The organism is Phaeodactylibacter xiamenensis (assembly GCF_000759025.1).
GTDB lineage: Bacteria > Bacteroidota > Bacteroidia > Chitinophagales > Saprospiraceae > Phaeodactylibacter > Phaeodactylibacter xiamenensis.
Map to the genome: position 1 here is coordinate 1 of NZ_JPOS01000097.1, position 57,671 is coordinate 57,671.

Genomic DNA, 57,671 nt, shown 5'->3' on the forward strand with positions numbered 1-57,671 from the left:
TGAGCTGTCCAGCCAAGAGGACAGCCCCCCGCCTGACCCTGGCGGGCCAGGCACAAAGACGGATGTGCTGGCAGAAGGGGAGCAGCCACTTAGCGACAGCAAGGCAGTCCGCGAGGCCATCAGCCGTATCAACAGCCGCTTGGACAGTGAAATGCCCGGGGGTGAAGACACCAAGCCGTCCAAGTCGCAAGCCAAGCAAAAGCGCCTGGCCGGCAAACTGCCAAAAGACCATCTGCCCAAGCTGGAAGGTTACGAAGAGCAAGAGCGGCTGTTGGGCGGGCGTTCCTCGTATTCAAAGACGGATGTCGATGCTACTTTCATGAGGACAAAGGACGACCACTTGGGCAATGGGCAACTGCGGCCTTGTTACAATCTTCAGGTCGGTACCGAACAGCAGTTTATCGTCAACTATACGGTGCACCAGACGGCTTCTGACATAAGCTGTTTTGTAGCCCATATGGATGACACCCTGGGGGTACTAGACAATGCCGGGTTGAAATTGCCGGATAATGTTTGTGCTGACGCAGGCTATGGCAGCGAGCAAAACTACGAGTATCTGGAAGAGAAAGGTATAGAAGCCTATGTCAAATACCCAGGTTACCATAAAGAGCAAAAGGGCAAGCATAAGCATGCGTTCCCCCAGCAGGCGCTGCACTATAATGAAGAGGGGGACTACTTTGTTTGCCCTATGGGCCAGCACATGCATCAAGTGGGCCAGACGAAAGAAAAAACAAAAACGGGATATATAAGAACCATCCATATATATGAGGCCCAAAATTGTGAGGGCTGCCCCTTACGTGGCCAATGCTTCAAAGCCAAAGCTCAGAACCGGGCCATAAAGATAAGCCACAAGGCCCGCCAGTACCGGCAAAAGGCTAAGGAGCGCCTGCAGTCGCTAAAAGGGCAACGAAAGAAGATCCAGCGCAACATCGATGTAGAAGCTGTTTTTGGCCACATCAAGCAAGACCGGGGCTTCAGACGGTTCATGCTACAGGGGCTTAAAGGCGTAAATGTCGAGATGGGGCTGCTTGCTATCGCCAATAATTTCACCAAATGGCACAATTTAAGGAGAGCCAAGAGGATACCTATGCCCGGCCCTCATCAACCAGGCCCAAATAACGCCCAAATTGCATTAGAATACCCCCAAAATGCACTCAAAATGGCCGCTTAGCCAACATCAGGCCCTCTGAGGCCTCACAGGACCGTCAAATAGCCAGCTTAGATCAGACATCCCGAAGCCAGTGTCTGACTTCAGGGTGAATCCTGTCCTCGGGCTTCAGGGCTTTTAAGACGGCCTCAAAAAAGCTCTGCCGTTGCGGCAGAGCCTCTCACTAATAACAAATCATAATCTCATGAAATAAATAAGACGACCTAAGTCTTACATCTTTATAAACGCGCTGAAGCTCAGCAAAGTATCAGCGGTAACGTCTTTTTAACCGTTTGTTAACGAATAATCAGGGTGCCGACGGCGATTTTCTGCCCATCTGCCCGGACCAGATAAATATAGCTTCCGGCAGGCAGATTATTCCGGTCAAAGGTGCACTGATGCCCTTCCCTGTTAATAGAACGCACAGGCTGCCCGTATAAGTTCATCAAAGTAAAGGATAATTCACGTTGCCCCTGCAGCCCCTCCACTTCGAGGGTAATGTATTCCGTTGCCGGATTTGGGAAAGCCTTTACGGTGACCCCTGAAGCCCATTCCGGCTCATTTACATCCACCGGGATAATATCAAGCAATCCGGTGGTCGTAGGCGCACCAACCACATGCCTCGTGCGCCCCGTGTATACCGGGGTGTTATAATCGTAAATAACAAGGGCGCTGTTCTCAATTACTGTGCCTGTGGTATTGCCATCGGTTTGTGCCACATGGTATTCAAAGAATGCATAGTCCTCGGGGCTTGTCCCATCAACCGGTAGCTCCAGGTTCTCAAAAGTGGCCTTAATGACGCCATTCTCATAAATATCGTAAGTCGCAGGATGGCTGCTCGCTCCAAACTCCAAAGTGGAAATGTCCAAACCTTCAGGCAGCGTATCGCGAACGATGACCCTAATGACACTATCCTGGGTAATATTCCGGAAGAAAACCCGGTAAGTAAGTGCCGTCTGAGCAGAAATCAGAGAATCCTGCCAGCCTTTGGGGTGGGCGACCATCGCCACGTCCGGCACATCAACAAGGACCTCATCCACATGAATGGAAACCGCCTGATCCCCATCATTTTCCGGCCATTGGGTAACATAGCCTACGCTGTAGCCCCCTTCTTCATCCGTTCCACATCCCTCTACCGCTCGTGTGGGGAAGCTGTTGCCCGGATGGCCGTCGACCTGCTCGGCGATGATCCGGTAGGTAGAGCCGTTGGCAGGGAGCAATATCGTAGTATCCTGTTCCTCATCGAGATCAAACCCATTGGTCAGGAACATCAAGTCTTCCTCCACGATGAAGTAGCTTTTCGCAGACACCATTGCTGCGTTTCCGGTGTTGGACAACCGGAAAGACACTATCTCATCGCCTTCGCAGAGTCCATCCACTGAAACACTCGCACCATTCCAGCCCGGATCAGCAGGCGAACAAAGCGTGTCCGGGAAGATACGTGCGGTAACCAATCCGGACTGATCCTCTACTATGGAGTCGCAATCCATAAAGGTCTGAATCGTAAAACTGCCCTCCGTATTATAAGGTACTTCCCCCAGATCAAAGGTGTACGTGTCATTCTCAAAAGAAAATGGCAAAGAGGCACTTTGGAAAGAAAGCGCCGGGTCCAGTTCCACTTCTACACTTGCTTCACCATCGGTTCCTCCGGTACCCTGATTAGAATAATTAACGGTGTACTCAATATCTATACAGTTGGAAATCCATGGCGTTGAAATATCAACCTCCATCAACGGGCAGTCGATGTATTTGGCTTTTAGCGGGAAGTTCACGCCTACGGTATCGTAGATTTGGTTGAAGCCTACGTTCACACCGCCGGGGAAACAGCTCTCCCAGTAGTCATTGCGAGGCAGGGCTTCTACTACGTATGCCCCCAGGCCTACCCGCATTTCGAACACGCCAGCCTCATTTGTAGTCGCGAAGTACGTTTTTTCATCACCTGTGGCCCGGACCAGCCAGCCGGAAAGCCTCGGTTCGCCGGGGTCCAAATCACAGGCCACATCTATATCGTGGAAAACCTGCCCCCGGATCACATTGGAGACGATCTGCCCCTGCTCATCGGTTTTCATCAGGCTCAACTGGGGGTCAAATAAAATATCCACGCCACTGTAACCCGCTGTTGCATAGCCTCCCGATTTAGATCTGACAATATCAAATGTAATATCAGAGGACTCTACATCACCATTGCTTGTACTCCATACAACATCAAGGCTTTGGTCAACTTCCAGGAGTAACTGATCGAGGTTAAAGTCGTCAACCTCCGTATAACCAGCTACTACATACCCCTCATCCAGCGCAACTATTGCTTCCCCTACATTGCCACTGCCAAACATGGAGAATCTAAGGCTATCTGTACTCTCTCCGCCCTGATCATATTTCCAAATAATAAGGTCAGTATCTATAAAACCGGTGATAACAATATTCCCATCATTATCAACAATTATGTCATTCCCTTCGTCATTTTGGTCAGAGGCTAATTTGCGCTGCCAGACGATTGCGCCGGCTTCATCCATGCGCAGGGTAACAATATCATCCCCAAAGGCAGCAGGCGGCTCCACCTCGCTATCCACTTGCCCGGTCACGACATAACCACCATCAATTACCGCAATCGCATTTGCCCGGTCATTCATCCCGATGTCCAGAATCCGGTGCCACTCCAGCTCCATATCAGCGCTGATCTTCATGATGACCATATCGTCATCCTTATCTGCGTAATAATCTGCAAAGCCTGCAACCAGCAAGCCCCCATCGGGAGCCAGGATCATATCGTTAATGCGCAGGTTAGGCACCTCATCCAGCGAAAAGGGGAACGTATCCAGCAGAACGCCACGCTCATCAATTTCCAGCAACATTAAGCCGAACGGCCCCTGCTGAGAGGCGTCAGAAGCTTCAGCGGCTAAGACATAACGGTTCGCTTCAATCTCCACGACGGCCTTAGCCCTGTCATAAAAGGCTGTATTATAAGCGCGTTGCCACACTAAATCGCCATCCACATCGACTTTCAGAGCATAGACATTCACACCCTGATCACCGCCGGGCTGCCCGAAAGACTGGGTGTTGCCTACCACCAGAAAACCCCAGTCGGAAGTCGACAGCAGGGCCTCTCCTATATCTTCACCGGTTCCGCCGTAATACCGCTCCCAGCCCTGGGCAATGGCGGGGGGAGAACCAATGCAAAAAAAGAACATCACAGACAGCAACAGGGCAGTCCGGTAACGATTCAGTGAAAAAAAGAAATTTGAAGTCGTCATTAATGAATTATTTAGGCCGTTTGGTGAAAACAAAGCTATTTCCTTCAGTTCAGTTATAGCGTCTTGCTTCGGGCAGTAACAAACCTGGAAGCTTCTGTTTACAAACGCTTTGCACCTTACTTTGGTGCAGGAAATTCGACTGTGAAGCGCGGCTTGTCTTTTTCACCCATTACAAAAGTGCTTACATTCTGCAAAGGAATCAAAGACAAAAAAGCGAATTTGTTGAAAAAAAATTGTACTTTTAAAGTCCAAAAAAACCACCGACCCCAAACAAAACCCTAGTAATCAAACCATTACACATCAACAATTACTCACTCCTTGTTGATCGTTTTTAATTTAGCCTGATATATGACAAACAGCCACTTAGTATTAATCTTGCGCACCTTGTCTAAAAAGGAAGAACGGGAGCTCCGAAAATGGCTGAATTCCCCCGCCCACAATCACCGGGAAGACGTGGTCACACTGTTTGAATACCTAATGGCCGGGCAGCACTTGTATGAAGAAAAGTTTTTGGAGAAAGAAAGGGTGTTTTCGCGAATTTTCTCAAATGAGCCCTATGATGATGCCAAGTTAAGGCAAAGCATGCACTTTCTCCTGAAATCGGTGGAGGAATTTCTCATCTATCAGGAGCAACAAAGCGATGAAGTGCGGGCACGAATGGCGCTGGCCAGCGTATTCCGCAAACGGAAGCTGGACCGGGCATTCACAAAAGCCATCAAAGCCGTAGAGGTACAGCAGGAAAAAGCCAATTACAGAAATGAACAGTACCTCAGAAATGAATACCTGCTGCAGTTGGAAAAATACTCCTTTTACGATGGCAAAAAGCGGACCACGGAGATGAACCTGCAGGAAGTCTCTGATGCACTAGACCTGACCTTCGTAGCGGATAAACTCCGGCAGGGCTGCCTCATGATCGCTCACCAATCGGTTTATAAAGCTCAGTACAACATCGGATTGCTGGAATACATCATCGAATATGTGGACCGCCAAAAGCTGATGCTTCACCACCCCGCTATCGCAGTATATTTCTATGGCTACAAAGCCATCACAGATGAGTCCGGCAAGCAGTACTTCGAAAACCTCCGCCAGGAAATCCAAAAGCACCGCACCTCCTTCCCTAAGTCTGAGCTGCGCGACATCTACCTGATGGCGGTCAACTACTGCATCCGGCAGGCAAACAAGTTCAATGACAGCGAACTCATCCGGGAAGCTTTCCGGCTTTACCGGCAGGGGCTTGAAAACGAAATCCTCCTGGAAAATGGCGTAGTTTCCCCGTTTACCTTCAGAAATGCCGTGGGCGCCGCCCTTCGCCTGAAAGAATATGACTGGGTCGAGCACTTCATACACCAATACAAAAAAGCCCTGCCCCACGATTACAGGGAAAGCTTTTTCCTCCACAGCCTGGCCCGCCTCAATTTTGAGAAAGGCGACTATGGGTCGGCTATGCAGCTCCTGGCACAAACAGACTTTGATGACACCCTGATCAACCTCAATGCTAAAAGTATGCTGCTCAAAATCTACTATGAGCTAGATGAGTACGATGCCCTCGAGTCCTTACTGGAAAGCATGCGTGCCTACCTCAAAAGAAAGCAGCTTATGGGCGCCTATCGTTCCAATTACCACAATTTCATACGCTTTACCCGTAAACTGGTGCGGATCAACCCCTTTGATGACAAGGAAAAAAGTGCACTAAAGTCTGAAATCATTAACGCAAGCCCCCTGACCGAAAAAGACTGGCTCCTGGAGCAGGTCACGGCACTATAAACTTAGGTACACATACCTTAGCTTTGCGGTCTAAAATTTTCCATTATTATGCAGACGCTTGCCCTTGATACTTACCCTATCCATATTGGCCCCGTTGCCAAATCTCTTACACTCACCCTTGAGCAGCAGCCATTTAGCCAGCTCTTTGTACTGGCAGATGAAAATACACGGGAGCACTGCTGGCCACGCATTGCACCTGCCCTTGAGCATTATCAGCCCATCCTGATTGAAATCCCGAGCGGGGAAACGCACAAAAACCTCCGAACCTGTGAGCATATCTGGGGGCAGCTCATGGCCCACAAGGCCACACGGGATGCCCTCCTGCTCAACCTGGGCGGTGGCGTTATTGGCGATATGGGCGGATTTGCAGCAAGCACCTTCAAGCGGGGCATGCGCTTTTTGCAAATCCCGACGACACTACTTTCTCAGGTGGACGCATCCATTGGCAGCAAGCTGGGCATCGACTTTATGCAGGTCAAAAACAGTATTGGGCTGTTCCGAAACCCACAAGCAGTCCTCATCGACCCGGCTTTCCTCGACACCCTCTCCGACCGGGAGTTGCGCAGTGGCTACGCCGAGGTCATCAAGCACAGCCTTATTGCTGACCTCAGCCAATGGGAAAGCCTGCAACAAATAACCGACCTCAGAAGCGCAGACTGGGCAGGCATTATCCCCGCCTCGCTAAGCATCAAAAAGCAAATCGTGGAAGCAGACCCCTTCGAAAAAGGCTTGCGCAAAGCCCTCAACTTCGGCCACACGATCGGCCATGCCATTGAAGGGCATGCGCTGGAAACGGACACCCCACTTTTGCACGGAGAGGCGATCGCTATCGGCATGATTTGCGAGGCGTTCCTCAGCACACAGCAGCAAGGGCTGCCGGAAGCTCAGCTCCGGCAGATCACCGATTACCTGACTGCCCGTTATGGTAAGGCTGCCCTTAGGCCCGACGACTACCCGGCTTACCTGCAACTCATGGGCAACGACAAGAAAAACGAGGGCCAGGCCATCAACTTCAGCCTGCTGCCGGAAGCCGGAAAGGTGGTGGTCAACCAGACTGCTGGTAAAAGCCATATTACCGCAGCCCTGAACTTCTACAATAACCTTTAACCTCAAACTTCCCAATCACACAGCACATGAAGGCAGCCGCCTGATACGTTAAGGTATTGGAAAAGGGGCAGCCACTCAGCGCAAAGCAGGAATTTTGCTGCTAAACAACCCGCAAGAATTCACTACTTTTGAACCTGGAACTCAAAGCAGACCATGGAACAACAAACCGGATCCAAGCCTAAAGAACAACAGTACCGCAATATTATGCGGTGGATGTGGTACCTCGCTGGTGCGGGCTTATTAGGTGTAGCCCTGACCTTTATCGTCCTCTCTTTTTCTGACCTGCCCTCCGTACAGCAGCTCGAAAACCCCAAAAGCGAGGAGGCTTCTCAGGTATTTGGTGCCAATGGGGAAGTCATCGGGCGGTACTATACCGAAAACCGGGTGCCCGTCACTTACGATCAGCTGTCGCCTAACCTGGTCAATGCCCTCATCTCTACGGAAGACGAGCGCTACTACGAACATAGCGGCATCGACTTTGCGGCTTTGGGCCGGATTGCTGTAAAAACCGTTCTGCTCGGCCAACGCAGCTCGGGCGGGGGCTCTACCATCACTCAGCAGCTGGCCAAGCTCCTCTTCACTGAACAGGTCTCTAAAAACATCTGGGAACGCGGCCTCCAAAAGCTCAAGGAATGGATCATTGCTGCCCGCCTCGAACGCCGGTATACCAAGGAGGAGATCATTGCGATGTACTTCAATAAGTTCAACTTTATTAATGGTGCCTATGGCATCAAAGCGGCTTCTGAAATCTATTTCGACAAGCAGCAGGACGAGCTCAACGTCAACGAAGCAGCCATGCTCGTGGGCATGCTGAAAAACCCCTCCCTTTTTGACCCTCTCGACCGGCCCGATACGGTACTGCACCGGCGTATGGTGGTGCTCAAGCAAATGCAAAAAAACAACCTGATCGACAAGGCCGCCTACGATACCCTGCGCACCCAACCTCTGAACATCAAATACACCGCCCAAACCCACATTGACGGCATCGCGCCATATTTCCGTATGGAGCTGGCTAAAGACATCAAGGACCTGCTCCGCAGCGAGAATATCAAAAAAGCGGATGGCAGCCATTACAATATCTACCGGGACGGGCTGCGTATTTATACTACCATAGACCCCGATATGCAACGGATTGCGGAGCGGGTCATGAAGGAGCACATGGCCAAACAACAGAAACGCTTCTGGGAAACCTGGAGCGTGGTGCGCAAGGACCCCTGGGAATACACAAGCGGCTCCATTCATGAAGTGCCGGTAGAGCGCCGGCAAAAGAAGCTACAGGACCTGATCCGGGACTCGGACCGGTATCAGAAAATAAGATCCAAATACATCAAAGACATCGTCGCCAAACTGCAGCAGGAAACCGAACTTATGTTCCATGCAGATGACCGCGAAGTAGAACGGGTAGTACAGGAAGCCGAAGAAGGCGGCGTGATCGACGATCTGGTCGAGCGCAACTACATCAGTACCGGGCTGGCCGCTCAGTACCGGCAGATCATGCGCAGCAAGCACTTCAACGCACTTCGCAAGCAATGGCTGGCCATGCAGGAGGAGGTGGACCGCGCTTTCAACTCTGAAACGGAAATGCGGGTCTTCACTTATGAAAATGAGGACATGGAAAAGGATACGGTCATGACACCTATCGATTCCATTAAGTACCACCTGATGCACTTACAAACCGGCATCCTGGCGGTTGACCCGATAACTGGCCATATCAAAGTCTGGGTAGGCGGTATCAATTACAAGCGGTTCAAGGTAGACCACAACCGGACTTCCCGGCAGGTTGGCTCCACTTTCAAGCCTTTTGTCTATGCCACAGCCATTGCCCAGCAGGGGTTTTCGCCCTGTTATCAGGTTTATGATCTGCCACAAACCATTGCGCCCGGTGACGGCAACTTCGGGTTGTTGGAGCCCTGGACGCCCCGCAACTCTTCTAACGCTTACAGTGGCAGGCTGTTCACGCTAAAAGAAGGGCTCAAGCAATCCAAAAATACCATCTCCGCCCACCTGATGAAACAACTGGGCGATACGGAGCCGGTCCGTGGCCTGGTGCACCAAATGGGCATCGACAGTTCTGCCCGCTATTCCAACGGGCGGTACCGGGTCCCTAAGGCACCTTCCATCTGCCTCGGTGCCACTGACCTGACCAACCTGGAGCTCACAGGAGCCTATACGGCATTTGCCAACAACGGCCTGTTCACCAAGCCCTACTGTATACTACGCATCGAGGACAAGGATGGCAAAAAATTGTACGAAGGCGTACCTGAAGAAAACGTAGCCATCAACCCCAACGCCAATTATGTTATGGTGGAAATGCTGAAGTATGCTGCCGGGCTTGGCGGCACACTAAAAACGGAAGCCGGCGGCAAAACCGGAACGACCAACGACTACGTCGATGGCTGGTTCATGGGCATCACTCCTAACCTCGTAGTGGGCACCTGGGTAGGGGGCGAATACCGATGGATCCGCTTCCGCTCCATACAATATGGACAAGGCGCCGCTATGGCCAAGCCGTTCTTCATTGACTTCATCAAAGAGTTGGAAAAAAATGAGGACATCGACTTCGATACCGAGGCCCGCTTCAACCGCCCTTCCGGTGATATTGGTATTGAGATGAACTGTGACGAATACCAAAACAACCAATTCCCGCTGGAGGAAGATGGTGATGAAAACTTTGAGGATGAAGGGTTCTCAGATGACCTGTTTGGAGATGAGGAATTCTAAGGTCCCATCCGCCTGACAGACAGTGTTTTTCAAACAAAACCGACTAGAGCAAGACTGCCATGAAACACCAACACCCCACTTTACTGATCCTGGCCCTGACGGCACTTTTTTTCAGTGGCTGCATGCCTCCTTCTGATGAAGTAGACCGCAACATCACGCTTGATGCCAGCTCACCGGAATTCCAGCGTATTGCTAACTTCCAGGACCAGCAACTCGCCGACAGCCTTTATGCGTTTTTTCACGATGAGCGGCCGACTCTGCGCTATCTTTCTGCCCGTGCCTTTGCCTCCATTCGTTCACCGCAGGCTATAGACAGTCTTGCCCGGCTTTTGCAAGACCCCGTCGACCGCGTCCGTGCTGTTGCCGCTTACGCCATAGGGCAGAGTGGAGCTGCCGATGGCGAACGCTACCTGCTGCGTGCATTTGAGCGCAATGATACTGCCGGCCACTACCGGCTGGCAAACCGGGCAATTCTTGAGGCCGTAGGCAAAATCGGAACCGAACCTACTTTGGCAGACCTTGCGACTGTCTCAACTTACGAACCTACAGATACCGCACTGCTGGAAGGACAGGCCCTGGGCATCTATCGCTATGCCCTACGGAACATTACTAACGAAGCAGGTACCACGCGCATGATCAACCTGGCAACGGATAGCAAGTACCCCGGGAGCGTGCGACTCATTGCAGCAAATTACCTCTATCGGGCTACCGGGCTAAAGCTCGACACCACGGCGGTGCCCTTGCTAAAAAATGCATTGGCAACGGCAACTGATTCCCGTATTCGCATGGCGCTGGTTGTGGCACTGGGCAAAACCAAAGCCGATCAGGCTATGCCTGCCCTGCTTCAGCAATACAAACAGGAAAACGACTACCGGGTGCGGAGCAACCTGCTCAGGGCATTGGCCAATTTCCCCTACGATAGCGTCAAAACCACCGTACGGGAAGCACTCAAGAGCTCTAATGCCAGTGAAGCCCGCAGAGCCGCACAGTTCTTTATCGAGCATGGCATTTCGGATGAAGCTACCCAATATTGGCAGTGGGCCAAAGACTCTCTGCCCTGGCAGGTACAAATCCCGCTTTACCAGGCCGCTAACCGGCACTTGCCCGCCTATTCCGTCAATTCCAGAGATGGCATTAACGCTGAATTGCGGCGTTGGCTTGGCAATAGCACTTCGGTTTATGAAAAGTCTGCCTTGCTAAAAGCCCTGGCCGAATTCGGCTGGAACTACAAATACATTTACCGGGAAGGCGCGCCCTCCAGCTCCCCGGTTATCCGGACAGCAACAATGGAAGCACTCAATATGATCAGCGGACGGCCAGACTTCAGAGCTTTCTTTGGAGCAGGCTACCGGAGTGTACGCCGTGAATTGCTGGGCATGTACCTGGAAGCCATGCAGACCGGTGACCCTGGCATGATTGCCGTAGCTGCTGAGGCACTGCGCAATGAAAACCTCAAGTTTGATGCACTGATGTCCAATACAACTATTCTGGAAGAAGCGCTCAAAAAACTGGAGCTCCCGAAAGAAATCGAGACCTACAATCAGCTGCAGCAAACTATTGCCTACGTCAAAGGGGAACAGACCCCCGAACCCAAAACCCCGGCCTACAACCATCCAATCGACTGGGCTATGTTGGATGACTTGTCGGAAGACCGGCTGGTCACCATCAACACCAACCGTGGTGCTATTACACTGGAAATGATGCCCGAGTTTGCCCCTGGTACCGTAGCCAACTTCATTGCACTGGTCCGGCAGGGTTTTTATCAGGACAAGACCATTCACCGGGTTGTTCCTAATTTCGTCATACAGGGGGGCTGCCCCCGGGGCGATGGTTATGGCAGCCTGGATTATACCATCCGTTCTGAGCTTCCTCCCCTTTATTATGACGAAGCTGGCTATGTAGGCATGGCTTCGGCGGGCAACCATACAGAATGCACACAGTTTTTTATCACCCATAGCCCCACACCCCACCTGGACGGAGAATATACTATATTTGCGCGCGTCACAGACGGGCTGGAGGTGGTTCACCAAACGCAGGTCGGTGACTATATCAAAAACATCGAACTCTAAGCAACCTTAACCATGAAGACCACACCACTAACCGCCATTCATGAAGCCCTTGGGGCTAAAATGACGCCTTTTGCAGGCTACAACATGCCTATTTCCTACAGCGGCCTCAAGGAGGAGCACCATCAGGTACGCAACAGCGTTGGCGTATTTGATGTCTCGCATATGGGTGAATTCATCATCCGGGGCAAAGAAGCCCTTGACCTTATTCAAAAAGTAACTTCCAACGATGCTTCCAAGCTCGCCATAGGTGATGCACAGTACACCTGCATGCCTAATAATGCAGGTGGTATCGTGGACGACTGTATCGTCTACCGCCTGACCGAAGAAATGTGCTCTGATGGCGAACAGGCCTTTATGATGGTTGTCAACGCTTCCAATATCGAAAAAGACTGGGCGTGGATTACTCAGGCCAACACCTTTGACACCCAGCTCATTAATATTTCCGATCAAACCGCTTTGCTTGCCGTGCAGGGCCCAAAAGCCATTGAAGCCATGCAGCCCCTTACCGGTACGGACCTTGGCGGGCTGAAGTTCTATACCTTCACTAAAGGGACATTTGCCGGCATCGACAACGTACTGATCTCAGCAACCGGCTATACAGGTGCCGGCGGGCTGGAGCTTTACGTCAGTGCTGATAAAGCAGCCGAACTTTGGAACGCCGTTATGGAAGCCGGTGAAAGCTTTGGCATCAAACCCATCGGGCTGGGCGCGAGGGATACCCTGCGGCTGGAAATGGGGTACTGCCTCTACGGAAATGATATTGACGATACCACTTCCCCAATTGAAGCAGGGCTTGGTTGGATTACCAAAACGAAGAAAGGTGAGTTTATCAGCCGCGACACCTTCATTAAGCAGCGGGAAGAAGGTGTAAGCCGCCGCCTGGTGGGCTTCGAGCTCCCTGATGAACGCCGGGTGCCCCGCAACGGTTATCCGATTGTGGATGAGGCAGGCACAACCATTGGGCAGGTCACCTCAGGAACGCTGTCTCCGTCACTTAGCTATCCTATCGGCATGGGTTATGTAAAGGAGGCTTACAAGGCTCCGGGCACGACTATTTACGTACAAGCTGGCCGGAAAAACCTGGCTGCCAAAGTTGTACGCCCACCTTTTTACAAGGGTACCGAAGGAAAATAACCTCCGGTTTGACAACAAATTGCCACTATTTTTATTTATCTACCCGAATAAGCGGTCCCAGATTTTTGGCTGGGGCCCTTCAACCTTAATTTGCACCCAACGAAATCAGGTTTTCATGACACTGGAAGAAGGAAAAGACAAATTCATCCAATCCTGGGGGGCGCTAGGCTCCAGCTGGGGAATCAACCGCACCATGGCACAGATCCATGCTCTGCTGCTGATTTCTCCGGAAGCGATGAGCGCTGAGGAAATAATGGATGAGTTGAAAATTTCCCGGGGTAACGCAAATATGAATATTCGGGCTCTGATCGACTGGGGGTTGGCTTATAAAGAGCTGAAGACGGGTGAACGCCGGGAGTACTTCGTAGCAGAAAAGGATATGTGGGAAGTAGTCAAGTGCATCATTACGCAACGTAAAAAACGGGAACTCGAGCCTATGCTCCGGGTACTTGATGAAATATCCAGCGTTGATGAAGTGGATCAGGAATCCAGAGAGTTCGCGGAGGTAATCCGGGAAATTAAACTCTTCTCCAGCAAGGCCGATTCAACATTAGACTCCCTGGTTAAAGCTGATTCCAACTGGTTTGTCGGCACCTTTATGAAAATGATCAAGTAACCACCTGCTCTGCGGATTAGACGTTAGCTTTCCTGCTGTTCTTCTTCATCCCCCATGTGCCCTTCTTCATGAAGCCGGTTGAAAAGCTGGTTGAGGCGGTACATTTCGTCCAGGGTGTCATCCAGGTAGAAAGCCACATCGGGCACGCGGCGCATATGCTTTCTGATGCGGTAAGCTAGTGCCTGTTTGAGCCGGGTAATTTCGTGCTCCATTTTAAGGATCACCGATTGTTTATCCTCCGTATTATAAACGCTCAGGTAGATTTTTGCCTGGCTGAAATCCGGGCTCACCATAACCTTTGTGACCGTCACCAACGGTTCGGTGCCATAAACATAGCCACCTTCATTCTGTAGTACCTCACTGAAATGCCGCTTGATTAATTCTGCTACCTGTAAATTGCGCTTCGTCGCCATATGTCGTTTAATCTTCTCTTGTTGTGCCGCAGGAAAATTCACTGCCTGGTTTTTCACCGCTTTTAGCGGGCCGCAAAGATAGAATTATTGGAGCACCTTGTCAACTCTATCAGCCCGGGAACCATTAGCATTCTGCGAGCTTTACAACAAAACTGCCACTTCAGAGTTCCATTAGCGGTTGCAAAAACTACTAAAAAGTTGCTATTTTTGATGGCGCCACATGAATACCCTCGATTCTGACATATCCTACCTAAAGGGCGTGGGCCCAAAGCGCGCAGAGCTACTCAACAAAGAGCTGGGCATCTTCACCTGTGGGGACCTGCTGCAACAGTACCCGCACCGCTATATCGATAAAACCCAGTTCCACAAAATCAACACCTTGCACCAGGAAAGCGGGGAAGTGCAGCTCCGCGGTGTACTGCGCCGACTTGTACCCGTTGGGGAGGGCAGGAAAAAACGCCTGACCGGCCGCTTCCGGGATGAAACGGGCGCTATCGACCTGGTATGGTTCTCTGGTGTCAGCTATTTGGAAAAGCAGCTGGAGGTTGGAAAAGAGTATGTCATCTATGGCCGGGTCAATGCATTCCGGGACCAGCTGAGCATCCCTCACCCGGAAATGGAAATTGCCAATCCCGAAAAGATCAAAAAAGCGGCGAGCTTCGCTCCGGTATACCCCAGTACCGAAAAGCTAAACACCAAGGGGGTAGATGCCCGCAACCGACGCCGGATGATGGCGGCCCTCCTGGATAAGCTTCAACCTGAAGACCTCCCGGAAAACCTGCCGCCCTACATCGTCAAAAAGTTCCGCTTCCCTTCCCGCTACGATACCATGCGTACCATCCACTTTCCAAAGTCCGAGGAACAACTGCAGCAGGCCCGCAACCGCCTGAAGTTTGAAGAACTCTTCTTCCTGCAACTTCGCCTCCTGCAAATCCGACGGCGACGGGACGCGATCCGGGGGTTCAATTTCGAACAGGTGGGTGAGCACTTCATGCACTTTTTCAACCACAAATTACCCTTCGAACTGACCGGCGCCCAAAAGCGGGTCCTGAAGGAAATCCGCCGAGACCTGGGCAAAGGCATCCAAATGAACCGGCTGCTGCAGGGCGATGTGGGCAGTGGCAAAACCATCGTGGGTCTCATGACCATGCTACTGGCTATTGACAATGGCTTCCAGGCCTGCCTGATGGCACCTACTGAAATCCTGGCCCAGCAGCACTATAATTCTATCAGCGAATACCTTGAAGGGATGGACCTGCAGGTCGGCTTTTTATCTGGCAGCGTAAAGGGGAAAAAACGCAAGGTCCTGCTCGAAGCCCTAAAAAACGGAGAGATCCACATCCTAATCGGCACGCATGCCCTGCTCGAGCCCCCTGTCGTCTTCCAAAACCTGGGGCTGGCTATCACCGATGAACAACACCGCTTTGGCGTGGCGCAGCGGGCGAAACTCTGGAAAAAGAGCAGCCCCTACCCTCCCCATGTCCTTGTGATGACGGCGACGCCCATACCGCGTACCCTCGCGATGACCCTTTACGGTGACCTCAACGTATCCGTTATTGATGAGCTGCCACCCGGGCGCAAAGCCATTCAAACCCTGCACAAAACCGAAAACAACCGGTTGCGGGTGCTTGGCTTTATGAAAGAAGAGATTGCGAAGGGCAGGCAGGTCTATGTAGTCTACCCCCTCATTGAAGAATCTGAAACCCTGGACCTGCAAAACTTACAGGACGGGTACGAAGCCCTGAGGCGGGAATTCCCACCGCCCAACTACCAAATCAGCGTGGTGCACGGCCGCATGAAGCCAGCCGACAAGGACTTCGAAATGCAGCGCTTTGTAGAAGGCAAAACCCAGATCATGGTAGCCACCACCGTGATTGAAGTGGGTGTAAATGTGCCGAATGCATCCGTTATGGTGATCGAAAATACGGAGCGTTTCGGGCTGTCACAGCTCCATCAGCTGAGGGGGCGCGTAGGGCGTGGCGCCGAGCAGTCTTTCTGCATCCTGATGTCGAGTTTTAAGCTCAGCAAGGAGAGCAAAGAGCGCATTCAAACCATGGTCCGCACCAACAACGGCTTTGATATCGCAGAAGCAGACCTCCGCCTCCGGGGCCCGGGCAATATCGAGGGCACGCAGCAGAGCGGCATTCTCAACTTCCGCATTGCCGACCTGGCTAAGGATGGGCGCATTCTGCAAACAGCCCGGGAGGTCGCCGCCCGCATCCTGGATGATGACCCCAAGTTTGAGCGCCCGGAGCACCACCCTATCGTTTGGTACCTGGATAAGCATGGGAAGAAGCTGAGGGGCTGGAGCAGGATAAGTTAATCAATAATTTTCCCACAAACTCCTCAACTGATCAAAAAGGCGGAACAGCAGCCGCCGGTCTTCGGTAATGATGTTGGCATGGGCCGAGAGTTCCTGTGAAAAGGGCACCTCCTGCCCGTAGGTCGTTTGCAGTCCTGCTGTAAGCGCGAGCTCAATATAGTAAGCCTGCTGCTCCGGGATGGGCGCTATGTGGCGGACTTCAGCCCTGATCGCACCATACTGCTGCTCCGGATAAGCATCCAGAAATAAGCGAGCCTGCATCCCTGTATCCACCCGACCGGCATTCTGAGCGGGCAGATAGCCACGAGCCAGGGCCACATCACGCGCTCCTGAGGCCGGAAGCACCGTCATCACCAATTGCCCTTCTTCCAAATACTGCCCTGCGGTGAGCGGTTGTTGGAAAGCCACCCGGCCTGCTATTTCGGCCCGAAGTAAATTGTTTTGCTGCCAGGTTTCCACTGCGGCTTTCAGATTGGCTTTGCTTTCTTCGCAGGCCAGTTTCAGATTCTGCGCGCTGTTTTGTTGCTCCTGTTGCAGGGTGATGAGCAGGGCGTTGTTCCGTTCTGCCTCCAGGGCATTGCGCAGTCGCTCGGCTTCCACTTCGCGTATTTCCCGCTCCAGCCGGAGCACCGCCAACTGCGCTTGTTCCTTATCGAGCTGACTGACATTCCCGGAAGCAGCAAGGGCTTCATTGCGTTTGAAGTTGGCCTGCGCCAGGTCCCGTTCTGCCTGCAGGACTTCCAGTTTTTGGGCCTGTGCTGCCGAAAGCGCCACCAACTGCTCCTGCTGGTTCCGCAGAGAGCGAATCCGTTTCGCCCAGTCTGACCGGCGAAGGAAAAACTGATAGGCCTCCCGGTTGCGCTGCAGCTGCGCCGCCGGAGCTTGCAATGTACCAAGACGGAGATCGGGGACAGAGCTTTTGAGGGTATCCTTTTCCAGCCATTGCTGTAGGATTTGAACCTCCTCCAATACTGCGGGATTCTCCAGTACAGCAAGCGTTTGACCGGGCTGAACTATTTCACCGTCTTTCACCATCAGTCGCTGTAATTTCCCACCACGGGGCGCCACGATGCGAATGGCAGGCTGTGGCGTGGTCAGTACGACCTCGGCTGTTACGGTATCCGGGTAGCGAATCAGCCATGCCCCTGCCAACAGCAGGACCACCGCTGCGAATACCGCCGAAATCCCCCAACGCAAAGCCCAGCCCGGAGGTGCACCCAGCATTTCCTGAACGGCTGCCCGCCCGCCGCCGGCATCCGATTGTGCGTGGTTTGAAGGTGAGGTCCCTGGCATTATTGTCCGAGTTCTAGTTGATTCTTAACCAATTGGTAATAAACGCCTTTGCGGGCGACTAATGCTTCATGTGTGCCCCGCTCTGCAATTTTTCCCTGATCCAGCACCACAATTTGGTCAGCCTGGCTTACTGTACTGAGGCGGTGGGCTACCACTACAACGGTCCGGCCCTCGAAAAAGCGGTCCAGGTTATTGACGATTTCGCGTTCATTATTGGCATCGAGTGCGTTGGTGGCCTCATCAAAGAACAGAAAATCAGGAGTTTTGTAGATAGCGCGGGCGATAAGCAGCCGCTGCCGCTGCCCCTGACTGATGCCGTTGCCCATAGCGCCGATTCTGGTATTGTACCGTAGCGGCAGGCCATCAACAAAGGGCTTCAAATTGGCCAGCTCCACCGCTTTCAGGAGGCGCTCCGGGTCTACGGTGGGGCTGCTTTCCGCAATATTATTGGCGATGGTATCCGAAAAGATAAATCCATCCTGAAGCACGGCCCCGCAGGCTGACCGCCACCGGGATTTGCGCAATCCGCTCAGCGGCTGACCGCCGACACGGATTTGCCCCTGCTCCGGCTCGTAGAAGCCCAGTAACAATTTGACCAATGTCGTTTTCCCACTTCCGCTCACCCCAACAATGGCCGTGACTTTGCCCTCCGGAATATCCAGGTTGATGTCTTCGAGCACCCATTCGGCAAGCGGATTGTACCGAAAACTCAGGTCCCGAATCTGAATATCCCGGCGCTCCGGCAGACCATCCCAAACCGGCGCTCCATCTGAAAGGGTTTCCTCGGGCGTTTCCGATTGTACTTCCAACAGGCGGTCCAGGCTCAAACGGGCATCCTGCCAGCGCCTCAGAAAGTCCGCCAGCCGGCTCAGGGGCAAATTCACCTGCCCAAGAATAAATTGGATGGCGAGCAGCATACCCAGTGTCATTTGTCCTTCGATAACCAGTTTTGCAGCCAGAATCGTAATGAGAATATCTTTGATTTGGGATATGCCTGTAGCACCGGCATCCTGCGTTTGCTCCACATCCAGCGACCTCAGATTAGCCCGGAACAGGCGGGTTTGGATGTTCATCCACTGCCAGCGCCGCTTGGAGCCGCTGTTCTGTAACTTGATCTCAGGCATCCCCTGAATCAGCTCAATGAGCGCACTCTGATTATCCGATAGCTGCCGGAAGCGAGCGTGGTCGATAGCCTGCCGCTTATTCAAATAAATGAGGATCCACCCCAGGTAGAGCAGGCTGCCGGTCAGGAAAATGAGGAAGATCGATACATTGTAAACCAGCAGCACCCCTCCAAAAATGAGCAGGCTGAAAGCCGAGAATAAAAAGCTCAGGGCGGAGGTGGTCAGGAATTGCTCAATGCGCCGGTGGTCGCCAATGCGCTGCAAAAGGTCGCCGGTCATTTTGGTATCGAAGTAGGCAATAGGCAGGCGCATGAGCTGCTGCAGGAAATCTGCAATGAGGGAGACATTAATGCGGGTACCGAGATGGAGCAGTATCCTGTTTTGGATGATGCTCACGGTCAGCCTGCCGGCAAAAAGCAGCAACTGACCAATCAAAATCAGGTTGATAAAGGAAAGATCAGCATTGCGGATACCAATATCAACGATCGCCTGGGTCAAAAAGGGAAAAAGCAGTTGAAAAATGCTACCCAGGATAAGCCCAAAGACCAGCTGCACGAAGTAAGGCCGATAAGGGCGCAGGTACTGCAGGAGATAATTCAGGGGCGCGGATTGCGCGGAGGGCATGCCTTCCTCTTCGTAAAAAGCAGGCTGTGGCTCCAGGAGCAAAGCCAGCCCCTCGTCCCCATCGCTGGCCCAGTGGCGGTTAAACGCTGAGCGTGTGATTTTCCGTTTCCCAGCTGCCGGGTCGGCAATCCAAACGTGCTGTTTAGATAGTTTGTAGACGACCACGAAATGCCGTTGCTCCCAATGTGCAATCAGGGGCAATGGGGCCTGATCAATGCCCAGGCGTTCCGCTGTGCTTTCCAGCGGTAATTTTACCGGTAATGGCCGCATTCCAATGGACTCGGCGGCTTCCACCAGGCCCGCCATTGAGACGCCCTCGCGGTCCACATATGCCCGGGCACGCAGTTCTGCAAGCGTATAATGCTGCCCGTAATGCCGGGCGATCATGCGCAGGCAGGCAGGCCCACAGTCCATGGCATCGTGCTGGGGGTAGTGCGGAAAGCGGTCGAGCATAAGGATGAAGTATTGCTGGACTGCCTAAGGTACGGATTTGGGGTAAATTATAAAGGGCTAACGGAATCCTTGTGTGCCTAACAAATTGCACAACTTGAATAGCCTTGCAGCATTCGTGGATAAGCTGGAGCAGAGCGGGAAGCTCCACCCCAGCAGCTATCGCACTTAAATGCAGAGGGTTACCCCCTGGGATTGATAGCCGGTGGTCACTTTCTGTTTTTTGTGCAATTGGTTATACATACGGTATCCTTCCAAAAAAATTGAGCTAATTTGAATGAAAGCCCACCAAAAAGCAACAGGGGCAAATCCGTTACTACAGATTTACCCCCTCAAGCTCTTTCCGGTCCCCTTAAAACTACAGCTTGCGGATATCGCCGCTGCCTACTACGCTTTTCTTCACGGATGGGTTCCCTTTGTAGTAAACGTCACCACTGCCAGCAATACTAGCCTCCAGCTTATCAACTGTCCCCACTTTGACATTACCACTGCCGGCGATGCTAATTTCAGCCCGGTCTGCGTCAACGCCTGAAGCGTCCACATCGCCACTGCCAGCAACACTGACCTCAATGCTTTTGGCTTTCCCGGCAATTTCCACATTACCTGAGCCACCGATGGAAATTTCCAGGTTTTTCATGTCATTAAAGTTCTCCTTCACTTTTACATCACCGGACCCACCGATGGCAATAGAGGACAGGTTAGGCATGGTGACGTATACCTTTACGCCCCGGCTGTTCCAGTTGCGGGTACCGCGTTTGGTGCCTATGCCAAGAGTACCACCATTAGCATTGAGCTCAACCTGATCAACACTTTTTTCAGGTCCTGTGACTTCAACATTATATTCTCCCTGCGACACATAAACATCGGCCGAAATGCCCAGTGCTATTCCGTCAAAATCGCGCAATTCAGCACTGGAACTACTCATTTTTCCATTGGTCTGCGCACAGGCTGTGATCGCAAAGCCGGATACTATTAGAAAACAAAGGGCTAACAGGTTTTTCATATCGTTGTGGTTTCAGTTGGGCAGGAATTGCCCGGTTTTGTAAAAAATGGATCGCTATTTTATGATGCAATAACAGGCTGCTGCCCCCTATTGCTACGAACTAACAGAGCATAAATTCAGACAAAAGCTGCACCGCTGCCTCTTTTTTCTTCTAAAACCGGTCTTGAGCAGACGAAAAGGTAAGCAGCCCCGGAAAAATCCGCTCAACATGAAGTACAAGGTTTTCGTTGAATACCTACATTTGCCGAAAGAAAAACAGATCATGAAAAAACACAACTTCAGTTCCGGCCCTGCCATCCTACCGCTTCCAGTTTTTGAACAAGCCGCAGAAGCGGTACGTGACTTCAATGGCATGGGATTATCCATTCTGGAAATTTCTCACCGATCTCCCGAATTCACGGCCGTGATGGAAGAGGCGAATGTCCTGATCAGGGATTTGCTCAACGTTCCTGATGATTATGCGATCCTGTTTTTGCAGGGCGGCGCAAGTTCGCAGTTTTTCATGACCGCTATGAACCTGCTGGATCAGGATGCGAAAGCGGGCTACATCGACACCGGCAGTTGGTCCACCAAAGCGATTAAGGAAGCTCAGGCTTTTGGCACTGTTGAAACCCTGGCCTCTTCCAAACCTGATAACTTCACTTACATTCCGAAGGGTTTTGCGATTCCGGAGGACCTCGCCTACGTCCACATCACCACCAACAATACCATCTACGGCACGCAGTTTAAAACCCTGCCGGAGACCTCCGTGCCGATGGTCGGCGATATGTCCTCTGATATCTTCAGCCAACCAGTGGATGTCAGCCGATTTGACCTGATCTATGCGGGCGCGCAGAAGAATATGGGCCCGGCGGGTGCCACACTTGTTATTGTCCGGAAAGAAGCACTGGGCAAGGTAAAACGCCACATTCCCACCATGCTGGACTACCGCACGCATGTCAAAAAGGACTCTGCTTTCAATACCCCACCGGTCTTCCCTATTTATGTAAGCATGCTGACCCTGCGGTGGATCAAAGCCAATGGCGGCATCCCTGCCATGCAGCAAAAGAATGCAGCCAAAGCCGAGCTCATCTACCGGGAAATTGACCGCAACCCGATGTTCAAAGGTACCGTCACGGACCCTGCCGACCGCTCCACTATGAATGCCACCTTCGTCCTTGCCGAGGGCAAAGAACATTTGAACGATGAGTTTATGCAGCTTTGCAAGGCGGCCAACTGCTCTGGTGTGAAAGGGCACCGCTCCGTGGGGGGCTTCCGGGCGTCTATGTACAATGCAATGGAAATAGAGAGTGTGCAGGCGCTGGTGCAGGTGATGCAGTCCTTTGAGCGGAAGTTTGGGTAAACAAAAAAGGGGCGCAGAAAGTGCTACTCCCCCGCCCCGCTATGATTGCTTCGTATGAATTTACTGTATTGACCGGACGACCAAACTGGTATCGTCCAGAGCAAGAATCTCGTAAGCCCGGGGCTGCCCTTCGATGGTCAGCTGCAGCACAACCGGATCACTTCCGGACTGCGTCCACGTACCGTCCTTCCAGCCTGTAGGTATGACCGGCTCGGTTGCACAACGGTTCCAGAAAAACTCGCGCACAAAACCATCCTCCCGGAATTCCAGCATTTGATTTTTCTCCGTCACCTCAAACCCATTGTCGTCAGGCACACGGAGGTATGCCCGTTCATTTGGGCCGGGATAGTTTTGAAAATCCCAGTACCCAACCCAGGGGGCAGGGGCACTAAGTTCCACTTCCTGCTGCTGGCTATCGTTGCAAGACCAGGCCAGAAGGGTAAAAACGGTTAGAATAATTGCGTTAAATCGGGTCATTTCTGATGGTTTATTAGTTAGACAGGTAAATTTTACTTAAGCGTTGGGTGGGGTTGTGTGACTTTTCTCACTAACGCTATGCTGCAAATTTGTGAATCTTTACCCATGCGTACTATCATTATCCTGCTATCTGTGGTTGTGCTTTGGTCCTGCTCCTCCCCTACCGGTGCCAGTCAGGTTACGCCTGCACCGGACCAGCAACTATTGCAATGGGCAAAAACTCAGCCTGCACCGAACAGTTTGCAGCCCTTTTTCGACTTTATTGCCACCCAATCGGCTGACAGCACGCAGCGGCAATACTGGCAGTCTCTCTTTCTCGCACAAGTCCTGAATCAGGAAAAAGGGTGGGAAGCCTACAGTGCGGTGGTCGATGTAAGCACCGTGGCACTACTGGACTTCAAGCTGGGCAAACACAATCCGCACCGGGCGCTTTACGCGGATGCGTTGCAGCATTACTACACCACCCGCCAATTGCGCTACGCTGCTGATTTTACTGCCGTAGACACCAATGGAAATGCAATCCAACTGAGTGCTTTTGGAGACAAAGTCATCTACATCGATACCTGGGCGTCGTGGTGTGGCCCCTGCATGCAGCAACTGCCCTATTTGCATGCTCTGGCTGAGCACTATGCGGATCAGCCGGACTTCCTTATCCTTACCGTTTCCTTTGACCGTTCCTTTGAGGCCTGGAAGCGCGCCTTGTCCAAACAAGCGGCCTACCCCAATATATTCCCGGTTTATGTGGAGGGAGGCATGGATTCGGATTATGGCAGTTTGTTTTCTATTTCCAGTATCCCGTCCTATGCCTTGTTGGGCCGGTCTCGTGAGGTCATTGATATGTCTGCCCCCAAGCCTGGAGTGGATAGCCTGAAACTGGTAATTGAAGGTGTTTTGGGGAAGCCTTAGGATGTTCCCCTACATTTAGGTTTATCTTTTGCAATTCGGTGCCGCCCCGCTGGAGGACCTTCCCGGAATCAGTGCAAATCCGCGCAATCAGTCTAATCCGTGTTACAACCCGCCACGCACGATAATAGTACACTGATGACGCTGATCTGACTGATCACACTGATCTGCCCAACGAGTCCCGCCCCGCTGGATGGCCCGCCCGGAAATCCGTGCAAATCTGCGCAAATCCGTCCAATCTGTGTTCCCTCATGCCACGCACGACACGGGTACACTGATGACGCTGATCTTACTGATGACACTGATCTGCTCAACGAGACCCGCCCCGCTGGAGGGCCCGCCCGGAAATCCGTGCAAATCTGCGCAAATCCGTCCAATCTGTGTTCCCTCATGCCACGCACGACACGGGTACACTGATGACGCTGATCACACTAACAAAAGAAACAATATCCTACCGCCCCCTGCCTGAGAACAGGAATCTCCTACGTTTACAGTAAGGAAATGCTAGCCTAGTGGCTTAAGACATAAATAATTGATAATTTTAAACGTTCTTTGACAGAAAATACCATGGGAAGAGGCCAAGCACCGGCTGCCCCAATCCCGATGACTCTACTACAAAAGGAGATATTGCAGGATATAGGGCGCCGGCATACGACAAGCCAGCAACTAGCCAAGCGCATCAAGCTATTGCTAATGGCCAATCAAGGACAAAGCAATTCCCACATCAAAAGGGAACTGGATATTTCACTGAATACGGTAAAATCCTGGCGCAGGCGCTGGGAGGCAGACTATGATAATTTGGTATCCTATGAATCGTATTTGGAGAATCAAGAAGTGAGCCCCTTGGATTTACGCAAACGTTTAATCAGTACGTTAAAAGACTCGCCTCGTTCGGGAGCGCCGAAAACCATCACCTTAGCCCAGGAAAAACAGATCATAGCCCTAGCCTGCGAGCCCCCAGCCGATTACCAGGTAGAAATGGCTGATTGGACGCACGAGATGCTGGCCAAAGTTGCCATAGCGAAAGGCATCGTGGCCAGTATTTCCTCCCGGCAAGTAGGGAGGATTTTAAAAAAGCAGCCCTCTTCAGCCTCATAAATCAGAGTATTGGCTATTCCCAAAGATCGAAGATTGGGGAGCCTTCGTGCTCAGGGTTGCTTTGGTTTGCCAGTTCATTCTCGATTCTGTGCTGCGCAAGCACCCCAACCGCCATGTCATAAGCATCGACGAAAAAACGGGTATCCAGGCTATAGAGCGTGCCAAAGGTGCAGCCCCCAAAAGCAAGGGGGCACACCAACGGGTGGAATATGAGTACATCCGTCACGGTACAACGACGCTGATTGCCGCTAACAACGTGGAAAATGGCCAGGTCATCAATTACCGTATGGGAGACACTCGGGATGAAACAGATTATGCTGACTTCATCAAATGCACCGTCCATGCACTGCCAGAAATGGACCAGGTTATTATTTTGTCCGACCAGCTCAATACCCATATGTCGGAATCGCTGGTCCGCTGGATTGCCGAGTGCGAAGGGTATGATGAAGGCCTGGGCACAAAAGGCCGGGAGGGCATCTTAAAAAACATGGTAACTCGTAGGCGTTTCCTGGAAAAAGAAGAGCACCGTATCAGATTTGTCTTCACGCCCAAGCATTGCTCCTGGCTCAACCCAATCGAAAATTGGTTCGCTAAGCTGCAGCGTCATGTGATTAGCAATGGCAATTTTTCTTCAGTCGAAGAGCTACAAATCAAAATAGAAGCCTACGTGGCTTTTTACAATGAGTGCTTGGCTAAACCTCTAAAATGGAAATTTAAAGGCTTCGACAAGGACCGGGAACCTCTCATTTAAATTGTCAGAAACTTATGTCTTAAGCCACTAGGGCACTCTTTTTTAGCCCAAAGTATTCTATAAACAGAGAAGTCAAACATAGGGAGCTCAAAAATGAGAAAACCTCAAAACAGAGCGAAAATAGGAGAGCAGCACCCCCTGAACTGAAGCTGCTGCCCTAATTAAAACTCGCTAAGTTAGTCCCTTTAGTCTTCTTCGTAGGGTACTGTGCGTATTAAATCTAACTCGACATGTAAACTATCTAGGTATTCAAAAGTGCCATATCCACTGAATATCAACTGGCCACGTATGGTATCAGGATGAATAAACACCCCTTGAAAACTAGGAACGGCAAAACCAATTCGCTCACCATTTGCGTCGAAATCGGTGCAATTTTCAAATCGGAACTGCTCTCCACCTGTGTTGGGAGGAAACTGGAAGAAATATAATTCCAGCGCTCCCACTTCGTTGTAAAAAAGCGTATAATCTACTTCCTCAGGGCGGATCCTGTCTGGACGCTCTACTTTGAAGGAAGTCGCTGCACCAGGACCATTCTGATTACTGAACGAATCAATTTCGGTCAACGGTTCCTGAGTAAAAGTAATAGCAAAGGTATCCAGGCAACCAATGGGTTCCAACTCTGCGATAAAGGTTTTCAGGTTTGGCTCAATGCAAAACTTCCGTGGTGACATACTATCTTCCAATGGTCCCCATGCCTCAAACCAATTCTCAATCGAGCCTTCCGGGCATTCACACTGCAGGTCAATACAGACCATTTCGCAATCCCAGCATTCCGGGCAGGTGGGCTCCGCAATGGGTTCTTCTTTTTGGCAGGCAAAGAGCGTAAGGACCACCAAAGCTCCTGTGAAAATTAAATGCTTCAATTTCATGGCAAAAAGATTTTGTGGGTAGAGAGATTGTTGTTTGAATCTATAAGTTGAATAAAATATAGCTCTGTGGGCCCATCCAGATAAACAAGTGCAGCAGATTCAAAGTGCAGGGTATGAATCCCATCAATTCTCCCCAAAGGATAGCAGGTTTCACCAAATACAGGAGCGTCTTCAAAAAATGCATCCGTTGTATCCACCGGATGATATTGCCCGTAAATATTACTGAGACAGAAAAAAAACAGCATTATGCATAAAATGCGTGATGCGTGATGCGTGATGCGTGATGCGTGAGTACATAGCGTTGAATTTTTAAACAGAGAAATAATAATTTACCAAGATAAATATACACAATGTCAAAATACAATACAACACCACAGTGCTGCTTTTTTTGAAAAAAATATTGTCTTTTTACCCTAATCAATACAATACACTGTTATTGACCTGATCCCAGGATAAAAAACTATGACATGCTTTTAGTGGTGTTGCTGAAATCCCACCCTGCTTGTGTTCTAAATTTTCCAGGAAAAGCTCTAAGCTCAAATCTATATTATCATCCTCCTCCCACGTTAATAGTACACTGATGACACTGATCTGCTCAACGAGACCCGCCCCGCTGGATGGCCCGCCCGGAATCTGTGAAAATCCGCGCAATCCGTCTAATCTGTGCCCCTACCTCCATAAACAGCAACCAAAGAAATCTGTAACTTAGCCCCCATGAGACGGAAACGCAACAAGGCCAAGCCCACTCTACAGCAATTGACCCTCGATATCGGGGGTACCACAGTCCCCGTGCGCATCTACAAAGAGTACCGGCACAACGTCCGGGCAAGCATCGGCAAAACGGCAGCCTTTTTGCGTATGCCCCACGGATTACATGCCCGCGAAGAAGAAAGACACCTGAACTGGTTTAAAGACTGGCTCCACGAACAAGTAGCCAAAAGTGATAGGATCAACCGCCACTTCGGGCACCGGGCGTATCAGGATGGGGATACCCTTGAAGTTGGAAAAAAACAGTACCGGTTAGCGATCACCTATGAAGACCGGAAAACCCACTCGGGCAAGTTGCTCCCGGACGGCACCATTGCCCTGAAGCTCAGCCACCATGATCAGGTGCCGGAATTTACCAAGCGCCTGCAGCATCTACTGAGCCGTATCGTAGCGCAGGATTTTCTACCGGAAATCACCCGCCGGGTCGACGATTTAAACGACCGGTTTTTCCAGCAGAACATCGGGGAGGTCCGCTTGAAGTACAACCACAGCAATTGGGGGAGCTGCTCCTCAAAAGGCAATATTAACCTATCCACGCGCCTGCTGTTTGCACCGGATGATGTAATCGACTATGTCATCATCCACGAGTTGGCGCATCGTATTGAGATGAACCACTCGCCTCGGTTTTGGAAGCTGGTCTCCGATGCGATGCCCGATTACAAGGAGAAGGAAAAGTGGCTGAAAGTGCACGGTGGGAAGCTCGGCTTCTAGAAAGTAAAAAGCCATTTGCCCTACCAGGTAAGACAAATGGCTCTAAATGTAGATTGTTTCGGCTGGTGAACTGGGGATAGCCCCGGCGCACCGAACCAAGCACCTGAGGCGTAGCTTATTCTTCTACAACCTCGAAGTTTACTTTGATATCCACTTCCGGGTGGAGTTTCAGCTCAGCGACATAAGCGCCGAGGGTTTTAATATCGTCTTCCGGCAGGATAACGCGGCGGCGGTCCACTTCGATACCCATTTGGTCCTTCAGCGCAGCAGCCAGCTGTACGTTGGTTACGCTACCGAAGATTTTACCGCTTGTGCCAGCTTTAGCGCCGATTTTCAGCACTTTACCTTTCAGGTTATCCGCCATTTCGACGAACTCAGCCTTACGGGCTGCCAGTTCTTCTTCCTCTTTGCGCTTGATCTCATCGAGCTTAGCGCGGTTGGCGTCGTTGGCAACAAGGGCCAGTCCCTGAGGGATGAGGTAGTTGCGCGCATAACCCGGCTTAACGCTAACGAGCTCGTGCTTATCGCCTACCTTATCTATATCTTTTAACAGAATGATATCCATCTTTCAAAAATTTAGAGGGCCAAAAAATTACTTCAGCAAGTCAGTCACGTAAGGCATCAGCGCCAGGTGACGGGCACGCTTCACTGCAGTAGCCACTTTACGCTGGTACTTCAGGGAGTTGCCGGTGATGCGGCGAGGCAAAATCTTGCCCTGCTCGTTAACGAACTGAGTCAGGAAGTCTGCATCTTTGTAGTCGATGTACTTAATGCCAAACTTACGGAAGCGGCAGTACTTGTCGCGCTTCTGACCAATTTTAGGATTGCTGAGGAACTTAATATCGTCTCTGGATGCCATGATCTTTCAACTTTAGAATTAAACAAATGGGGTGGACGACTATTCTTCTTCTTCGCTTTTAGCAGCAGCTTCCTCTTTCTTAGGAGCCGGCTTGCGCTTCTCGTCCTTCTTGCGATTGTCGCGGCGGCTGTCCTTGCGGTCGTCGCTCTTCTTCGCTTTTTTCTTTACTTTGCCGATCTTTCCGGCACGCTTGTCTGCATTGTACTTCACACCGTATTTGTCGAGTGCGGCAGTGAGGAAACGCATGATGCGCTCGTCGCGGCGCAGCGCCAGTTCCATCACGTCAATCAGTTCGCCGTTAGGCGCTTCGAATTCAATGCAGTAGTAAATCCCGGAGGTTCGGCGGTTAATTGGATAAGCCAATTGGCGCAACCCCATTTCGTCCACATGTACGATCTGGCAACCCTCATTTTTGAGGTGATCGACATATGTCTGAGCTGTCGCTTCGATTTCCTCCCTCGACAGCACCGGGTCTACGATGAAAGTTACTTCGTAATTTTTCATTGGATCAGACATATTAATAATATAATCAAAAAACTCCGGCGCTTCTGCCGAAGGTTACTTTACAGCCAAAATGCTGATGAATGCTGTATTGGAAGCCAAAACTGCTTACACCATTGTCTTTTAGCGGGTGCAAAGATAAGAAAGGTTTTGAATTTTACAATGTATTTCCTAATCCGCAATAATAACCTTTTGCATCTGCCGGTACTCCCGGTACTGAATCATCAGCAAATAGGCACCATTGGGTGCTCCCAGATCCAAAGCCTGCTGAACTTCCTGCCCTTCCCAAGCCCTGACTTGCGCCCCCAGAGCATTGTACAAGACAAGCTGCACGGCCCCGACATCCCATGTCCCAGGCAACTCAACCCAAAGCTGCCCCGTACCAGGGTTGGGCCATACCGACACCTTTTGCAGGCCCACCTCACGCAGGCTCGTCGTCATCGGGACCGTCACTGAAAGAGTATCCGAACAGTCATTACCATCCGTCACCGTTACCGTATAGTTGCCAGCCAACAGTCCGGTCTGCACCAGCCCCACGCCTCCATTACTCCAGCTTACACTGAATGGTGGCTGCCCCTGAAGGACGTCCAGTACTGCCGCGCCATTCCCACTACCGTTGTCCGGCAGGGTATCCACGATAAATAGTTCAGGGTTAGGAAAAACCGCCAAGTCAAGTACCCGAATACTGTCACAGCCCTGAGCATTGGTGTAAACCAACTGATACTGCCCGGGCTCACTTAGCATCATACCCTCCCAGGTGTAGGTCTCGCCATCGCAGATTTCCGCCGTTTCTGTAGCTAAATCATTTGGAAAAACCGTTAGCGCTAAATTTACGATGGAATCACACCCGGCAGCTCCATTTAACACGACTTCGTAGGTTCCTGTAGCATCAAAATCCATGTCGCCCACCATGACTGTTTCCCCTTCGCATACTGATAACTCAAGGTTGGTTTCAGCAGCAGGTGCTTCTGTAAGAATGAGCGTGACGGTGCTGTCGCAGCCATCTGTAGCGGTAAAATCACGTATGTAGGTGCCGGGATTGGTCAATATTTGTTCATTCCATACATAAAATCCGCCTTCACAAAAGGAAGCCTCAAATGACACATTATAGCTCTGAAGCGCCTGCACGCTCAAAAAAATCATCTGAGGGCAACCATCAGCATTGAGGATTTGTGTAAAATAATCTCCAGAGCCATCCACTTCTATATTTTCGTACATAAATGGAAAACCTGAAGCACATACCATAGTATCTAATGTAATGGGTTCCGTGATAGAATACTCAATTTGCACCAAAATCAGGGAATCACAACCGTTGACGGCAGCGCCGGGGAGCACCTCAGTTCCAACAGGGTTGAACTCATCGTAAAAGTTGCCGTTGACCTCCAGAAATTCACCAGAACAAAGCAGGGTATCCAGCAATAGGGTACCATTTTCCTGTACTTCCACCGCAACCATATCTGAATCGGTGCAGCCAAACGCATTTACCACTGTGAGGCTGTAGATTCCTGTAGTAGCGACCTCCAGCTCAGCATTCCCGCTCCCATCGCTCCATGCATAACTCACCACATCATCCGGGCCGGCCAGCAGCAAAGTTTCACCTTCGCACAGGGCAACGTCACTGCCCAGATTGACTTCAGGGGCAGGAAGAACCTGTAACAAAAGAGAATCCTTAGCGACACACCCATCTTCTTCCACACTTAATACATACCAGTTGTCGCCGGCGCTTGCAGGCAGCAGACTGACTGACGAGCCTGTGCCAATAATGCCGTTTGGGCCTTCCCATAGATACGTTGGGTTTCCAGGAATTGCTTCTGCATTAAGCTGTACAGTCTCCCCGGTACACACCGAGACAGGACCTGATGCAGCCGCCTTTATCCACCGGAACGCGACTACGGTACCTCCGCTACCCGCAAGATAGCCCGACCGGGTGCCGGTGAGCGCCACCGCCGACCAGTCCACGCCCGGGATCAGCTCAAGGTTATCCCAGGATTGGCCACCATCCGTACTAGCAGCCACCAGCCCATCCTGCCCGGCTCCAACAACAGCACCGCTGCCATCAGCCGCCAGCGCATGAAAGCGCCGACCGTCCAGCCATTCCCAGCTAAGGCCGGCATTATCTGAGTAGTAAGTACCGCCCGCTCCAGACAGCCACACTTCATTGCCCTGAATTTCCAGGGCGTAGTGGTCTCCGGTGCCTGTACCGCCTAAGCTGTTCCAGGTTTGACCGCCATTAGTGCTTCGAAGCAACACGCCACCCTCACCCGCAGCCAGAACGGTCTGCGCATTCACCCATCTGACAACGTTCAGGTTGTTAGGCGTACCGGCATCTACCCAGGTCCAGGCGGTACCGCCGTTTATAGTGCGAAGCAGTGTGCCGCAATCTCCTGCCACAAGCCCTAAATTACTGAAGGCAAAATCGACGCTGTTCAGGTCCGCACCGACAGGGCTGAACTGCTGCTGCCAGGACAAGCCTCCATCAGTAGTTCTTCGGATGACACCACTCTCGCCTACAACCCAGCCCATAGCCTGCCCCAGGAAGGTAAGCCCCCGAAGGTTTACATGGGTACGGAGATCAGCCAGGGCCCAGGATTGACCGCCGTTCGTGGTTTGCAGTACCTGCCCCGATTCGCCTGTCAGCCAACCCTGCTCAGCAGACAGAAAATGAGCCGCTGACCAATCTGCCGAGACCGGTGTGGTGAGCTCCTCCAGGCATTGCGCATGAATCGTAGCAGTAAAAAACAAGCTAAAAATAAGTGCATAAATCGTTTTCATAGGAAGTTGGTTATTTTGAACGCGCTACACGAAAGGCAAAAGTCGTCCGGCGTGCACCGGGCAGAAAATTCAAACGATTGGCTACACGGGAGCCATCTGCGGTGGTATTCCAGGACCCGCCCCGTATGGTACGTAGTGTCAGACCAGCTGGCCCCAGCGGATTATCAACCGGGCTGACATCATAGTAATCAGAATCATACCAGTCCCAGCACCATTCATAAATATTGCCTGTCATATCATACAACCCCAACTCATTAGGTGCGCGGGTACCTACGGGTTGGCTGTTAACATTACTATTGCCGCTGTGCCAGGCCACGGCATCAAGGTCATTGCTGCCGGCATAAACAGTGACCAGCCCTGCTGCTCCGCCCCTGGCGGCATATTCCCACTCTGCTTCGGTGGGGAAGCGATATCCATCAGCCTCCGTATCCCAGTAAATGTCCACATAGGCCAGCTGGTCCCCTACCAGAGAATCAAACACTTCTGTGAATGCCGCATCAAAGTAATAAGCCGGTGTCCGCCCTTCCGTGAGGCTCAGCCGGTTGCAGTAGGTGGCCGCATCATACCAGCTCACACGGTAAGTGGGATAGTCAGGGCCTGCCCCTCTGTTGTATAAAGGCGTATATTCTGGTATCAGAGCCGCCCATTCGGCCTGCGTGACCTCATAGCGGGAGAGCAGGAAGTCGTCTACGCTAACCGTGTGGGGCGGATATTCATCGTTTTGGCAGTCCGGTTCCTGTTCAGCAGTACAGCCCATGGTGAAGGCCCCACCGGGCACCGTGACCATCCGGCCGGTAGTGCGGGCCACTCTAAACCCAATGGTACTGCTTTGATCGCCGGGTTCTGCAAATGCCCGGCTGCTCACTGATACACCGGCAGATTGCTGAAAATGCCCTCCCCGGACAATCCGGTCCGTACCGGTTGCTACTCCGCGCGGGTCGCAAAGTGGAAAGTTGGGATAATCGCCATACAGATCCCAGACCCATTCGGCCACATTCCCACTCATATCGTACAAACCAAGTCCATTTGGTGCTTTGGTGGCTGACGGCTGTGTGGCAGCCCCCGCCACCGCAACCTCCGTCCAGTTATCACTTCCGGCATAACGAAAATCATTATCTATATTCCCACCCCGGGCAGCGTACTCCCACTCGGCTTCGGTAGGCAGGCGATAGCCATCTGACTCGGTATCCCAGTATACAGTACCTGCTGTACTGAAAAAGGGCTCTGACAGCTCAGGGTCGCTATAGTAGGCCGGCGCCACCCCCTGCTGCTGGCTTAGGACATTACAAAACACGATAGCCGCATACCAGCTCACCCGCTCTACCGGGCAATCGCTGCAGCCAATATTCAAGGAAGGATTATTGCCAATAACCGCCAGGTATTCCGCCTGTGTCACCTCATGCGTACCTATCGCAAATGCGCCTAAAGTCACTGAATGAGCAGGTAGATCTGACGATGTACAGGGTTGCTGCCCGATCGTACAGCCCCGTTGGTAAATGCCGCTGTCAATCAGGGTAACAGAAAGGTTTTGCGACCAGGCTACGGTAAAGGAAAAACATAAAAGCAGGACGTGAATGTGTTGGTGGTTCATATTTGTTTAGTTTGACGGATTACCTGCAAAGTTACAAGGCAATTGCTTTTTCTCCCCCCTCAGGCTTCGGATTTCCACTCCGCAATCTGAAAACTAAATTTTGCCGTCCTACCGGCAATTACTATCTTCCGGGCGGCCCTACCCTCACTTTCAATCAACAGCGAAAACAATGATTCCAGAACGCAAGCGATTTAAAAAGCTCATGGTAGCCAACCGCGGAGAGATTGCTATCCGCGTCTTGCGCGCCGCATCCGAGCTCAATTTACGGACCGTTGCCATTTATACGTACGAAGACCGCTATTCGTTGCACAGATATAAGGCAGATGAGGCTTATCAGGTGGGCGAAGATAATGATCCGCTCAAACCTTATCTGAATATTGAAGAAATAATCCGGGTAGCTAAGCTGAATGAAGTTGATGCCATCCACCCTGGTTATGGTTTCCTCTCTGAGAATGTCACCTTCGCCCGGCGCTGCCGCGAAGAAGGCATCGAATTTGTGGGGCCATCGCCGGAAAGCATGGAGCAACTGGGCGACAAAGTGGCTGCCAAAAAGCTGGCCCGGCAGCAGAATGTCCCTCTTATCGAAGACAGTCAGGAGCCGCTGAACAGTGCCGAAATCGCACTGAAGGAGGCTAAAAGAATCGGGTTCCCGGTAATGCTAAAGGCAGCATCCGGGGGCGGTGGCCGGGGCATGCGCGTGGTACGCAAGGAAGAAGACCTCGCCAATGCCTTTCAGGAGGCCCGGCGGGAAGCAGGCAATGCCTTTGGCGATGATACAGTATTCATAGAAAAGTTCATTGATCAGCCTAAGCACATCGAAGTACAGCTGCTGGGTGACAAACATGGCAACCTGGTCCACCTATTCGAAAGAGACTGCTCTGTACAGCGCCGCTTTCAGAAGGTAGTGGAGATCGCCCCCTGCCCTTCCATCAATGAAGTCACCAAGCAAAAGCTATACGACTACGCTATCCGGTTGGGCAAAGCGGTCAACTACAGTAATGCAGGCACGGTGGAATTCCTGGTCGATAAAGACGAAAACGTATACTTTATAGAGGTCAACCCCAGAATACAGGTAGAGCACACCATCACGGAGGAGGTAACGGGCGTCGATATTGTCCGCTCCCAAATCCTCATTGCGGCGGGCTATGAGCTGAGCCACCGGTCTATCTACATCCGCAATCAGGAAGATGTGGAGTGCAGTGGTTACGCTATTCAGTGCCGGGTGACCACCGAAGACCCGGCCAACAACTTCAAGCCCGATTACGGTACCCTGATTGCTTACCGCTCCGCGTCTGGCATGGGCATACGCCTGGATGCCGGCTCTGCTTTCCCGGGCGCAAAAATTTCGCCTTACTTTGACTCCATGCTGGTGAAGGTAACTGCCTGGGGCCGGACGATGAAAGGGGCTTCTCAGCGTCTTCACCGGGCGCTGCGGGAGTTCCGGGTACGGGGCGTGAGTACCAATATTGGTTTCCTGCTCAACCTGCTTCGGGACCAAACCTTTCAGCAGGGGCTTGCCACCGTCAACTTCATACAAGACCACCCCGAGCTCATGGCGATGCCCAACTGGCGGGACCGTGGCACCAAGCTCCTCCGCTACCTGGCAGAAGTCATCGTCAATGACAATCCGGATGTGAAATACAAGGACGAAAGCAAAATTTTTATCGACCCGGTCGTGCCCGCTTATGACCCTAAAGCCCCGGTACCCGATGGCACCCGGCAAAAACTGCAGCAGCTTGGCGCGGAGGGCTTCGCGCAGTGGCTCAAGGAACAAAATGCCGTTCAGTATACGGATACCACCTTCCGGGATGCCCACCAATCCCTGCTAGCTACCCGCATGCGCACCTACGACATGGAAAAGGTCGCCCGCAGCTTCGCCCTGCGCCACAGCGATGATGTCTTCTCTATGGAAGTCTGGGGCGGCGCCACTTTCGATGTTTCCATGCGCTTCCTCAAGGAATGCCCCTGGAAGCGCCTGCAGTTCCTGCGGGAAGCAATTCCAAATATCTGCTTCCAAATGCTGCTGCGGGGCTCTAACGCGGTAGGTTATACTGCCTATCCGGACAACCTCATCATCAAGTTCATAGAGGAAGCCGCTGAGGCAGGCATTGACATTTTCCGCATCTTCGACTCCCTCAACTGGGTGGAAGCGATGAAGGTCAGTATCAAGACCGTTCGGGAACGTACCGACAGCATCGCGGAGGCCTGCCTTTGCTACACTGGCGATATCACCGACCCCACCCGGACCAAGTATACCCTACAGTATTACCTTGACCTGGCCAAACAGCTGGAGGATCAGGGGGCACACATTATCGCCATCAAGGATATGGCTGGCTTGCTGAAGCCACTGGCTGCGGAAGAACTCATTGGGGCGCTAAAGGACACCGTCCACACCCCCATACATTTGCATACGCACGACACCGCCTCCATACAGGCAAGCACTTACATGACCGCCGTAGAAGCTGGCGTGGACGTGATAGACGTGGCCATCAGCTCCATGTCTGGCCTGACCTCTCAGCCCAACTTCAATGCGGTAGCCGCAGCCATGAAAGGGCATGAGCGGGAGCACCCGATCAACCTGCACTCGCTGAACGAATTCTCCGCCTACTGGGAAGCCGTGCGCCGCTATTACTATCCGTTTGAGACCGAACTGCGCTCCGGCACTGCTGAAGTCTACGAGCACGAAATCCCCGGCGGGCAGTATTCCAACCTCCGGCCACAGGCGCGGGCACTCGGGCTGGAGGAAAAATTCGAGACCATCAAAAAGAACTACCGCGTAGCCAATGACCTATTCGGAGATATCGTTAAGGTAACCCCTTCTTCCAAAGTGGTGGGCGACATGGCGATGTTCATGACCTCCAATAACCTGACTCGTGAGGACATCCTTCAAAAGGGGCATACGCTTTCCTTCCCTGATAGCGTCAAGGCCCTCATGCGGGGCGACCTGGGCCAAACGCCGGGCGGCTTCCCCAAGGACATCCAAAAAATTGTCCTCAAAGATGAGCAGCCCTATACCGAGCGGCCCAACGCCCACCTGGAGCCGGTTGACTTTGACACGGAATATGCCGAATTCAAATCCCGCTTTGGTGAATACCTGGACATGCGTAACTTTTTGTCCTATAAGCTGTACCCCAAGGTGTATGAGGAATACCGCGAGCATTACGATAACTATGCACTGGTCAGAGCCCTCCCCACGCCGGCCTTCTTCTTCGGCCTGAAGCCTAATGAAGAAATCATTGTCGCGCTTGATGCGGGCAAAAGCCTGCTGATCAAGTACATCAATATGTCTGAACCGGACGCACAGGGCGTGCGCCTGGTGTTTTTCCAACTCAACGGGCAGACCCGCTCCGTACCGGTGCGCGACCGCAAGGTACAGTCGGAAGTAGTTGTGCACCGCAAAGCGGAAAACGATAAACAGGTGGGCGCCCCGCTACAGGGTAATCTTTCGAAAATACTGGTCGAGGAAGGGCAGGAAGTAAAAGCCAACAGCCCGCTCTTCACCATCGAGGCTATGAAAATGGAGTCTACGGTTACTTCTCCCATAGCTGGTACGGTCAAAAAGATTTTCCTGACCGAAAAAACGCTGGTGGAACAGGATGACCTGGTGATTGAGCTTTCTTAAGATCGCCTGCTGCAAAAAAAAGCCGGGAGTGCAGCGATGTTGCTGACTCCCGGTTTTTCATACACCATTAGTTTGAAAATAAGAGAAGCTAAGCTTCAGAAAGCTCTTCCTCATGCGCTTTCATCAGTTCTGCCTGCAGGTCATGCGGTACAGATTGGAACTCCAGGAATTCCTGATGGAATTTGGCACGCCCCTGAGATAGGGAACGCAAGCGGTTGGAGTATTCATATAGCTCTGCAAGTGGCACGTGTGCAGTAATTTTCTGATAGTGCCCATCACTGTCCATGCCCATAATGATGGCGCGACGGGTCTGCAGATCGCCCATGATATCTCCCATGGCATCATCAGAGCAGAGGATTTCCAGTTTGTAGATAGGTTCCAGCAGTTGAGGTGCCGCTTCTTTGAATGCCGCGCGGAATGCCTGCTTGGAAGCCAGCATGAAAGCCATATCGTTCGAATCCACACTGTGCATTTTACCATCGTAAATACTTACGCGGATATCCTGGCAGTGAGAGCCAGTCAGCGGCCCTTCTTCCATACGCTGCAGCAGCCCTTTCTTGATCGCATTGGAGTATTTGGCATCAATAGAACCACCGACGATGCACCAGTAGAAAGCTAACTTGCCGCCCCAGGGCAGTTCTTCCACTTCTTTTTTACGTACGCTCAGCCCATCCGGGTCAGGCATGCCATCTGTATAAGGCTCTACCCGAAGGTGTACCTCGGCAAATTGACCGGCACCGCCGGTTTGCTTTTTGTGGCGGTACATGCTGTCGGCACTCCTGGTAATCGTTTCCCGGTAAGAAATACGTGGCTTGGTGAACTCCATCGTAACATTATGCACTTTCTCAATCCGGTACTTGATCAGATCAAGGTGCAACTGCCCCTGCCCGTGCAGAATGGTCTGCTTTAGCGTAGCATTTTGCTCAACAATAAGCGTAGGGTCTTCCTCTTCGATCTGATGCAGCGCTTTGTAGAGCTTCTCCATATCGTTGGCGCTCATCGGCTGAACGGCCTCGCGGATACGTGGTTCCGGGAAGTGGATCGGATCAATTTGGATATCCGTACCTTTTTCGTCAAGTGTATTGTTCGTGTGCGTATTCTTGAGCTTAACCGTGACGCCAATATCACCGGCTTTAAGCTCCGTAACTGGTTCCCGGTTTTTGCCCTCCGCGATGAAGATTTGCCCAAATCGCTCTGTAGTCTGGTTTTTCTGGTTCACCAGTTCATCACCAGTTTTCAGCGTACCGGCATACACCTTAAAGTAAGACACCAGCCCTACCTGAGGCTCCGTCATGGTTTTATAGACAAACACGGTAGTTTCGGCATTACTGTCGCAAGCCAGTTTCTCATCCGTACCAACGAGCCTTGCTGCCGGGCGGTCAGCCGGGGAAGGGCAGACATCATTGATGAAGCCCATAATGCGGCCACTGCCCATATTGCGGATCGCAGAGCTGATGAAAACCGGGAAAATATCCTGATGCGCGATGGCGATACGCAGCCCTTCCGTCAACTCTTCTTCGGTAAGGGTACCCTCATCGAAGAAGCGCTCCATAAGGCCTTCATCATTCTCAGCTGCGGCTTCCACCAGTGCATTGTGCATTTCCTGGGCGCGCTGCATTTCAGACGCCGGAATATCGTGTTTCTCCGGTTTGCCGCCGCCATCGGGGAAAACGTACATCACCATGCGCAGGGCATCGATGATTTTATTAAAGCCTACGCCAGTCTCCAACGGGTATTGTACCGGGATCACCTTTTCGCCAAAGCGGTCCTGCGCCTGCTGCAGGGTCGCATCGTAATCTGCTTTTTCAGTATCCAGCTGATTGATCACAAAAAGGCAGGGCGTTTCGAAGCGCTCCACATAATCCCAAATGAGTTCCGTGCCTACTTCCACGCCGTTCTGAGCGTTGAGCACCATAAGTCCGGTATCGGCCACCTTAAGGGCGGAAACCACCTCTCCAATGAAGTCGTCAAAACCAGGTGTATCCAGAATATTGATTTTAGAATCTTTCCACTCGGCGTGCGTCAGCGAGGCGAAGATAGAGTTGCCCCGTTCTTTTTCGATGTTGGTATAATCGGATTGCGTGTTTTTTTCTTCTACCGAGCCGATTCGTTGGATATCGCCTGCTTCAAAGAGCATGCATTCTGTGAAGGATGTTTTGCCACTCCCCGGGTGGCCAAGTAAGGCGACATTGCGGAGATTTTTGGTGTCGTAGCTCATATGTAATTGGTTTTATATTTGCTGTAAGATCTATGGTCTTAAGGGTACAGTATATGACGAGGCGCATACTACGGCAGTGACATTTCCCCACACATTGGGAAGCGGCACTCAATATATCCTATAATTCCGCTATTGCGACTCAATCCGGAATTAAATTACGATTTTAAATTGTTTTTCAAAACTAAATCCACAACCATAAAGCATAACTTTCAAAATTAGTCGGAATTGCAGGCTCGGTGAGGCGCTGATGTGACTGAGAATGCTTAAATTCAGCCCTGAACTAAGACTTCAACACTATGATTGGAATGCTACAGGTAGTCATTGGCCTGATTTTCGTCCTGCTCCTGCTCAGCCTGCTGGCCACCACGATGATGGAGCTCGTCGCCTCGGCTTTTTCCCTGCGCGGGCGCAACCTTGAAAAGGCCCTGCGCAATATGCTGGCTTCTACGGAAGTAGACGACCAGCTGGTCGCGGCGTTCAAGGAAAATTCGCTGTACAAACAGCTCTCCTACAAATACGGCAAAAAGCGCTACTCCCCTTCTTACCTCAGCGACCGCTCCTTTCAGTCTATCCTGATGGAGACCATCCTGAACGGGGAGGGCTTTGACCGCATAGAGGAAAGGCTGGATACCTTACCGGATGCCGACCTGAAAAACGTCCTGAAACAGTTCCTTCGGGAATCCGAGCACGATGTGGAAGCCTTCAAAGGCAAAGTCTGCACCTGGTATAACGATGTGATGGACCGCGCCTCGGGCTGGTATAAGCGCTATACCCAAAAGATTCTGGTGGGTATGGGGTTCTTCATAGCAGTGGTTTTCAATGCCGACACCCTGGCCATTTACGAGCGCCTGGAGTCCGACCCGGAAACCCTGCAACAGGTGCTGACCCTTGCTGAAGACTACGTCAATGGAAAGGACGGGCTGGAAATTGCCCCGCCTCAAATGTCGCCCGAATTCGATGCTTCCCTCCGTAAGCTGGAGTTTATGATCAACGATCAGATTGAGTCTGTCAAGTCGCCACTGGGCCTGGGCTGGAAAAACGTAGACTGGTCGGAAGTGACCTGGTACGATGTGGTCCTGAAGCTCTTGGGCTGGACGGTTACAGCCCTTGCGGTTTCCCTGGGCGCGCCCTTCTGGTTTGATCTTTTGCGCAAGCTCGCCAACATCCGCAGCTCCGGAAATAAACCTGAATAATGCCCCTGTTTACTGAATTTGAAACGGAACGCCTCTGGCTTAAGGTGACCGACCTCCCGGATGCCGGTCTCATCCTTGAGCTCCTCAATACGCCCAAGTGGCTGGAGTTCATTGGTGACCGCAAGGTATACAGTATAGCAGATGCAGAAAACTACATCCTCGAACGCATCCGCCCGCAGTATGAGCGGCTGGGTTACGCCAATTATACCCTCATCCGCAAAAGCGATGGCGCCAAACTAGGCTGCTGCGGCTTGTACGACCGGGTGGGGCTTGAGGGCGTGGACTTAGGATTTGGGCTGCTCCCCGCTTACGAAGGGCAGGGCTACGCCCGGGAAGCCGCCCAACGGCTCATTGAAGCTGCCTTCAACGAAATTGGCCTGCCGGAACTCACCGCCATCACCACCGACGCCAATGCCGCCTCCCGGAAATTGCTGGAACGGCTGGGGTTCCAATTCGAGCGGATTGTCCACCTGCCCGATGACCCTGAGCCCCTGCTTTACCTTAAACTCAGACCCAATGACTCTTAATCCCCAAATAACTACCGCTTAGTAAAATTTAGGAACCACTAACGACGTTAGCAACAAGCAATCAACGACGGCCCCTTACTATGAGAATTGTACAACTGACAGATCTGCACATAGGCTTGGAAAACGAAGATACCTATGGCGTGGACGTCCGGCAGAATTTTCTCCAAATCCTCGACAAAGCCAAAGCTCAACGCCCAGACCTCCTGGTCATCTCCGGCGACCTTTGCTACCGTGACGGGGATGCGCGCATTTATGCATGGATAAAACACCATCTGGATGAGTCCGGCCTGCCCTATGAAGTCATGTCAGGCAACCACGATGACCCGGTACTGCTTGCCAGGGCATTCGGACGGGAGGGCTTGCTCAAAGGCAAAGAGTTGTACTTCAGCCGGGAGTACGCTGACCGCACGGTACTTTTTCTGGATACCACCACTTATGAAATGCCGGCAAAGCAAATGGAATGGCTCTCCAAAGCCCTGAAAGCCATAAAAGGGCCGGCACTCGTCTTTATGCACCACCCGCCCCTGCCCGGAGGCGTCCCCTTTATGGACAGCAAGCACAGCCTGCGCAATATGGAAGCCGTACAGGCCGTTTTTTTCGAACATCCTCATCCCGTCCAAGTCTTTACCGGGCACTACCACGTTGAAAAAATAGTGACCAAGCGTAACCTCACCGTGTACATCACGCCTTCCTGCTTTTTTCAAATCGGACAGCGATCCGAAGATTTTGAGGTAGACCACTACCGCGTCGCCCTTCGGACTATAGACTGGAGCAACGGAATGATGATGAATGCGGTCCACTATTTGTAAAACTGCGCGGATTCGTTAATTTGTGGTCCAACCATCCATTCAACCACTATGAAAGAGTACCGTGTAGAATCCCTGATCTACTACAGCAAAATCACCCTGGACCGGGCACACATCCTCAAAGATTCCACCAAAGACATACAAAAAAAGCTGGACGAGTACGCGGCCGATGGCTGGCGGCTGGCCTCCACTGATATCGAAGACTTTGGTTCTGGAATGTACTTTTACCTTTACTTCGAACGCGACAAACGCTAATGGCTCACCAATCCCCTTCTCCCACGCCCTACGAAGACCTAAAATGGCTGGATACCGTTTCGGACCTGCTCGATACCCGCTACCGTATCCCCGGTACGAATATCCGGTTTGGAGCAGATTTCCTGCTGGGCCTCATTCCCGGTGCAGGGGATGCCCTCACCTTTGGTATTTCCGGATTGCTGGTACTGGTGATGGCACGCAAGGGCGCGAGCGGTATGGTCCTCTTTAAGATGATTGGCAATATTGTACTGGACGTGATCGTCGGCGCCATACCCATCCTCGGCGACCTCTTCGACCTCGGGTACAAAGCCAACCGCCGCAACCTCCACCTCATGGAAGAGCACTACAAAGAGGGCAGGCATCAGGGCAGCGCCTGGGGGCCGGTAATTTTGGTCGCCCTGGTTTTACTTGGCCTGTTCGTACTCACCATTTTTGTCATTTGGCGTATCCTCAGCGAACTGATCCAACTCATTTTTTAAGTGCATGTAGGGCGATGGGATAAATAACATTTGACAAGATTGATTTCCAACAAAATTGCACCTCATTTTATACAAATTTAAGTACAAGATTTAAAGAAATGAAAACAGTGTCAATTTCGTCATTAAGGGCTAAAATGAAGACTTATTTTGATTCAGTTAGTAAGTCATTAGAGGTGATTATCGTCCCAAGAAACAACAATGACGATGACGCAATTGTAATCATGTCAATAAAAGAATATAACTCGTTAAGGGAAACGGAATATCTGCTCTCGACTAAAACGAATAGAAACAGACTTGAAGAATCTATTGAGCAACTAAAAGCAAGCAATGTAACGGCTCCTTAAATTGCTCAGACTTGATTACAGATCAATAACTGGAACTGGTAAGGAAGTATGACTTATAGTTCTCCAAGGCGAGATTAATGCATTTTGACTTGCTCTTTTTTCCGCTCGCTGCGTTGAAAAGCCTCGCCGTAGCTGAGGCTATGCCTGCGTTTTTCGCCTTGCGAGCGAAAAAAATACCTGCGTCAACTTTGCACAAATCCTGCCTTGGAGAACTATATAAATAATGTGGACTCAAGTTAAACGATTCAAAATGCCTATAACAGATGGAGCTTATATTTGGACCCATGTAAAAAATTTTAGGCCATCCGTAGTAGTTTACCCACCTTATTACCCGTACTTTAGGAGCATCAGATAAATATTTCACAGGATGATCAACAGAGCTGGAATTTTTCGCCTAACCCTCAAGGCACCATCACTATTCTTTTTTTTGTGCCTTGCCCTTCTTTGCTCCTGCTCGAAAAGAGAGGAGAAAGTGCTTGTTTTTTCGAAGACGGAAGGGTTCCGGCACGCTTCTATAGAAGCTGGAGCTACCGCCCTAAAAGCGTTATACGAATCAGAAGGCATACAGGTCGTCCTCACCGAGGATGCCGCTTATTTTACTGAAGATACGCTGGAACAGTTTTCAGCGGTCGTTTTCCTGAATACCACCGGTGATGTTTTAGATGCTGCCCAACAGGCGGACTTCGAGCGCTATATTCAGGCGGGCGGAGGCTTTGTGGGCATTCATGCGGCGACCGATACGGAGTACCACTGGCCCTGGTACAATCAGTTGGTCGGGGCTTACTTTGATGGGCATCCGGCCATTCAGGAAGCTGAACTGCATTGTATAAAGAGAGAGGATCCCTGTTGTCAGCATCTCCCCGAAATCTGGTCTATTGAAGAGGAATGGTACAACTTCAAATCCATCAATCCTGCCATCGAGGTGCTGATGAAAATTGATGAATCCTCCTACGAAGGGGGCCGCAACGGCCCCAACCATCCTATGGCCTGGAAGCATCATTTCGACGGTGGAAGAGCCTTCTACACCGCCCTCGGACACAAAGAAGAAACGTATCAGGACTCCTTGTTTCTAAAGCAGGTTTTGGAGGGGACCAGATTTGCGATCGGCAATAACAGCCTGGACTACTCAAAAGCTACAACATTCAGCGTCCCTGAGGAAACCCGTTTCAGTAAGCAGGTGCTGGATTTCAACCTGGACGAACCCATGGAACTCGATGAGCTGGGGGACAGAGGCATCATCTATGTCGAGCGAAGAGGTGCCATTAAGCTCTATGACTATCACACCGGGCAGGTCCAAACCTTAGACACGCTGGATGTGCACTATGATAACGAAGATGGCTTACTGGGCATCGCGGTTGACCCGGATTACCAGAAGAACAATTGGGTTTATGTATTCTACTCGCCCAACATATCAGAGGCGACACAGTACATTTCCCGTTTCACTTTAGCGGAGGACCAACTGACCGATGAGAAGGTACTTTTGAAAATCCCCTTAATTCGGGAATGCTGTCATAGTGGCGGCTCTTTGGAGTTTGGGAAAGATGGCCTGCTGTACATAGGCGTGGGAGACAACACTAACCCGTTTGAATCTTCCGGCTACGCCCCAATTGACGAAAGGCCCGGGCGCGAACATTTTGACGCCCAAATATCAGCAGCAAACACCAATGATTTAAGAGGTAAAATACTCAGGATTAAGCCGGAAGAAGATGGCAGTTATTCCATTCCGGCAGGCAACCTGTTTCCGGCAGGGACAGCAAACTGCCGCCCGGAAATCTTTGTGATGGGGTGCCGGAACCCTTTCCGGTTTTCGATTGATTCCAACACAGGTTATTTGTATTGGGGTGATGTCGGCCCGGATGCCGGCGCCCCCGACAGTTTGCGGGGCCCGGCTGGCATGGGAGAGTTCAACCAAGCCAAAGCGCCGGGTTTCTATGGCTGGCCTTACAGCCGGGGGAATAACCAAATGTATACGGACTATGATTTCCGTTCAAAAAAATCGGGCGCTGTTTTCGATCCCAAAAACATCATCAACGATTCGCCCAATAATACGGGGCTTCGAAACCTGCCGCCCATCCAAGAGTCCATGATTTGGTACAGTTACGAAGCCTCTGATGAATTTCCGTGGCTGGGATCGGGAGGCGTCAATCCCATGTCAGGCCCTATCTACCATGCTTCGGATTATCCGGAATCTGAACATACCTTTCCTTCCTATTTTGATGGCAAATGGTTTGTTTATGAATGGATGAGAGACTGGATCTACCTGGTACATCTTGATGACAACCACCAATTTGTTCAGGCCGATCCCTTTATGCCGGGCACAGCGTTTTCTCATCCGATGGACATGCTGTTTTCCAAAGATGGCAAACTGTATGTCCTGGAATATGGCCAAAAATGGAACAGCCGGAATTTGGATGCCCGCTTATCCGTCATTACTTACAACAGAGGGAACCGCCCTCCTGTGGCTCGATTCGAGGCCGACAAGGAAACGGGTGCAGTGCCCCTTACGGTCCAATTTTCAGCGGCTAAGTCCCTGGACTATGATCAGGACCCACTCACCTATACCTGGGTGATTGGAGAGGAGGTAATGCAGGGCAATGCTCCCGCTTTCACCTATACCTTTGAAAGCCCCGGCATCTATGATGTAAAGTTGATCGTGACCGATACGAAGGGCGAACAGGCCAGCGTGAACAAAAAAATAATGGCCGGCAACGAACCTCCAACCCTACAAATCGCACTAAGTGATCATGGCACCACCTACTGGACCAACAAAAAGGTCAGGTACGAAGTAGCCGTGAGCGACCTGGAAGACGGCAGCACCTCTGACGGGACGCTGGATCCCTCAAAAGTAAAAGTGACGCTCAACTACATTCCCGAAGGTGAAGACATCATTCTCGCAAGCATAGGCCATCAGCAAAACGTAATGCCCAAAGGGCTTAGCCTGATCGATGCCTCGGACTGTAAAGCCTGTCACGCAAAAGATAAAAAAGTGGCGGGCCCGAGCTATATAGATATTGCCAAACGCTATGACAAAAAGGACAAACAAACACTGATTCACCGCGTCATCAAAGGGAGTCAGGGTGTTTGGGGGGAAACGATGATGGCACCCCACCCTCAGCTGACCGTGGAAGAAGTGGATGCCATGGTGAATTATATTTTGTCCCTGGACCCGGAAAAGCAAGTCAGTGAAAAGCTATTGCCCTTGTCCGGAGAATTGACCTTTAACAAACATCCAAAAGACGCGGAGGCTGGCAAGTACGTGCTTATGGCCTCTTACCTGGACGAAGGCCATCCTGACATTGAGGGGTCTGCTCTTTCCGTGGTAGAAGAGTTTACGTTTATCCCGCCCAAAATGGAGCTGGAGCACGCCATTGACCTGGATAAGGAACTGGGGGTTTGGGAAACAGACGGCCGGACAGTGGTAGGGTCCATAAAAGATGGAAAACACTTCAAATTCGATCCGATCAGCTTTGACCACTTAAGCAGCATCAGCATCGGGGCAGCATTTGGGGCCGACTACGCCTACTACGGTGAAGTGGAGATCAGAAAAGGCCAGGAGAACGGTATGCTTCTGGGCAGGCAAACCATCGAATACTTCAATGAGGACAAGGGGGACTTTAAAGTTTTTGAGGTCCCCATCAACCCAACGAGTGGCTTAGACACACTCTTTTTGGTCTTTAAAAATCCGGCAAATGAGACTCAGTACACCATGAATGGAGATTGGATTCAGCTGAATTATTTTGCTAAAAAGTAGTGGAGCGAATCTTTTTTGACCCGCCCCTGGAAACTGCGGATGCCGACAGCAGCAACCATTACGGGCCAGAGTGTAGCGAGCCTGCCCGCTTTGAGTTGTTTAACTATAACCTTCTTGAAAAAGCCTTACCCGGCTTATTGCAACAGTTCTGGAACCACAATATTGGCATTTACCGGCATGACGGTTCCAAATGCGTAATAAAAGACAGACAGATTGTGCAAAAATTAACCTTAGCCGCCCTAGTCCTCTTCGGAGCGCTTCGTACCACTGCCCAGATCACTGACGTGGAAGAACAGTACAATCTGCCTGCTGTTCTGAGTGAATCCTCGGGCGTGATCTTCTTCAGCAACCGGCTCATCAGCCATAATGATTCCGGTAATGAAAATATACTTTATGAACTAGATCCGGCCACCGGCGAAATAACCAGAACCATTACAATCGATAATGCCACAAATGCAGACTGGGAGGATATCTGTCAGGACAGCACATCCATTTACATAGGCGACATTGGAAATAATAACGGCAACAGAACGGACTTGAAAATCTATAAGATCAACAAGAACGACTATCTGGACACCACCCATGTCTTAGCAGAAATCATAAATTTTAATTACGCAGATCAGCTGGACTTCCCATCCAACCCTAATAACACGGAATGGGACGCAGAAGCATTATTCACCTTAGATACTACGCTAATTCTGTTAACAAAAAACTGGGTTACAGGATTATCTAAGGCTTACCCGATTCCAAAGATGAGTGGGGACTATGCTGTCAGCCCTTTACCCACTGCATTAAACAGCGAAGGGTTAATCACCGGTGCCACCTTTAATGAGGCTACTGGTAAGTTGTATTCAGTGGGGTACACCCTGCTGCTACAGCCTTTCCTGTGGATTAGTGAAGGCTTTTCGGGCAGCGATGTCTTCTCCGGGACCAATACGCGAATCCCCCTTACCAGCCTTGGGCTTGAACAAATAGAAGCCATTACCCATATAGCCCCCGATTCGTATTTCATGACCTCTGAGTCCTTCAGTATCCCTCCATTCTCGGAGGAGGCAAAGCTCATATCATTTTCCACCCATGATGTTGTGAACCTTACTGAAGCCCCCACAGGTAGTCCTGTAAGGCTATTTCCAAACCCCACCGGGAGTATGCTGCATATTGATGGGCCGGAATTAGCCTCCATCGAAATTTACGATGTAAATTCAAGGCTTGTTTACCATGGTAACAGCCGGGAAATCAACATCTCCGGATTAAGCAAAGGGATTTATTTTGTTAAAATCAGATTATCCAACAGCACCTTTATGACCAGGAGGCTAATCAAAATCTAACCCAAACAGCTTTATACCTTTCCCGGAAAGCGGTCCATGCTTTAGAGGTTCAGCCAGTAAGTCAGCTTCAGCACAAGCGCCCGGTTTTTGCTGCCAAAGTTCTCAGGAAGATAGTTTTCTGTATAGACGACAAACAAATCCGAGGCAGGCTGATATCGCCATTGAAAGCGGGCATTCAGGTTGATATTGTTCAAAACGTTATTATACTGTACGTAAGTCGTCAAAAAAACCTCATCCGTAAAGGTCAAATCGATGCGGGGCCCAAACAGGAAAAGCTGCTCCTGTCCGTAGGCTTCCGGAAGCCGCAAATCGTTGAAATCGAAGCGTAATGCCACATTCCCAAAAGGCTGATAGCGATAGGCAAGCTCTCCTGACAGATTAAAGTTCTCGCCATTATAGAAACCTCCGTAACTGCTGCTGATTTGGTAGAAAAACCGCTTCCGTGGATTACTCCTGTATTCGATTGAGGCGGCGTTCCAATTGTACTCCTCCCCTTCCATAAAACCCGTAAACTCATCCGGGTCCAGCAAATTAAAGCTATTCGTAAGCCTTTGGTAAACGTAATTGTAACTCACCTCCAGCGACGAGGCGTTATTGAATTCAAACTGATAGCCCAGCCCGTAACTACGGTCGGTATTGGTCCCTCCGGGTATGTAGGTATGATCAAAACTCAGGAAAGGCCCCATTCGGATTATGGATTCCTTTTTCGGAAAAAACTGATAGGCTGCGTTTCCAAAAAAAGAATACTGCCCCGGATAAACCCGTATACTCGGCACAAAACCGGCTTCCGCATTGAAAAACTCATTGATGAACGAAAACCCGGACCAAATGCTGAGGGTGCGCGTGGAATAACGGCCGAACAGCAATCCGGAAAGGTTCTCCCTTGCATTAAAATCATCAATCGATTTCGCGATGAAAGAACTGTGGTACCATTTCGTATCCTTACTTGACATCTCCACATCGAGGCTAACGACCCGGTTGTAGGTATTCGGCCTTAGTTCCGTCCGGTCTCCCAACTGCACTTCCCGAAACACGTTATCGCTGAAGAATTTGGTGGAATCCTCTGGCTCTACTCCAAAACTCTGTTTGTTCACAAAACTAAGGGTGACGTTGGATTGTGCCCAGAAGTTCCGCTGCAGGGCCGCAACGGTATAGTTTTGAGCAGGCAAGCCAATGGAGGCTTCTTCTCTCGTCTGCATGTTCAAGACATTCCCCCGCCATTTTTCACTCAGGGAACCACTGAGCCGGGCGCCATAGGCAATGGGGACTTGCTGGAATAATCCGGAAGAATCCGCCGCCAACCCGATCCGGCGGGAAAAGAAAGGCCTTGCTCCGGGAAAACCCGCCAGGTCGAATAAATCACTGTTTTCCAGAAAAAACTGCCGCCTTTCCGGGAACTGAAATTCAAAGCGGGTCAGGTTAATGATCTGATCGTCAACCTCTACCTGGGAAAAATCGGGATTAACCGTGAGGTCAAGGTTTAAAGAGGGCGTAATGGCGATCTTTGCGTCGAATCCTGTCTGAAAGCCCCTGTTTTGTTCCACCGGTTCCACCTCGTTGTCGGTGGAAGTATTAGCTGTAATGTAGGGGATAAAGGAGATATTGGTTTTTGCAGGGGGGACGGGGTCATCCCACACCAATTGCCCGCCGTATGGGAAGGAAGCCGAAACAAACTGTATAGGCGTACGGATCCAGCTGGTCTTTCGGTTTCTTTTCAGCTCCCAGCGGTCCATCGAAATATTCCATTCGCGGATGTTGCTTTTATAGCGGAAACTTTTGAACGGGATAGCCAGCTCGGCGATCCATTTATCCTCGTAGCGGACTACTTTGGAATACCACTTGTTATCCCAGAAAGTGCTGTAGGAATCATCGCCCGTCCCACCACCGGTCACTGTGCCTTCCATCTGAACACCGGCAGGGGTAATAACGAAGAAAAAGCCATTCAGCTTATCATTGTAAGGCCCAACTGCAAACCCTACATTATCGTTCAGCGAATAATCAAAATCGCGCCGGAGGGAGTTGACGATATCCGGCGTTTCATCGTCAAAACAGACAAAGGAGACATAAAAGAACTCGTCGTCAAAGGTAAACCGGCCTTCTGTCTGAAAAGGCGCTCTTAGCGTATCTACCGGGTAATTGGTGTACCAATCATCTGCAACATCCGCAGCCTGCCAGTCGGGTTCGTTGATGATGCCATCCAGGATTATGGCACCTTTGGCTTTTTTGATGTGCAATTCCTTACCGGGTTGATTTTGACTAAAGCCATCAGTGCAAAGCCCCCAAAGGGCCCCTAACAGGAACAGTAATGATCGGGCGTTCACCATCTCGAGTATTGGGCATCTGTTGATAAAACATGGTCTAACTTACCGCGTAGCGCGGCAGGCGCTATTTCCGCGGAATTACTAAGGCCTGATAAAATTAGAAATAATTTAGGTACTTATTCTATTTTTGGATAAGCTGGAGCAGAGCCGGAAGCTCTACCCCAGCAGCCATAGCGCTTAAATGCAGAGGGTTGCCCACCGATATTGATGGCTAGTGGCCACTTCGTATGGCTTATATAATCTATGGTATCACTTTCTGTTTTGTGCAATGTACGATACACAGATCACCAGGCCCTGCTTAACATTTTTCATAATTTAGCGTATCTTCAGCAGACTCATCCAACTCATTTTCTAACCATTATACCTTATTATGTATAAACAATGGCTATGGATGCTGGGGCTCGTTGCCCTTATCGCATCTTGCAATCAAAATGCAGAACCAACTACCGAAAACACCACTGAAACCGCCACCGAAGATTCGGACGAGGGCTTTCAGTACCTGACGGAGACTTTCGCCGACAAAAAGATGATCCGCTACCGGGTGCCGGGCTTCGATAAGCTAAGCCTTGATCAGAAAAAGCTGGTGTACTATCTCGTGGAAGCCGGACTGAGCGGGCGCGACATCATGTACGATCAAAACTACCGCCACAACCTGGCTATCCGCGATGCCATCGACAAAATCGTAGCCGGCTACGAAGGCGACAAATCGGGCGAGGACTGGAACAACTTCATCGTGTATGCGAAGAATGTCTGGTTCTCCAATGGTATCCACCACCACTACTCTAATGACAAGTTCCAGCCCGAGTTCTCACAGGCCTACTTTCAGGAGCTGATGAGTGCCGTGGGTACTGCCCTCTCAGCAGAAGCCCTCACTGCCATGTTCGACCCGGAAGTAGATGCCAAGAAGATCAACCAAAGCGCCGATGACCTGGTCAAAGCTTCAGCCATCAACTTTTACGACCCTGACATCACGCAGGCGGAGGCCGAAGCCTTCTACGCGAACCTGAAAGCCAACCTGGAAAACGAGCGCATCTCCATGGGCCTCAATTCCAAGGTTATCCGCAACGAAAACGGAGAACTGGAAGAAGCCGTTTACCACGCCGATGGGATGTACGGCCCCGCCATTCAGCAAATCATCTCCTGGCTGGAGAAAGCCGTGGAGGTCGCAGAAAACGAAGCCCAGGCCAATGCCCTTCGGCTCCTCATCGAGTATTACAAAACCGGCGACCTGGAAACCTGGGACAAATACAACATCGCCTGGGTCACAGCTACCGAGGGAGACATTGACTACATCAATTCCTTCATTGAGGTCTACAACGACCCGCTGGGCTACAAAGGCTCTTACGAGAACATCGTTCAGATCAAAGACTTTGATGCATCCGAGCGTATGGCTGTCGTTTCTGAAAACGCGCAGTACTTCGAGGACAACTCGCCCATCATGGATGAGCACAAGAAGAAGGACGTCGTTGGCATTACCTACCGCGTGGTAGCCGTAGCCGGTGAATCCGGGGACGCCTCCCCCGCCACCCCCATTGGCGTCAATCTCCCCAATGCCAACTGGATCCGCGCCAAGCATGGTTCCAAGTCGGTGAGCCTGGGCAACATCATTCAGGCGTACGAAAAAGCAGACGGCCCCGGCTTGCTGCAGGAATTCTCCCACGATGAGGAAGAAATGGCCCGCGCCCGGGAGTACGGTTCCCTGGGCGGCAAAATGCACACTGCCCTCCACGAGGTAGTCGGCCATGCTTCCGGACAGCTTGAAGATGGCGTAGCCACACCAAAGGAGACCCTCAAAAACTACGCCTCTCCTCTGGAAGAAGCCCGCGCCGACCTGGTCGCCCTCTACTACATCATGGACCCCAAAATGCAGGAGCTCGGGCTGGTCCCTTCCGACGAAGTAGCCAAAGCAGAGTACGATGGCTACCTCAAAAACGGCTATATGCTCCAACTGCGGCGCATCGAGCCCGGCAACATCATCGAGCAGGCCCACATGCGCGACCGGCAGATGATCTCCCGCTGGACCATTGAGCAAGGTACGGCCAATGGCTCTATTGAAATTGTCAAGCGCGACGGCAAGACCTACATCGACATCAAGGACTACTCGAAAGTACGGGAGCTGTTTGGCGAGCTGCTGCGCGAGGTGCAGCGCATCAAGTCACAGGGCGATTACGAAGCCGGCAAAAACCTGATCGAAACCTACGGCGTACAGGTGGATGCCGATCTGCATGCGGAAGTGCTGCGCCGGTCAGAGAAACTCAACATCCCGCCCTACGGTGGCTTTATCAACCCCCGCCTCGTGCCGGTTACCAGTGAGGACGGAGCCATCACCGACATCAAAGTGGAGTACCCGGCTGATTTTACGGAGCAAATGCTGGAGTATGCGGAGAAGTATGCTTTTCTGAAGTAAGACTATGTCTGGAGGCGCATCGCAGGGCTTCGGCACTGCGGTGCGCTTTCTTCCATACTGCCTGATGGGGTTCCGCAGCGCAAAGTGTCCGCCGAAGCCTGGCGAAGGTGGAGTAGCTAATTGTTTCATGGCCTGATAGCTGGCGCGTAGACGCAGTTCTTAGATGCTGCACTGCCTGACGCTTTCGGTGCAGGCCGGAGAACGAACTGCGTTGTCAGCTTCCGGGAACCGACAGCGTCAGTACTATATTGACGACTAAATGCCTTGGTCATACTGACACTAAAGGTCAGCACAGGTCCAAATTGCTACGTATCAGCATCTACTCGCCGAAGCAATTTGGAAAAGTCTCAAACCACTTTATAAGGAGGATAACTGCAACGTTGCATTTGGTTGTGGCGGTTGGATTTTGGGTTTGAGGGTTTTATGATGAAGGCAACGAGAGGTTCATGGCTTCATCTTGTCCGTATCCTGACGAGTATCAAAAATATCAGTGATGATAATGAACGGTGCTGCCAATAAGTAAATGATCTTGTACAGTGTTCCAACAAGCAGTGAACGGTGTCCTTTTCCCAAGTCCTTTAGAGACGCTTCTTCAGGGCCTAACTCAGGGAAGTCTTCCAGTTCTTTTGCTCTATCCAGTATTTGACGAGCAATACGACGACCCTTTTTAGGATTCCCTTTGTCGGTGTAATAGTCTTGTATTTGGCTCAACCTTCGATTGGCGTTGGTTGTGAAGCGCAGTTTCATAAACCCAACGTTCGTTTCACTTCTTCCAGGTCATGGATACGGCCAGCTTCGATATCAGCTTGTGAGGCTAAGGCTCTGGCGACAAGTTCTTCTTTTGTCATCGGTTTGAGCTTCTCTTCATAAGCGGCGATCCGCTCCTGACGAGCTTGCTCTAAAGCATCCGACTGATAGTTTTTAAACAGGCTTTCTGCCAGTTCGTCCAGCACTTGAAGCATCTTCTCATCGGCCTGCTCAATACGAAGATGTAAACGCTCCCTGATCTGATCGACGCCCATGGCTTTTGCTTTAGCTTGATAAAAGTAGTTACCTAAAGATAACGGTTTTATGCTTAAAAATGATTCGGGTGCGTGACAAAAAAGCGGGGTATCCATTATGCCGCCATTTTTCGGAGGCGGATTTTGCGTTCTGAGCCAACGACAAACTGGACAAAATCCTCCATGTCGCAATTTAATTTTACAGCTCTTAAATCCATCACTTTTTGGGCACTGTCGCTGCTCTACCGCATGCCGCTCTGCTCCATACGCTCTTTGACCAAATGCCCGCAAGTGGACTCTGCCATAGCTGAACTTATGGGGTATCCCTGATGCCCCAAGTGTTCCTTCTCAAAAAGCTTCAAGATGTATGCAATCTCCAGACTGGATACGACTATCCCCCCGTCTCTGACGGAATTAAAACAACCCTTTGCAAGGCAACCCGAAAGCCTGAAAAATAAAAAATGTTTTTCAAAAGGGGCTTACCCAATAAAACCAGTCCGTATTTTCTTCGAAAAGCCATGGCTGTCTACACTATCGGAAACCAACAATCCATGCACCATCTGACCCTGACCGTCATCGGCTAGATCGATGTCTTTTCTCGCGATTGCTACCGAGCGATTATTTTGGAAAGCTTGGCCTATTGCCAGAAAGAACAAAAACAATCGGAAATACCAATTCTGGGTCCAAAATAACCACCCCATTGAGCTGTCTTCTAATCAGTGGATCCGGCAAAAGCCACACTACATCCACCACAACCCGGTCTGTAACGGACTGGTAGCCAAACCGGAAGACTTCCGGTACAGCAGTGCTTCAAACTACTTGACTGGCCAAGGCCTTTTCCCAGTGACGGTGATGGATGATATTTGGTCGGATGCCAAATGGGAATGAGTTTTCTACTTGCATCCGTCAGAGACGGGCAGGGAACTTGTATCCAGTCTGGAGACTGCATACATCGGTTTTTTTAATAGGGGACAGACTTAAGGCATCAGGGCACAGCCACTAAACTAACGACAGCGGGGGACGCAGTCTCCTTGCAGCGGCTCCATTTTATTGCCCCGCTAACCTACGGGTAGCGGGGGTATGTTGTAGGTGGACCGCATTACCGAAGTCTCTAAAATGAGCAAGAAGGATAAAGAACACGTCTTCACCCTTCTCGATGCTTTTATCACTAGGACTAAGTTGCAGGGGTTGGTCTAAAACTAAACTTTATAATCTTTTATTTTCCTTCTCAGTCGATTAGAAAGGTACCCGCTTGCCGATTCTAAAGAGTTTAGTATCAAAGTGGCTTCTTCCCGATATGCGCTTCTTTTCTCGCTATCCCAGTAGAAAGGTGGAGAGTAAAGGTTGCATATACGATCTGCCATTTTTACCATTGCGACCTCTTTTGGTTGTCTTTTAATGCGAGTCAGGCTATCTACCATCATTGCCCGCTTATCGGATAGTGATTCGTCTTTAGTAAGGGCTTTTACCCCATCGGCAACCCTTGGACCAAAGGTGCTCATAATATCATCATAAGACAGCTCTGTATCTTCAATAGTATCGTGTAGAACTGCACATTTAACAGCAAAATCAATATCCATATCAGGATCATGCAGCCCAGCCCCAAGGATTTCAAAGGCTACGCTCCCTATATGGCTGATGTACTCTAACTCTTCGCCTTCATTTTTACCTCCATACTTTTGTCCAGCATGTAATTTACTAGCCATATACCATGCTTCTTGTAAAACCTCAATAGACCACATATTCTAAAAAAATTACTTTAAAAATCCATGTCAGGCAAATGCCCGCATTCTTCAATTACGGCTTCTTTGAAAGAGGCCGCGTCTAATTCTTCTATACTCCAGTCAGTGTTCCGAAAAAAAAGATCAAAATAGTAAGGCTCAACTACAAACTGACAATTTTCCCGGTCTAACGCCAACATTGCTAGCCTTCCATCTTCGGAGGTCTTTTTGCAGACCAAAATATTTTTCACCCTAAAAAATCTATCCTTTAGCATGTCCTATCACACTTTTATTGCCGACTTAGTATTTGTTGGTAAGCGCCGTTGTAGAGGTTTTGCATTTGGGTCATTAAGTTTTCCAGCTCCGCTGCTTGAGCAGCCGTGGCAACACCTCCCTGTTGAGATTGAACGATACCGTTTAGAGTTCTCCATTCTTCGTACCAAGTATGACCAGGACCGTCAGAAGCTTCAATCATTTCTTTTAGAGAGATTTGAAGTTCCACAACATGCCCATTTGACATTCTTAAGTTCATCAGAACGTCTCGAAATCCGGTTGGAAGGGGCATCACTACACGTTCATTAAGTCTAGCTACTTGATAATTACCTACTACATTATCCAGTGCATCGTAGAAATCATCTAGGTTATCATAAACTATTCTGCCTCCGGCAAGATCAGTTAGCCAAGAATAATTAGCATCAGGATCAGGATCAAGATCAATCTTCTCTCTGGCTCTCGCTGGATCCTTCAACCTCGATGACGGTGTACCGCCGACCTGCGACGTAATGCTATTCATAATATTATCCAACTCTGTTTTAGCTACCGTTGCATCTGCACAATAGTTCGGTAATTTTTTAAGCGGCAATCTTGCCGAAATTCAATAGCCTTTGCAAGGCAGATTTATTTTTTTCCAGTTCTGGGTCGATTTCGAAGTTGGATAAAAATAAATCCAGTATCAGTTCATTGAAATACGAGGTCTTTACGTTAGCTAAAGAAAATCCATTTCTTAGTTCTACATCCTGGTCCAGGTAGTGGGCGGCCTTGGCTACTCCAACCGCCGTCAAGGAGGTGTTGAAATGGAAATGCATCTTCTTTTCATCTCTGGATTGACAGTGAGTCAAACCAGTGTATTGCTTGGCATCTCTGAATAAGAACTCAATCTGGTAACGAGCCTTATAATAAGCGTAGATCAACTGGCCATCCAGTTCCAGATCCGTTGAAAAGTATACGGCATACCGGCCTGTAGGCTGACCTTCGTCAAGGAACTCAACATAGGCTAAATTGACCTTTCTTTTCAAACGGACTGCCCAACAGATCAATCCCCATATTTTCACCTCCTGATCTTCGTGGAGCAGTTGGAATTGGTCTTTGTCAATTTTCTTCAGCTTGATTTTACCGTTATACTTCTTGGGCCGGCCACGCCCTTTTTCTCTGGGACCGGCGTAGAGATATTTCAAATCAGCGTCTTTACGAAATTTAGAAACAACTTCTAGATCGGTCTGCTTGCAAACCGGGCCGATAAAGGAAATCTTTGAGAAATAGCCATCTACGACCACATACTTAGATACCTGGCGAAGCTGCTCTTTCCTTTCGATGATCAACTGGGCATAGTGATCTACCAGGGATTGTCCTTTTTCTTTGAGTTCTTTTTGACCAGGCGTCTGGATAGCTTCCAATGGCATAGCCGTATGATCATCTATGCCGACTACGCCCAAACCACCTATTTCAAGGCCTTTGACGGATTTACCCAAACAACCACTCCAGAATTTGTCAAGCTGTGGGGTGTGCTTCCCACTTTTGGGAAGATAACTTGGGTCAAAGGCGATAATCCGGTGAGCACCTAAATGTTCTTTACTTAACTCAATATTGAATTGGAGAAAATCGAATGACTTTTCAAATTGGAGTCGGTAGGTCTTTTCACAGTAAGTGCCATATCGCTCCATGCCTTTGAACGTGTATCGACCTCGTAGAGATAAATACAGTACAATGATCGAAATGATAAAATTTCGTCTCGGCTTGT

The 57,671-nt window shown here is 50.7% G+C and carries 44 protein-coding genes (1 of these 44 running past the window's edge); 24 read left to right on the top strand and 20 right to left on the bottom strand.

Features of this window, described 5'->3' with window-relative positions; genetic code table 11:
• On the top strand, positions 1 to 1,171 hold a 1,171-nt coding region (locus tag IX84_RS28850; RefSeq protein ID WP_152605291.1), incomplete at its 5' end, for a transposase.
• Positions 1,172 to 1,443: 272 nt separating this feature from the next.
• Here the strand turns inward: IX84_RS28850 and IX84_RS28855 are convergent.
• Positions 1,444 to 4,398 (bottom strand): DUF7619 domain-containing protein, encoded by a 2,955-nt coding sequence (locus tag IX84_RS28855; RefSeq protein ID WP_044229667.1) that lies wholly within the window; start codon positions 4,396 to 4,398, stop codon positions 1,444 to 1,446.
• 384 nt (positions 4,399 to 4,782) lie between these two features.
• On the opposite strand from IX84_RS28855, the gene IX84_RS28865 reads away from it, so the two are divergent.
• The 6 genes from IX84_RS28865 (at position 4,783) to IX84_RS28890 (ending at position 13,809) form a co-directional block, all read left to right on the top strand.
• The gene (locus IX84_RS28865) at positions 4,783 to 6,162 is read left to right on the top strand and encodes a hypothetical protein (RefSeq protein ID WP_152605292.1); all 1,380 of its coding nucleotides are present in this window, start codon (positions 4,783 to 4,785) and stop codon (positions 6,160 to 6,162) included.
• A gap of 48 nt (positions 6,163 to 6,210) precedes the next feature.
• A complete protein-coding gene (gene aroB, locus IX84_RS28870; RefSeq protein WP_044229675.1) occupies positions 6,211 to 7,269 on the top strand; it encodes a 3-dehydroquinate synthase in 1,059 nt (352 codons plus the stop codon).
• A gap of 153 nt (positions 7,270 to 7,422) precedes the next feature.
• A complete protein-coding gene (locus IX84_RS28875) occupies positions 7,423 to 9,990 on the top strand; it encodes a transglycosylase domain-containing protein (protein ID WP_044229678.1) in 2,568 nt (855 codons plus the stop codon).
• A gap of 59 nt (positions 9,991 to 10,049) precedes the next feature.
• The gene (locus IX84_RS32685; protein WP_081969011.1) at positions 10,050 to 12,059 is read left to right on the top strand and encodes a peptidylprolyl isomerase; all 2,010 of its coding nucleotides are present in this window, start codon (positions 10,050 to 10,052) and stop codon (positions 12,057 to 12,059) included.
• Positions 12,060 to 12,071: 12 nt separating this feature from the next.
• A complete protein-coding gene (gcvT, locus tag IX84_RS28885) occupies positions 12,072 to 13,193 on the top strand; it encodes a glycine cleavage system aminomethyltransferase GcvT (RefSeq protein ID WP_044229681.1) in 1,122 nt (373 codons plus the stop codon).
• 115 nt (positions 13,194 to 13,308) lie between these two features.
• Complete coding sequence (locus tag IX84_RS28890; protein WP_044229770.1) at positions 13,309 to 13,809, top strand: GbsR/MarR family transcriptional regulator; 501 nt, start codon at positions 13,309 to 13,311, stop codon at positions 13,807 to 13,809.
• A 23-nt stretch (positions 13,810 to 13,832) separates the two neighbouring features.
• Here IX84_RS28890 and rbfA read toward each other — a convergent pair whose 3' ends face one another.
• Positions 13,833 to 14,222 carry a 30S ribosome-binding factor RbfA gene (gene rbfA / locus IX84_RS28895; RefSeq protein ID WP_044229683.1) on the bottom strand — a complete coding sequence of 130 codons (390 nt, stop codon included), beginning with the start codon at positions 14,220 to 14,222 and terminating at the stop codon, positions 13,833 to 13,835.
• Between the two features lie 220 nt (positions 14,223 to 14,442).
• Here rbfA and recG point away from each other — a divergent pair, with 220 nt between their 5' ends.
• Positions 14,443 to 16,545 carry an ATP-dependent DNA helicase RecG gene (gene recG / locus IX84_RS28900; protein ID WP_044229686.1) on the top strand — a complete coding sequence of 701 codons (2,103 nt, stop codon included), beginning with the start codon at positions 14,443 to 14,445 and terminating at the stop codon, positions 16,543 to 16,545.
• Here recG and IX84_RS28905 read toward each other — a convergent pair whose 3' ends face one another.
• The 3 genes from IX84_RS28905 to IX84_RS28915 all read right to left on the bottom strand — a co-directional run bounded on the left by IX84_RS28905 (position 16,546) and on the right by IX84_RS28915 (position 21,039).
• The gene (locus IX84_RS28905) at positions 16,546 to 17,838 is read right to left on the bottom strand and encodes an HlyD family secretion protein (RefSeq protein WP_044229689.1); all 1,293 of its coding nucleotides are present in this window, start codon (positions 17,836 to 17,838) and stop codon (positions 16,546 to 16,548) included.
• Positions 17,838 to 20,039: a peptidase domain-containing ABC transporter gene (locus IX84_RS28910; protein WP_044229692.1), complete on the bottom strand. Its 2,202-nt coding sequence runs from the start codon at positions 20,037 to 20,039 to the stop codon at positions 17,838 to 17,840. Before IX84_RS28910 ends, IX84_RS28905 begins: the two co-directional genes overlap by 1 nt.
• A gap of 355 nt (positions 20,040 to 20,394) precedes the next feature.
• Positions 20,395 to 21,039, bottom strand: coding sequence for a head GIN domain-containing protein (locus tag IX84_RS28915; protein WP_044229694.1), 645 nt, complete (start codon positions 21,037 to 21,039; stop codon positions 20,395 to 20,397).
• Between the two features lie 262 nt (positions 21,040 to 21,301).
• Between IX84_RS28915 and serC the strand changes: the two genes are divergently transcribed.
• Positions 21,302 to 22,381, top strand: coding sequence for a 3-phosphoserine/phosphohydroxythreonine transaminase (gene serC / locus IX84_RS28920; protein ID WP_044229771.1), 1,080 nt, complete (start codon positions 21,302 to 21,304; stop codon positions 22,379 to 22,381).
• 60 nt (positions 22,382 to 22,441) lie between these two features.
• Here serC and IX84_RS28925 read toward each other — a convergent pair whose 3' ends face one another.
• Positions 22,442 to 22,858 (bottom strand): hypothetical protein, encoded by a 417-nt coding sequence (locus IX84_RS28925; RefSeq protein ID WP_044229697.1) that lies wholly within the window; start codon positions 22,856 to 22,858, stop codon positions 22,442 to 22,444.
• Between the two features lie 105 nt (positions 22,859 to 22,963).
• Between IX84_RS28925 and IX84_RS28930 the strand changes: the two genes are divergently transcribed.
• The 3 genes from IX84_RS28930 (at position 22,964) to IX84_RS28940 (ending at position 25,610) form a co-directional block, all read left to right on the top strand.
• Positions 22,964 to 23,764 carry a TlpA family protein disulfide reductase gene (locus tag IX84_RS28930; RefSeq protein ID WP_044229700.1) on the top strand — a complete coding sequence of 267 codons (801 nt, stop codon included), beginning with the start codon at positions 22,964 to 22,966 and terminating at the stop codon, positions 23,762 to 23,764.
• 549 nt (positions 23,765 to 24,313) lie between these two features.
• Positions 24,314 to 24,859 carry a helix-turn-helix domain-containing protein gene (locus IX84_RS28935; RefSeq protein ID WP_152605135.1) on the top strand — a complete coding sequence of 182 codons (546 nt, stop codon included), beginning with the start codon at positions 24,314 to 24,316 and terminating at the stop codon, positions 24,857 to 24,859.
• A gap of 46 nt (positions 24,860 to 24,905) precedes the next feature.
• Positions 24,906 to 25,610, top strand: coding sequence for an IS630 family transposase (locus IX84_RS28940; protein ID WP_052516191.1), 705 nt, complete (start codon positions 24,906 to 24,908; stop codon positions 25,608 to 25,610).
• Positions 25,611 to 25,795: 185 nt separating this feature from the next.
• Here the strand turns inward: IX84_RS28940 and IX84_RS28945 are convergent, their stop codons facing one another.
• A complete protein-coding gene (locus tag IX84_RS28945; protein ID WP_044229706.1) occupies positions 25,796 to 26,479 on the bottom strand; it encodes a hypothetical protein in 684 nt (227 codons plus the stop codon).
• A gap of 714 nt (positions 26,480 to 27,193) precedes the next feature.
• On the opposite strand from IX84_RS28945, the gene IX84_RS31720 reads away from it, so the two are divergent.
• Entirely contained in the window at positions 27,194 to 27,958 is a 765-nt protein-coding gene (locus IX84_RS31720) for a M48 family metallopeptidase (RefSeq protein WP_052516497.1), read from the top strand.
• A 115-nt stretch (positions 27,959 to 28,073) separates the two neighbouring features.
• Here IX84_RS31720 and rplI read toward each other — a convergent pair whose 3' ends face one another.
• From rplI to IX84_RS31725, 5 genes are all read right to left on the bottom strand, one after another.
• Entirely contained in the window at positions 28,074 to 28,523 is a 450-nt protein-coding gene (rplI, locus tag IX84_RS28960) for a 50S ribosomal protein L9 (RefSeq protein ID WP_044229711.1), read from the bottom strand.
• A 27-nt stretch (positions 28,524 to 28,550) separates the two neighbouring features.
• Positions 28,551 to 28,817, bottom strand: coding sequence for a 30S ribosomal protein S18 (gene rpsR, locus IX84_RS28965; RefSeq protein ID WP_044229713.1), 267 nt, complete (start codon positions 28,815 to 28,817; stop codon positions 28,551 to 28,553).
• Positions 28,818 to 28,856: 39 nt separating this feature from the next.
• On the bottom strand, positions 28,857 to 29,321 hold the full coding sequence (gene rpsF / locus IX84_RS28970; RefSeq protein ID WP_044229715.1) for a 30S ribosomal protein S6: 465 nt from the start codon (positions 29,319 to 29,321) through the stop codon (positions 28,857 to 28,859).
• A 168-nt stretch (positions 29,322 to 29,489) separates the two neighbouring features.
• A complete protein-coding gene (locus IX84_RS28975; protein ID WP_044229719.1) occupies positions 29,490 to 32,090 on the bottom strand; it encodes a YCF48-related protein in 2,601 nt (866 codons plus the stop codon).
• A 10-nt stretch (positions 32,091 to 32,100) separates the two neighbouring features.
• Complete coding sequence (locus IX84_RS31725) at positions 32,101 to 33,681, bottom strand: formylglycine-generating enzyme family protein (RefSeq protein ID WP_052516498.1); 1,581 nt, start codon at positions 33,679 to 33,681, stop codon at positions 32,101 to 32,103.
• A gap of 169 nt (positions 33,682 to 33,850) precedes the next feature.
• On the opposite strand from IX84_RS31725, the gene IX84_RS28990 reads away from it, so the two are divergent.
• Complete coding sequence (locus tag IX84_RS28990) at positions 33,851 to 37,303, top strand: pyruvate carboxylase (protein ID WP_044229721.1); 3,453 nt, start codon at positions 33,851 to 33,853, stop codon at positions 37,301 to 37,303.
• Between the two features lie 88 nt (positions 37,304 to 37,391).
• On the opposite strand, the gene IX84_RS28995 is transcribed toward IX84_RS28990, so the two are convergent.
• The gene (locus IX84_RS28995; RefSeq protein WP_044229725.1) at positions 37,392 to 39,521 is read right to left on the bottom strand and encodes an elongation factor G; all 2,130 of its coding nucleotides are present in this window, start codon (positions 39,519 to 39,521) and stop codon (positions 37,392 to 37,394) included.
• 296 nt (positions 39,522 to 39,817) lie between these two features.
• Between IX84_RS28995 and IX84_RS29000 the strand changes: the two genes are divergently transcribed.
• The 8 genes from IX84_RS29000 to IX84_RS29035 all read left to right on the top strand — a co-directional run bounded on the left by IX84_RS29000 (position 39,818) and on the right by IX84_RS29035 (position 48,204).
• Positions 39,818 to 40,714: a hypothetical protein gene (locus tag IX84_RS29000; protein ID WP_052516499.1), complete on the top strand. Its 897-nt coding sequence runs from the start codon at positions 39,818 to 39,820 to the stop codon at positions 40,712 to 40,714.
• Positions 40,714 to 41,241 carry a GNAT family N-acetyltransferase gene (locus tag IX84_RS29005; RefSeq protein WP_044229729.1) on the top strand — a complete coding sequence of 176 codons (528 nt, stop codon included), beginning with the start codon at positions 40,714 to 40,716 and terminating at the stop codon, positions 41,239 to 41,241. Before IX84_RS29000 ends, IX84_RS29005 begins: the two co-directional genes overlap by 1 nt.
• 80 nt (positions 41,242 to 41,321) lie before the next feature.
• Positions 41,322 to 42,050 (top strand): metallophosphoesterase family protein, encoded by a 729-nt coding sequence (locus tag IX84_RS29010; protein WP_044229731.1) that lies wholly within the window; start codon positions 41,322 to 41,324, stop codon positions 42,048 to 42,050.
• A gap of 48 nt (positions 42,051 to 42,098) precedes the next feature.
• The gene (locus tag IX84_RS29015) at positions 42,099 to 42,302 is read left to right on the top strand and encodes a DUF4177 domain-containing protein (RefSeq protein WP_044229734.1); all 204 of its coding nucleotides are present in this window, start codon (positions 42,099 to 42,101) and stop codon (positions 42,300 to 42,302) included.
• Positions 42,302 to 42,781, top strand: coding sequence for a DUF4112 domain-containing protein (locus IX84_RS29020; protein ID WP_044229738.1), 480 nt, complete (start codon positions 42,302 to 42,304; stop codon positions 42,779 to 42,781). The genes IX84_RS29015 and IX84_RS29020 overlap by 1 nt, the downstream gene beginning before the upstream one ends.
• Before the next feature lie 98 nt (positions 42,782 to 42,879).
• Positions 42,880 to 43,125, top strand: coding sequence for a type II toxin-antitoxin system Phd/YefM family antitoxin (locus IX84_RS34750; RefSeq protein WP_044229740.1), 246 nt, complete (start codon positions 42,880 to 42,882; stop codon positions 43,123 to 43,125).
• A 472-nt stretch (positions 43,126 to 43,597) separates the two neighbouring features.
• Positions 43,598 to 46,876: a ThuA domain-containing protein gene (locus tag IX84_RS29030; protein WP_052516501.1), complete on the top strand. Its 3,279-nt coding sequence runs from the start codon at positions 43,598 to 43,600 to the stop codon at positions 46,874 to 46,876.
• Positions 46,876 to 48,204: a T9SS type A sorting domain-containing protein gene (locus tag IX84_RS29035; protein ID WP_202965313.1), complete on the top strand. Its 1,329-nt coding sequence runs from the start codon at positions 46,876 to 46,878 to the stop codon at positions 48,202 to 48,204. Before IX84_RS29030 ends, IX84_RS29035 begins: the two co-directional genes overlap by 1 nt.
• 41 nt (positions 48,205 to 48,245) lie before the next feature.
• Here IX84_RS29035 and IX84_RS29040 read toward each other — a convergent pair whose 3' ends face one another.
• Complete coding sequence (locus IX84_RS29040; protein ID WP_052516502.1) at positions 48,246 to 50,438, bottom strand: carbohydrate binding family 9 domain-containing protein; 2,193 nt, start codon at positions 50,436 to 50,438, stop codon at positions 48,246 to 48,248.
• A 457-nt stretch (positions 50,439 to 50,895) separates the two neighbouring features.
• On the opposite strand from IX84_RS29040, the gene IX84_RS29045 reads away from it, so the two are divergent.
• Positions 50,896 to 52,932, top strand: coding sequence for a dipeptidyl-peptidase 3 family protein (locus IX84_RS29045; protein ID WP_044229745.1), 2,037 nt, complete (start codon positions 50,896 to 50,898; stop codon positions 52,930 to 52,932).
• 444 nt (positions 52,933 to 53,376) lie between these two features.
• Here IX84_RS29045 and IX84_RS29050 read toward each other — a convergent pair whose 3' ends face one another.
• Positions 53,377 to 53,679, bottom strand: coding sequence for a type II toxin-antitoxin system RelE/ParE family toxin (locus tag IX84_RS29050; RefSeq protein WP_044229748.1), 303 nt, complete (start codon positions 53,677 to 53,679; stop codon positions 53,377 to 53,379).
• Positions 53,676 to 54,050, bottom strand: coding sequence for a hypothetical protein (locus IX84_RS29055; protein ID WP_044229751.1), 375 nt, complete (start codon positions 54,048 to 54,050; stop codon positions 53,676 to 53,678). Before IX84_RS29055 ends, IX84_RS29050 begins: the two co-directional genes overlap by 4 nt.
• Before the next feature lie 471 nt (positions 54,051 to 54,521).
• Here IX84_RS29055 and IX84_RS29065 point away from each other — a divergent pair, with 471 nt between their 5' ends.
• The gene (locus IX84_RS29065; protein WP_052516503.1) at positions 54,522 to 54,821 is read left to right on the top strand and encodes a hypothetical protein; all 300 of its coding nucleotides are present in this window, start codon (positions 54,522 to 54,524) and stop codon (positions 54,819 to 54,821) included.
• A 311-nt stretch (positions 54,822 to 55,132) separates the two neighbouring features.
• On the opposite strand, the gene IX84_RS29070 is transcribed toward IX84_RS29065, so the two are convergent.
• The 4 genes in view from IX84_RS29070 to IX84_RS29085 are tightly spaced (at most 17 nt apart) and all read right to left on the bottom strand, a layout consistent with a single transcriptional unit that may run on beyond the window.
• Complete coding sequence (locus IX84_RS29070) at positions 55,133 to 55,675, bottom strand: HD domain-containing protein (protein ID WP_044229757.1); 543 nt, start codon at positions 55,673 to 55,675, stop codon at positions 55,133 to 55,135.
• 17 nt (positions 55,676 to 55,692) lie between these two features.
• The gene (locus IX84_RS29075) at positions 55,693 to 55,929 is read right to left on the bottom strand and encodes a hypothetical protein (protein ID WP_044229759.1); all 237 of its coding nucleotides are present in this window, start codon (positions 55,927 to 55,929) and stop codon (positions 55,693 to 55,695) included.
• A 14-nt stretch (positions 55,930 to 55,943) separates the two neighbouring features.
• Positions 55,944 to 56,516 carry a RelA/SpoT domain-containing protein gene (locus tag IX84_RS29080; RefSeq protein WP_152605293.1) on the bottom strand — a complete coding sequence of 191 codons (573 nt, stop codon included), beginning with the start codon at positions 56,514 to 56,516 and terminating at the stop codon, positions 55,944 to 55,946.
• Positions 56,506 to 57,671: the 3' portion of a transposase gene (locus IX84_RS29085; RefSeq protein ID WP_052515835.1), read on the bottom strand. 79 nt of this gene lie beyond the right edge of the window; the window shows 1,166 of its 1,245 coding nt (coding positions 80–1,245); its start codon lies off the right edge, out of view; its stop codon occupies positions 56,506 to 56,508. Before IX84_RS29085 ends, IX84_RS29080 begins: the two co-directional genes overlap by 11 nt.

What these genes read in the sequence shown, in the direction of transcription:
- rpsR (WP_044229713.1), bottom strand. Translation starts at nt 28,817, where the DNA reads ATGGCATCCAGAGACGATATTAAGTTCCTCAGCAATCCTAAAATTGGT.
- IX84_RS29050 (WP_044229748.1), bottom strand. Translation starts at nt 53,679, where the DNA reads ATGAAACTGCGCTTCACAACCAACGCCAATCGAAGGTTGAGCCAAATA.
- recG (WP_044229686.1), top strand. Translation starts at nt 14,443, where the DNA reads ATGAATACCCTCGATTCTGACATATCCTACCTAAAGGGCGTGGGCCCA.
- IX84_RS28855 (WP_044229667.1), bottom strand. Translation starts at nt 4,398, where the DNA reads ATGACGACTTCAAATTTCTTTTTTTCACTGAATCGTTACCGGACTGCC.
- rbfA (WP_044229683.1), bottom strand. Translation starts at nt 14,222, where the DNA reads ATGGCGACGAAGCGCAATTTACAGGTAGCAGAATTAATCAAGCGGCAT.
- IX84_RS29015 (WP_044229734.1), top strand. Translation starts at nt 42,099, where the DNA reads ATGAAAGAGTACCGTGTAGAATCCCTGATCTACTACAGCAAAATCACC.
- IX84_RS28945 (WP_044229706.1), bottom strand. Translation starts at nt 26,479, where the DNA reads ATGAAATTGAAGCATTTAATTTTCACAGGAGCTTTGGTGGTCCTTACG.
- IX84_RS29070 (WP_044229757.1), bottom strand. Translation starts at nt 55,675, where the DNA reads ATGTGGTCTATTGAGGTTTTACAAGAAGCATGGTATATGGCTAGTAAA.
- IX84_RS29055 (WP_044229751.1), bottom strand. Translation starts at nt 54,050, where the DNA reads ATGGATACCCCGCTTTTTTGTCACGCACCCGAATCATTTTTAAGCATA.
- IX84_RS29005 (WP_044229729.1), top strand. Translation starts at nt 40,714, where the DNA reads ATGCCCCTGTTTACTGAATTTGAAACGGAACGCCTCTGGCTTAAGGTG.
- gcvT (WP_044229681.1), top strand. Translation starts at nt 12,072, where the DNA reads ATGAAGACCACACCACTAACCGCCATTCATGAAGCCCTTGGGGCTAAA.
- IX84_RS28925 (WP_044229697.1), bottom strand. Translation starts at nt 22,858, where the DNA reads ATGACCCGATTTAACGCAATTATTCTAACCGTTTTTACCCTTCTGGCC.
- IX84_RS29045 (WP_044229745.1), top strand. Translation starts at nt 50,896, where the DNA reads ATGTATAAACAATGGCTATGGATGCTGGGGCTCGTTGCCCTTATCGCA.
- IX84_RS31720 (WP_052516497.1), top strand. Translation starts at nt 27,194, where the DNA reads ATGAGACGGAAACGCAACAAGGCCAAGCCCACTCTACAGCAATTGACC.
- rpsF (WP_044229715.1), bottom strand. Translation starts at nt 29,321, where the DNA reads ATGAAAAATTACGAAGTAACTTTCATCGTAGACCCGGTGCTGTCGAGG.
- IX84_RS28875 (WP_044229678.1), top strand. Translation starts at nt 7,423, where the DNA reads ATGGAACAACAAACCGGATCCAAGCCTAAAGAACAACAGTACCGCAAT.
- IX84_RS28930 (WP_044229700.1), top strand. Translation starts at nt 22,964, where the DNA reads ATGCGTACTATCATTATCCTGCTATCTGTGGTTGTGCTTTGGTCCTGC.
- aroB (WP_044229675.1), top strand. Translation starts at nt 6,211, where the DNA reads ATGCAGACGCTTGCCCTTGATACTTACCCTATCCATATTGGCCCCGTT.
- IX84_RS28915 (WP_044229694.1), bottom strand. Translation starts at nt 21,039, where the DNA reads ATGAAAAACCTGTTAGCCCTTTGTTTTCTAATAGTATCCGGCTTTGCG.
- serC (WP_044229771.1), top strand. Translation starts at nt 21,302, where the DNA reads ATGAAAAAACACAACTTCAGTTCCGGCCCTGCCATCCTACCGCTTCCA.
- IX84_RS28990 (WP_044229721.1), top strand. Translation starts at nt 33,851, where the DNA reads ATGATTCCAGAACGCAAGCGATTTAAAAAGCTCATGGTAGCCAACCGC.
- IX84_RS29000 (WP_052516499.1), top strand. Translation starts at nt 39,818, where the DNA reads ATGATTGGAATGCTACAGGTAGTCATTGGCCTGATTTTCGTCCTGCTC.
- IX84_RS34750 (WP_044229740.1), top strand. Translation starts at nt 42,880, where the DNA reads ATGAAAACAGTGTCAATTTCGTCATTAAGGGCTAAAATGAAGACTTAT.
- IX84_RS28995 (WP_044229725.1), bottom strand. Translation starts at nt 39,521, where the DNA reads ATGAGCTACGACACCAAAAATCTCCGCAATGTCGCCTTACTTGGCCAC.
- IX84_RS28975 (WP_044229719.1), bottom strand. Translation starts at nt 32,090, where the DNA reads ATGAAAACGATTTATGCACTTATTTTTAGCTTGTTTTTTACTGCTACG.
- IX84_RS28890 (WP_044229770.1), top strand. Translation starts at nt 13,309, where the DNA reads ATGACACTGGAAGAAGGAAAAGACAAATTCATCCAATCCTGGGGGGCG.
- IX84_RS28905 (WP_044229689.1), bottom strand. Translation starts at nt 17,838, where the DNA reads ATGCCAGGGACCTCACCTTCAAACCACGCACAATCGGATGCCGGCGGC.
- IX84_RS29065 (WP_052516503.1), top strand. Translation starts at nt 54,522, where the DNA reads ATGTCTTTTCTCGCGATTGCTACCGAGCGATTATTTTGGAAAGCTTGG.
- IX84_RS28910 (WP_044229692.1), bottom strand. Translation starts at nt 20,039, where the DNA reads ATGCTCGACCGCTTTCCGCACTACCCCCAGCACGATGCCATGGACTGT.
- IX84_RS29075 (WP_044229759.1), bottom strand. Translation starts at nt 55,929, where the DNA reads ATGCTAAAGGATAGATTTTTTAGGGTGAAAAATATTTTGGTCTGCAAA.
- IX84_RS31725 (WP_052516498.1), bottom strand. Translation starts at nt 33,681, where the DNA reads ATGAACCACCAACACATTCACGTCCTGCTTTTATGTTTTTCCTTTACC.
- IX84_RS29010 (WP_044229731.1), top strand. Translation starts at nt 41,322, where the DNA reads ATGAGAATTGTACAACTGACAGATCTGCACATAGGCTTGGAAAACGAA.
- rplI (WP_044229711.1), bottom strand. Translation starts at nt 28,523, where the DNA reads ATGGATATCATTCTGTTAAAAGATATAGATAAGGTAGGCGATAAGCAC.
- IX84_RS32685 (WP_081969011.1), top strand. Translation starts at nt 10,050, where the DNA reads ATGAAACACCAACACCCCACTTTACTGATCCTGGCCCTGACGGCACTT.
- IX84_RS29020 (WP_044229738.1), top strand. Translation starts at nt 42,302, where the DNA reads ATGGCTCACCAATCCCCTTCTCCCACGCCCTACGAAGACCTAAAATGG.